Below are 56,789 nucleotides of genomic sequence, written 5' to 3'. Positions count from 1 at the left end.
CTGCGGGGTCGCCCAGTAGCTGGCATACAGGTCGTAGACCTTGTATTCCGGCCAGCGGGCCTTCTCCAGGTTGCCGTAGCCCTGGCTGTTGAGGTGCTCGCCCCGGCCCGCGCTGTAGCGCAGGCGGGCGCCGACATCGAGGGTGTTGTCGAAGAAGCGCAGGCCGGTGGTCAACGCGCCACGGTCGGACGGCATGTAGGCGGCGTTGCCCATGATCTCGCCACAACTGATCTGGTCATTGATCGCCTGGCCCTCGGTGAAGTTGTAGGCCGGCAAGGTCACCGGGATCGGGAAGCCACCGAAGTCGATTACCGTGTCGATCATGCCGGCTTCGTTGCGCTGCACACCGCCGCCCATGTACAGCTGCTTGGAGCAGAACTCGTTGCTGCCGATCATGTGGGTGTAGCTGAGCTGGGTGTAGAAGCGGCCGTTGTCGTAGTCGAGCGAGTACTCCACGCCGCGGAAGGTGGTGCCTTCGAGGTTGTTGGTGTAGGCACTGTTGCCCAGCGACAGCCCGGTGATGTCGGTGCCGGGCAGGTCGACGCTGTAGTCGAGGTACGAGAAGTTCTCGATCCGCGTATCGAAGTAGGCCACCTTCACGCCGAGGCGGTCGCCGTCGCGAAACAGCGACTCCTTGAAGATGTTGAAACCGGCTTCCCAGTTATGCGACTGCTCGGCCTTGAGGAACGGGTTGGGGTACACCAGTTCGTTGCCGCCGCCGTGCGGCTTGCCGCTCATGAACGCCTCGGTCACTGCGGGCGGGCGCCAGCCACGGCCCCAGCGGGTGTAGAGCTGCAACCAGTCCAGCCCCGGCTTGACGCCGATACCGAAGGTCGGCGAGAAGCGCCCCTCCTCGCGCTCGACGTCATAGGCGAATTCGGTTCGCTCGCGCAGCACGTCCACGCCGGTAACACCGACCGGGTAGGCCCAGGTGGTGAGCCCGGTCTTGCCGGTCAGGCGATAGCGGTCATAGCGCAGGCCGGCATCCAGGGTCAGCCAGCCGTCATGCTCGAAAGACAGGTTGCCGAACAGGCTGCCCATGGCCCGCTTGCCGTCAGGGTCGGCCCCGGCGATGAACGGGTTGTTCTTTTCATTGGGCGCGGGAATACGCTCGCTGCTCGGCTTGAAGGTATCCAGGAACAGTTCGGCGCCGTAGTTGAAGCTCAGCAGGTTGCTCTGGCCGAAATAGAAGCGCGAGGTGTTCTGCGCCTGCAGGCCCCAGGTGTCGGTCTGGAAGTGATCGTTGTAGTCGGCGTAGAAGTTGCCGCTGCCGACGCTGGCGGTATTGCTGTTGTTCCAGCGGTCCTGGCGGGTGCTGACGAAATACAGCTTGGCCTTGAAGTCGATCAGATCGTTGTCTGGCGCGTAGCTGTAGTCGAGCCCGAAGTTCTTCGCGTTGATGTCGCTGCTGGCGGTGCGCCGGTAGTAGAACGAGTTGAGGTCGGAGGCCAGCCAGGTCCAGGCGTCCTTGCTGTCGGTGTCGGTTTCCATGTAGCTCAGCTGCAGGCGCTGGTCTTTGGGCAGGTTCAGGCCCACCTTGATCAGGTTCGAGCGGGTTACGGTGCCCATGTCGCCGACCTCGGACTCGATCCAGTTGTCCCAGGCCCGCGGGAACAGCTTGCGCAGGCGCATTTCGGTGCCCAGGTTGTCCTTGTTGTTGGTACCGGCGCGGTAGTTGCCGAAGTGACGCTCGCTCATGCCCAGCAGCAGGTCACCCACTTCGTTGCCGAAGGCGAAGACGCCGCTGCCGTTGAAATAGGTGCCGTTGCCCAGCTCGCCGATGCCATGCCCGGCACGGATCCGGCCGCCCATCTCCTTGCCCGGGCCGAGAAATTCGGCGGCGTTCAAGGTGTTGAAGCTGGCAATGCCGCCGAGCACGCCCGCGCCGCCCATGCCCGACTGGCTGCCTTTTTCGATCTCGACGTTGCTGACGAACTCCGGGTCGATGAACATCGTGCCATTGCGCTGCTGGTGGCCGTTGACGCTGAAGTTCTGGCGCATGCCGTCGATGTTCATGTTCACTCGGCCGTAGTCCTGCACGCCGCGGATGTTCACCGACAGGCCCGGATCGCGCTGGTTGACGGCGGTGTACACCCCGGCGGTTTGCTCGAGCATGTCGGCGGCATGGCGCGGCGGGCGTTTGTCGATCTGATCACGGGTGATCACGCTGGCCGAACGTGGCGCCTGGTACACCCAGTCACCGTCACGGCTGGATTCGACCTGGGTGGCCCCCAGCTCCAGGGCCACGCCGGATTCTTCGAGCCGCTCCAGCCCCACCTGCCCAGCGGCGCTGAAGTGGTAGCGCACCGGCATGTTGCGCAGCAGCAGGCGCAGCCCCTCTTCCACGCTGTAGCCACCGCGCAGACCTTCGCTGTACAGGCCGACAAGCTTGCGGCTGTCATAGAACACCTGCACGCCGGACTGTTCGGCATAGGCCAGTACTGCGCTGTCGAGCGGCTGGGCGGGAATGTCGAACTGCACCAGGCTGCGGCTTGTGCTGTTCGGCGACGTGGCGGCCTGGGCCAGGCCGATCCCCATCGGCAGGCTCAAGGCGCCAATGGCCAGGCTGCTGGCCAGGGCGATGCGGCTCAGGGGCCGGCGAGGTTGTACGGGGTGCGTGCTCACTGCGCGTCTCGTCTTCTGTTGGCGATTTCTAGTAATGAAAATCAATCTCAACAATCAGACGTGCGACGCAGGAAAACTCAGTAACGCGAAACCAAAGTTTTTTTCAGCGGTTCAGTAGATCAACGTCAAGCCAGGCAATTGCAGGCGTTCGGCCTTGAGTTCGGCGCTGAGCACATCGGCTGCCACGGCCAGGTTGTCGAGGCGGAACACCCCACTGACCTGGCGTTGCGCCAAGGCCGCGTCGACCACCAGCAGGCGCCCGTCACGGTAGCGGTTCAGCCGTTCGACCACTTCGCCCAGCGGCTGGCGCTCGAACACCAGCACCCCACGCTGCCAGTCGGTGGCCCGCTGCACGTCGCGCCCAGGCCACAGGCGAACGCCCTGGGCCTGGTCGTAGCGCAGCGCCTGGCCCTCCTGCAACAGCTGGCTGGTCACGCCCTGTGCCGGCGCGGCTTGCAGTTTTACCTCGACACTGTGTTCGAGCATGCCGACCCAACCGCCCTCGCCCGCCATGCCGACCACGAACCGCGTACCCAGGGCCCGCGTGCTGGCGCCGGCATACTCGACCACGAACGGCCGTGGCTCGGCGGCCGTGACCGGCGCTGCACTGAACACGGCATCGCCGGCCAGCAGACGCACCCGCCGCTGCTGGCCATCGAAGGCCAGCTGCAAAGCGCTGCGGCTGTCGAGATCGACCAGGCTGCCATCGGGCAAGGTCACCCGACGCACTTCGCCAGCAGCGGTGACGTAGTCCGCGCGCCAGTCCAGCAGCAGGCCAGGCCCTTGCTCCACCCCCAGCACCGCCAGCAGCACCAGCGCGCTACAGGCAACGGCCCGGCGAATACGCGACCCCCTGCGCCGGGCAGGCGTGCGCTTGCTGCGCGGCAACGGCGCGCGATGCGGCGCTGCTGCGGGTGCAAGGCTCGCCAGCTGCCCCAGGTCTCCCCAGGTCGCCTGCGCGAAGGCATAGGCCCGGGCATGGCGCGGGTCACTCGCACACCACTGCTCCAGCGCCTGCTGCTGCACACTGCTCAGGGGGCCGGCGCCTTGCAGCACCACCCACTCGGCGGCCTGCTCGCGGATGGCTTGCTCGTTCTGGCTGCTCACACGGTTCTCTCGCGATCTGGTTATGTCTGGGCTGACGTCTGAAGCGGCGTTTGTCAGTAAACCGTTGGTCATTCCGCTTCCTGCAGGCACTGCATCACATAGGCCAGGGCCTTGGCCAGATGCTTCTGCACGGAGCTGTCGGAAATACCCAGGTGACGCGCGACTTCGGCGTGGGTCATGCCCTCCAGGCGATTGAGGCGAAACACCTGCCGGGTACGTTCGGGCAACGCCTCGAGGATCGCCTGCAAGCGGCGCAGGTGCTGGATACGAGCCGCCTGCTCGTCGAGCCCGGGGCCGTCCTCGATAATGCTTTCCAGCGCTTCGTGGGGGACCAGATCGGTCTTGCGCCGCTGCTGCTGGCGCACATGGTCGACCATCAGGTTATGGGCCGTGCGGTACAGGTAGGCCTGGGCATTGTCGATGCGATCGACATGCTGCTGCTCGGCCAGGCGCAGGAAACTGTCCTGCACCAGGTCGGCGGCCAGCTGCGGGTCGCGCACCTTGCGCGAAAGCATGGCCTGCAGGTTTTTCGCGTGCTTGAGAAACAGCCGCTTGAGGTCGAACTCCGCCACACGCACTCCATACGATGGTCGCAAGGTGGCCGCATGCTACTAGCTATTGAGAATCACTTGCAAGAAGCCGACTATTCGAACAACGCATCCAAGGCCTGTTCCAGACGGGTCACGGCAATCACCTGCAAGCCCGGCGGCGCCTCTTTCGGCGCATTGCCCTTGGGCACGATGGCACGCTTGAAGCCATGCTTGGCGGCCTCCTTGAGGCGCTCCTGGCCGCTGGGCACCGGGCGCACCTCGCCAGACAGGCCGATCTCGCCGAACACCAGCAGGCCGTGGGCCAACGGCCGGTTGCGCAGGCTCGACATCACCGCCGCCAGCAGCGCCAGGTCAGAGGCGGTCTCCAGCACCTTGACCCCGCCGACCACGTTGAGGAACACATCCTGGTCGTGGGTGGGGATGCTGCCGTGACGGTGCAGTACCGCCAACAGCATGGCCAGGCGGTTCTGGTCCAGGCCCAGGGTCACCCGCCGCGGGTTGGCCAGGTGGCTGTCGTCGACCAGTGCCTGCACCTCCACCAGCATCGGCCGGGTGCCTTCCCAGGTGGCCATCACCACGCTGCCGGGCACCTCGTCCTGGGTGCGATTGAGGAAGATCGCCGACGGGTTGGAGACTTCCTTGAGGCCGCGATCGGTCATGCCGAACACGCCCAGTTCATTGACCGCGCCGAAGCGGTTTTTCACCGCCCGCAGCAGGCGCAGGCGGCCGTCCGACTCACCCTCGAAATACAGCACGGTGTCGACCATGTGCTCCAGCACGCGCGGGCCGGCCAGCGAACCCTCCTTGGTGACGTGGCCGACCAGGAAGATCGCCGTGCCGCTCTGCTTGGCATAGCGCACCAGCAGCGCCGCGCTTTCGCGTACCTGGGCCACGCCGCCCGGGGCCGATTGCAGCTGCTCGGTGAAAATGGTCTGGATCGAGTCGATCACCATCACCCGCGGCTTCTCCTGGCGGGCGGTGGCGATGATCGCTTCGATGCAGGTTTCGGTCATGACCTTGAGCTGGTCCTGGGGCAACCCCAGGCGCCGCGAGCGCATGGCCACCTGCTGCTGCGATTCTTCGCCGGTGACGTACAGCGCCGGCATCTGCGTGGCGATGTTGCACAGGGTCTGCAACAGGATGGTCGATTTGCCGATGCCAGGGTCGCCGCCGATCAACACCACCGAACCGTCGACCAGGCCGCCCCCGAGCACCCGGTCAAGCTCGGTGCTGCTGGTGGTGAAGCGCGGGATCTCTTCGACACTGACCTCGGCGAGGGTCTTGATCTGCGCCTGCTGCCCGGCCCAGCCGGCCCGACCGCTGGGGGCCGCCGCGCCGCCGCTTTCGATCATGGTCTCGACCAGGGTGTTCCAGGCGCCGCACTCGCCGCACTGGCCGGCCCATTTGGGGAAGGTCGCGCCACATTCGGTACAGCCATACAAACGCTTGGCCTTGGCCATGGGCGCAGTCTCCTGGAAAAAACCGCCATGATAGCCGAAGCCGGACGTGTCCCGAACGCGCTGAAAGGCGACAAAACTATTCGCTGCAACCGCAGTCAGTAGCCCTGAATGCCACGCATGAAGCGTTTTAGTGGCTTACACTGCGTCTACCTCACCATTTGTTACAAGGAAATCGCACATGGGCATGCTCAGTGAGTTCAAGGCCTTCGCCGTCAAAGGAAATGTCGTGGACATGGCCGTCGGTATCATCATCGGCGCCGCCTTCGGCAAGATCGTCTCGTCGTTCGTCGGCGACGTGATCATGCCCCCCATCGGCCTGCTGATCGGTGGCGTGGACTTCAGTGACCTGGCCATTACCCTGAAGGCCGCCGAGGGTGACGTGCCGGCCGTGGTAATGGCCTACGGCAAGTTCATCCAGACGATCCTCGATTTCATCATCGTCGCCTTCGCCATCTTCATGGGTGTGAAAGCGATCAACCGCCTCAAGCGCGAAGAGGCCGTGGCACCGACCGCCCCCCCGGTACCGAGCGCCGAAGAGACCCTGCTGACCGAGATCCGCGACCTGCTCAAGGCGCAGAACCAGAAGTAAGCTACAAGCTGCAAGCCGCAAGCCGCAAGCCGCAAGAAAAAGCCGGACCGCGATCTGTCAGCATCTGCGGTCCGGCTTTTTCTTGCGGCTTGCAGCTTGAAGCTTGCCGCTTATTACCAGTAGTTCTCCACCGCGACCTGCCCGGGCCGCTTGCTCAGGCTCAATTGCAAGTCGCGCGCCTTGAGCACCTTGCGCGTCTCATCGATCATGTCCGGGTTGCCGCACAGCATGATCCGCGAATGCTCCGGCGACAGCTCCAGCCCCGCCGCGCGCTCCAGCTCGCCGTTCTCGATCAGCGTGGTGATCCGCGCATTCAATGCCCCCGGATGCGCCTCGCGGGTCACCACCGGAATGAACTGCAACTTGCCGGCGAACTCCGCCAGGTAGTCGCGTTGCTCAAGCCCGGCGATCTCCTCCACGTAAGCCAGCTCCTTGGCCTCACGCACCGAGTACACCAGCTTGATGTTGTCGAAACGCTCCCAGGCCTCGAAGTCCTGCAGGATCGACATGAACGGCGCAATACCGGTGCCGGTGGCCAACAGCCACAGGTCGCGGCCACCGGTAAAGCGGTCGAGGGTCAGGTAGCCGAATGCCTGGCGGTCGATCAGCAAGGTATCGCCCGCGCCCAACCGGCTGAGCTCGCTGGTGAACTCACCGCCGGGCACCACGATGGAGAAGAAGTCGAGGAACTCGTCGTGGGGTGCGCTGACCATCGAGTAGGCGCGCCATACCACGCTGCCATCGGCCTTGGTCACGCCCAGGCGGGCGAACTGCCCGGAGCGGAAGCGAAAGCCTGGGTCACGGCTGACCCGCAGGCTGAACAGGTTCGGCGTCAGGGGCTGAACATCGAGCAGGGTCTGGCGGGTGAACTTGTCGGCGCTGGCGGTCATGACGGGCTCCATAAATCAGATGCGCCAAGTGTCTCGCAAAGTGCCGGGGATAAACACCACCGGATTGTAGGGCATCGCTTCTGGCTGACAAAAAGCTGCGCAAGAAACGTGACAGCTATAACAAAAAAACCCAGCGCAGCATGAGGACTTTTCCTACACTTGCCCCGTGCAATCCGGTAATTGGATCCATCGGATTTCAGGGAGCTCCACCCATGTCACAGTGGCACAGCGAACAGCTTCAGCAGATGCTGGGGGAGCACGACCCCGACAAATTGTTCGTCCAGGCAGTCGAACTGGTTCAGCATCTCGGTATGCAATTCGTCAGTCTGGCGACCCACATGCATTTCGCGGGCAAAGCCCCCAAGGTGGATTTTCGCAGCAACTACCCGGACGAGTGGCACCAGACCTACCAGCACGAGTTCATGAACAGCGACCCGGCTTGCTACGAATGCCGCAAGACGACCCTGCCGCTGTTGTGGAACGACGAGCTGTTCAAAGAGCTGCCGCAGCTGCGCGAGTCGGCCTGTGCCCACGGCCTGCGCCATGGCTGGACGCAGTCGCTGTTCGATCAGTTGCACAACGAGAGCCAGCTGAGTGTCGCCCGGCCAGACGGCCAGATCCGCCCCATCGAACTCTATGAAAACGGCGCACAGATCATGTGGTTGTGCCAGTTGCTGCATACCGCAGTGAGCGAACAGCATATGGCCAGCGAGGCGCACTATGCGCCGCTGAGCAAGCGTGAGCTGGAAGTGATGAAATGGTCATCGGAGGGCAAGATCGCCGAGGATGTCGCCAAGATACTCTCGCTATCCCCCAGCACCGTGAACTTCCACATCCGCAGCGTGATCGCCAAGACCAACACCAGCAACAAGGTGGCAGCCATCGTCAATGTGTTCCGCCAAGGCCTGCTGTAACCCCCTCGAAGCGCAAAGCCCTGTAGAATCGCCCACCTCAAGCACGTCGCGCACCGCGACGGCCAGATTCGCGCCGAGCCGTACTTCATGCCCCTGTTCAACAGCCCCTTCGCCGACCTCGACCTGATTCGCCAGCCGGAACAGGCCAACGACCCGCTGCTGGCTTTCGATGCCGCCGACCAGTACCTGCTGGAGCACCTGGCGGCACAAGCACCGGCCGCAGGCTGCCGGGTGCTGGTGCTCAACGACAGCTTCGGCGCCCTGGCCGCCAGCCTGGCCGGCACCTTGGACGTCACCAGCAGCGGCGACTCGCACCTGGCGCGCATGGCGCTGGAGAAGAACCTGGCAGGTAACGGCAAGCCGTTCGATGCCGTGCCTTTCGTACCCGCCAACCAGCACTGGCAAGGGCCGTTCGATCGCGTGCTGGTGCGCGTACCGAAAACCCTGGCCCTGCTCGAAGAACAACTGATCCGCCTGCAGGGCCACCTGGCCCCCGGCGCCCAGGTGATCGCCGGCGCCATGATCAAGCACCTGCCGCGTGCGGCCGGTGACCTGATGGAAAAATACATCGGCCCGGTCCAGGCCTCGCTGGCGCAGAAGAAGGCGCGCCTGCTCACCGCCACCCTCGCCGAACGCCCGCTCGCTCAGTCCCCCTACCCTAGCCGCTACCGCCTCGACGCGCCGGCACTGGAGCTGGTCAACCACGCCAACGTGTTCTGCCGCGAAGGCCTGGACATCGGCACCCGTGCCTTCCTGCCGCACCTGCCACGCGACCTGGGCCGCGCCCGGGTGGCAGACCTGGGCTGCGGCAACGGCGTACTGGCCATCGCCAGCGCCTTGGCCAACCCTGACGCGCATTACACCCTGGTGGACGAGTCGTACATGGCGGTGCAATCGGCCCGTGACAACTGGCAGGCCGCGCTGGGCGACCGTGAAGTAGCCATTCAGGCGGCGGATGGCCTGGCGGGGCTGGCGAAGCAGTCGCTGGACGTGGTGCTGTGCAACCCGCCGTTCCACCAGCAGCAGGTGGTCGGCGACTTCCTCGCCTGGCGCATGTTCCAGCAGGCACGGGAGGCGCTGGAGGTGGGGGGAGCGTTGTACATCGTCGGTAACCGGCACCTGGGCTACCACAGCAAGCTGGCGCGGTTGTTCAGAGGTGTGGAGCAAGTGGCGGCGACGCCGAAGTTCGTGGTGCTCAAGGCCCGCAAGTAATCCAGACCCACTAAACGGGCTGGCACGTCCATTGTAGGAGCGGCCTTGCCGGGGCGCCGGACCGGCCGGAAAGGGCTGCGCAGCAGCCCCGGCGATTTCTGCTTTGACGCTGAAATCCTGGGGCCGCGCTGCGGCCCTTTCGCGGCACGAGGCCGCTCCTACAAAAAGACGTTTCGATGCAGGCTCAGTGCGTGCTCAAACCCGCCGCACTCATGAACATCCGCATCCCGTAGGCGAACACCCCAAGCGCCGCGACACTCAGCGCCCAGATCAGCACCAGCCAGCCCAGGCGTTGCCACAACGGTTTCTTCTGTTCGACATCCATCATGGCGCGCTCCTAGTGATAGCCATCGTCGTGGGTCACCTTGCCGCGGAACACGTAGTAGCTCCAGTAGGTGTACCCGAGGATGAACGGCAGGATGAACAGCGTGCCCACCAGCATGAAGCCCTGACTCTGCGGCGGTGCGGCGGCATCCCAGATGCTGATCGACGGCGGAATGATGTTGGGCCACAGGCTGATCCCCAATCCGCTGTAGCCAAGGAAGATCAGCACCAGGGTGAGCAGGAACGGCGTGTAGTGCGCGTTGCGTGCCACCGCGCGCAGCAGCCCGTAGAAGGTCACCAGCACCAGCAGCGGTACCGGCATGAACCACACCAGGTTAGGCATGCTGAACCAGCGGTCGGCGATCTGCGGATAGGCGATCGGTGTCCACAGGCTGACGATACCGATCACCGCCAGCAGCACCAACGCCAGAGGCCGCGCCATGTCGTGCATCTTCTGCTGCAGCGGCCCTTCGGTTTTCATGATCAGCCAGGTACAGCCCAGCAGGGTGTAGGCGACGATCAGGCCCAGGCCAGAGAACAGGGTGAACGGTGTCAGCCAGTCCAGGTAGCCGCCGACGAACTTGCGGTCGACCACCTTGAAGCCTTCGATGAAGGCGCCCAGGGCCACGCCCTGGAAGAAGGTGGCCACCAGCGAGCCCCAGATGAACGCCTTGTCCCAGATATGCCGCTTGTTGGCCCGCGCCTTGAAGCGGAACTCGAAGGCCACGCCGCGGAAGATCAGCCCCACCAGCATCAGGATCAGCGGCAGGTACAGCGCCTCCAGCACCACCGAATAGGCCAACGGGAAGGCGCCGAACAGTGCCGCGCCCCCCAGCACCAGCCAGGTTTCGTTGCCGTCCCATACCGGGGCGACGGTGTTCATCATCACATCACGGTCACGCTCGTCCTGGACGAACGGGAAGAGCATGCCGATGCCAAGGTCGAAGCCGTCCATCACCACGTACATCATCACGCCGAAGATGATGATCACGGCCCAGATCAGCGGAAGATCGATACCCATCTCAGTTCCCCTCGCTCAGGCGGGTGGAGGTGGCCTCATGGCCATCATCGGCGGCGGACAGTGGCCGCGCCGGCGTACGTTGCTGGCCAGGCCCACCCGGGGTGTGCTCCTCGCCTTCGCCGGTTTTCGGCCCTTTGCGCACCAGCCGCATCATGTAGCCGATGCCAGTGCCGAACAGGGCGAAGTACACCACCACGAACATCACCAGGGTGAAACCGAGCTGGGCATAACTGTGGTTGGACACACCGTCGGCGGTGCGCATCAGCCCGTAGACCACCCATGGCTGGCGACCGATCTCGGTGGTGAACCAGCCAGCGAGAATGGCGATCAGCCCCGACGGGCCCATCCACAGGGTCAGGTAGAGGAACGGCCGCGAGCTGTACAGGGTGCCGCGCTTGCGCAGCCACACGCTCCACAGGCCAACCAGGATCATCAGCATGCCCAGGCCGACCATGACCCGGAACGACCAGAACACGATGGTCGAGTTGGGGCGATCTTCGGGCGGGAACTCCTTCATTGCCGGGACTTGCTTGTCCAGGCTGTGGGTAAGAATCAGGCTGCCCAGGGCCGGGATCTCGACTTTGAAGCGGGTGGTTTCGGCTTGCATGTCCGGGATGCCGAACAGGATAAGCGGCGTCGGTTCACCAGGTTTGTTTTCCCAATGGCCCTCGATGGCCGCGATCTTCACCGGCTGGTGCTTGAGGGTGTTGAGGCCGTGGAAGTCACCGATCACCGCCTGGATCGGCGCAACGACCAGCGCCATCCACATCGCCATCGACAGCATCTTGCGCACCGCCGGGTTATCCCGGCCACGCAACAGGTGCCAGGCCGCCGAGGCGCCGACGAAGAACGCCGTGGCAACGAACGCAGCAGTGGCCATGTGCATCAGGCGGTAGGGGAAGGACGGGTTGAAGATTACCGCGAACCAGTCCACCGGGATCACCTGGCCATTGACGATCTCATAGCCCTGGGGGGTCTGCATCCAGCTGTTGGACGCCAGGATCCAGAAGGTCGAGACCAAGGTGCCGAGCGCCACCATGCAGGTGGCGAAGAAGTGCAGGCCGCGGCCGACACGGTTCCAGCCGAACAGCATGACGCCAAGGAAACCGGCCTCGAGGAAGAAGGCCGTCAGCACCTCGTAGGTCAGCAGGGGGCCAGTGATGGAACCTGCGAAGTCGGAGAACTGGCTCCAGTTGGTGCCGAACTGGTAGGCCATGACCAGGCCGGAGACCACGCCCATGCCAAAGTTGACGGCGAAGATCTTCGACCAGAAGTGGTAGAGGTCACGGTAGGTGTTGTTGCCGGTCTTGAGCCAAAGGCCTTCGAGAACCGCCAGGTAGCTCGCCAGGCCAATGGTGATGGCCGGGAACAGAATGTGAAAGGACACGGTAAAGGCAAACTGGATTCGGGCGAGCTCTAGGGCTTCTAATCCGAACATGGTGCTTCCTCTTCAGATAATCCGGCGTCCAGGCTTGTGGCCCTTGTCGCCCACTGCCCCCACAGTGATCGAGTGCGGCTCGTTGGAATTGTTCTGTTCGATCGCAGGGATTCCGGCCCGAGGGCCAAATTCGTTGCATCTGGAACGATTGATCCAGGTCAACGAATGTCTGGAAGCATAGTCCCGAATCAAGTCACAAGATGTGTGGTTGATTGCCGCGTGACCCGTTGTCCCACCCCCTTTTCCAGGCGCTGAAAAACTGTCCATCTCGACATTCAGCAACTATTTGTTACAAGCAGATGCTACTCTGCAGACCCCTCTATTGCCGAGGTTACAGGCCTGCCGATGTCCGACTCCGCCCCGCAATTGCTGCGTCATCACCGCCCATTCATGGCCTTCTGGCTGGCCCGCGTTTTCACCGCCAGCGGCTTCCAGATGCTCACCGTGGCCATCGGCTGGCACCTCTACCAGTTGACGGGCAACGTGCTCGATCTGGGCCTGGTCGGGCTGGTGGAATTTGCCCCGCGCGTGCTGTTCATGCTGCACACCGGACACGTTGCCGACCGCTATGACCGGCGCAAGGTCGCCGCCCTGTGCCAGACCTTGCAGGCACTGATCGCCCTGGCATTGGCCCTTGGCAGTGCCACGGACAGCGTCAGCCGCGAGCTGATCTTCGTGCTGGCCTTCCTGCTGGGCGCCACCCGCTCGTTCGAAATGCCGGCCACCCAGGCGCTGCTGCCCAACGTGGTGCCGCCGGGGCTGTTCCCGCGGGCGGTGGCGGCGTCGGCCTCGGCGACCCAGACAGCGACCATCGTCGCCCCGGCGGTGGGCGGTTTCCTGTATGCCTTCGGCAGTATCTGGGTGTATGCCCCGACCGTGGCCCTGTACGTGATCGCCTGCCTGCTCATGCTCAGCCTCGACGCCCGCCAGCAACCCCTCCAGCAAGGCCGCGCCAGCCTTGAGTCGCTGCTGGCCGGCATCCGCTTCATCCGCAGCCGCCCGGACATCCTCGGCGCCATCTCGCTGGACCTGTTCGCCGTGCTGCTGGGTGGTGCCACCGCGCTGCTGCCGGTGTTCGCCAAGGACATCCTGCTCACTGGCGCCTGGGGCCTGGGCCTGCTGCGCTCGGCCCCGGCGGTGGGCGCGCTGCTGATGTCGCTGTGGCTGGCGCGCTTCCCGGTGGAACGCAAGGTGGGCCTGGTCATGTTCACGGCGGTGGGGGTGTTCGGCGTGGCGACCATCGCCTTCGGCTTGAGCACCTCGTTCTGGTTCTCCCTGGCGGTACTGGTGGTGCTGGGCGCGGCCGACATGATCAGCATGGTCATCCGTGGCGCCTTCGTGCAGTTGGAGACCCCGGATGAAATGCGCGGCCGGGTGAGTGCGGTGAACGGGCTGTTCATCGGCGCCTCGAACCAACTCGGCGAGTTCGAATCGGGGCTTACCGCGCACTGGTTTGGCACAGTGCCGGCGGTGGTGCTCGGGGGTGTGGGCACGCTGGTGGTGACCGGGGTGTGGATGAAACTGTTCCCGACCCTGACCCATCGCGACCGTTTGCATAACGGCTGATCCTCCGTGGGAGCGGGCTTGCCCCGCGATTGCGCCCCTCCTCACGAGCCGACGAAATCGCGGGGCAAGCCCGCTCCCACAGGTACTGCACAGGCGACAGAAAGGCCTCTCCCCAATGGCCATAGGCCCCCGCCCCCCTTGCTGGTATGATGCGCGGCTTTTTTGCCCCCCACGCAAAACCACGGCATCCGGTACGGTCTGTGCTTTGCTGTTGGGGACGATACATTCACGGCGCGAGGCGCCCTGGGAGCAGGCATGCTGGAAAGGCTGTTTCAACTAAAGGCACACAACACCAACGTGCGCACCGAGATTCTCGCGGGCGTCACCACCTTCCTGGCCATGGCCTACATCCTGTTCGTCAACCCGAGCATCCTCGGCGAGACCGGCATGGACAAGGGCGCGATCTTCGTCGCCACCTGCCTGGCCGCGGCCATCGGCTCGGTGACCATGGGCATCATCGCCAACTACCCGATCGCCCTGGCGCCGGGCATGGGCCTGAACGCCTTCTTCACCTACACCGTGGTCCTGCACATGGGCCACACCTGGCAGGTGGCGCTGGGTGCAGTGTTCCTGTCCGCCGTGCTGTTCTTCCTGCTGTCGATCTTCCGCATCCGCGAATGGATCGTGAACAGCATCCCGCTGCCGCTGCGCTCGGCGATTGCCGCCGGTATCGGCCTGTTCCTGGCGCTGATCGCCCTGCATAACGCCGGCATCGTCGTCGATAACCAGGCCACCCTGGTAGGCCTGGGCGACCTCAAGCAGCCAGCGCCGATCCTCGCCACCCTGGGCTTCTTCCTGATCGTCGCCCTCGAGGCCATGAAAGTGCGTGGCGCGGTGCTGATCGGCATCCTCGCCGTGACCGTGGCTTCGATCGCCATGGGCGTCACCCCATTCGGTGGCTTGGTATCGATGCCGCCGTCGCTGGCGCCGACCTTCCTGCAGCTGGACATCAAGGGCGCCCTGGACGTCGGCCTGATCAGCGTGATCTTCGCCTTCCTGTTCGTCGACCTGTTCGACAACTCCGGCACCCTGATCGGCGTGGCCAAGCGCGCCGGCCTGATGGGCAAGGACGGCCACATGCCGAAGATGGGCCGCGCCCTGATCGCCGACAGCACCGCCGCCATGGCCGGCTCGCTGCTGGGCACCTCGACCACCACCAGCTACATCGAATCCGCCGCCGGCGTCAGTGCCGGTGGCCGCACCGGCCTGACCGCCATCGTGGTTGCCGTGCTGTTCCTGCTGGCGCTGTTCTTCGCCCCGTTGGCCGGCAGCGTGCCCGCCTTCGCCACCGCCCCGGCGCTGCTGTTCGTCGCCGTGCTGATGGCCTCGGGCCTGGCCGAGATCAACTGGGATGACGTCACCGAAGCCGCGCCGGTGGTGGTCACCGCCCTGGCCATGCCGCTGACCTACTCGATCGCCAACGGCATCGCCTTCGGCTTCATCGCCTGGACCGCCATCAAGCTGCTGTCCGGCCGTCGCCACGACCTGAACCCGGCGCTGGTGATCCTGTCCATTCTGTTTGTCATCAAGCTGGGCTGGTTCAACGCATGAGTGCCGTTTTCGACCCTACGCAATACGACGCGCAGCTGGCGGCCAAGGTCGCCCGCCTGCGCGAGCTGCTGGCGCCGTTCGGGGCGCCCGAGCCTGCGGTGTTCGACTCGCCGCGCGAGCACTACCGCCTGCGCGCGGAGTTTCGCCTGTGGCGCGAGGACGGCCAGCGCCATTACGCGATGTTCGCCCCGGGCGAGAAGCACAAGGCGATCCTGATCGACGACTTCCCCATCGCCAGCCAGCGCATCAACGAACTGATGCCACGCCTGAAGGCCGCCTGGCAGGGCAACGAGGCGCTGAACAACCGCCTGTTCCAGGTGGAGTTCCTCACCACCCTGGCCGGCGATGCCATGGTCACCCTGTGCTACCACCGCCCGCTGGACGACGCCTGGGAAGCCGCTGCGCAGCAGTTGGCCGCCGAGCTGAATGTCAGCGTCATCGGCCGCTCCAAGGGCAAGCGCCTGGTGATCGGCCGTGACTACGCGGTAGAGAAACTGGACATCGCCGGCCGCACCTTCAGCTATCGCCAGCCCGAAGGCGCGTTCACCCAGCCCAATGGCGCGGTGAACCAGAAGATGCTCGGCTGGGCCTTCGAGGCCATGGGCGAGCGCGACGACGACCTGCTGGAGCTGTACTGCGGCAACGGCAACTTCACCCTGCCGCTGGCCACCCGTGCCCGCCAGGTGCTGGCCACCGAGATCAGCAAGACCTCGGTCAACGCCGCGCTGCACAACCTCGACGAGAATGGCGTGGACAACGTGCGCCTGGTGCGCCTGTCGGCCGAGGAGCTGACCCAGGCACTGAACGAGGTGCGCCCGTTCCGCCGGCTGGAAGGGATCGACCTGAAAAGCTACGCGTTCGGCACCGTGTTCGTCGACCCGCCGCGCGCCGGCATGGACCCGGACACCTGCGAGCTGACCCGGCGCTTCGAGCGCATCCTGTACATCTCGTGCAACCCCGAGACCCTGGCGCAGAACATCGCCCAGTTGCAGGACACCCACCGCATCGAACGCTGTGCGCTGTTCGACCAGTTCCCGTATACCCATCACATGGAAAGCGGCGTCCTGCTGGTTCGGCGCTGAAACCATCGCGGGGCAAGCCCGCTCCCACGAAAGCCTTGCACAAGGCCTGTGGGAGCGGGCTTGCCCCGCGATGCGTTGCTCAGGTCAGAAGTCGAAGAACACCGTCTCCCCTTCCCCCTGAATACGGATATCGAAGCGATACGCCGTCTTCCCCTCCACTTCGCAGCGCCTGGCAATCAGCGTCTCGCGCCGTTGCGGCTGCTCGATCAGGTTGAGCACCGGGCACTTGGCGTTCGCCTCGCTCTCGTCATCGAAATACAACCGCGTGTGCAGGTGAATATTGATACCGCGGGCAAACAGGCTGATGTTGATGTGCGGCGCCATCGGCACGCCCGCAGCGTTGTTCACCACACCCGGCTTGACCGTGTGCAGGGTCCATTCACCGGCATCGAAGGTGGTGGCGGTGCGGCCGAAGCTGTTGAAGACGTTCTCCTGGTTGTAGTCGTCCTGATACTGGCCGTTGGCGTCGGCCTGCCAGATTTCCAGGAACGAATCGCGCACCAGGTGGCCATTGCCGTCGTACACCTGGCCGATCAGCAGGATGTGCTCACCCGGGGCCTCGGCCTTGGCCAGGCGGTTCCAGATTTCCTGGTCGCGGGTCGGGTTGCCGGCCGCTTCCAGGGCCAGGCCGATGTGCACGTAGGGGCCGGCGGTCTGCGAGGGGGTTTCCGGCAGCAGTTCGATAGGCATGACGGTGCTCCTCAGCGGTTTTCGAAGTGGGTCTGGCGCTGGCCGCGCAGGACGATGTCAAAGCGATAGGCCAGGCAATCCATGGGATTGGCGTGGCTCATGTCGAGCCTGGCGATCAGCCGCTCGACCGCATCCGGGTTGGCGATCGACTTGACGATCGGGCACATCGGGATCAGCGGGTCACCCTCGAAATACAGCTGGGTGATCAGCTTGGTGGCGATCGACGGGCCGCTGACGGAGAAGTGGATATGCGCCGGGCGCCAGTCGTTGGGGCCGTTGCGCCATGGGTATGGGCCGGGCTTGATGGTGCGGAAGCTGTAGTAGCCGTCGCGGTCGGTCAGGCAACGGCCGACGCCGCCGAAGTTGGGGTCCAGCGGCGCCAGGTAGCGGTCGTTCTTGTGCCGGTAGCGGCCACCGGCGTTGGCCTGCCACATTTCCACCAGGGTGTTGGGCACCGGTTTGCCGTACTGGTCGACTACGCGGCCGGCGACGATGATGCGCTCGCCGATCGGCAGGCCACCGTTGTTGAAGTTCAGCAGCAGGTCGTGGTCATGCTCGCCGAAGCGCAGGTGGGAAAAGTCCGGGCCGGTGCTTTCGCTGATCGACTGCGGGATGCTCACCAACGCCTGGCGCGGCGAGCGGGCGATCGAAGTCTTGTAGTCGGGGGTGAAGGCCTTGGGGTGCCAGTTGCGATCACGGATCACGAAACGGCTGGTGTCCTGGGCAGGCATGCCGGTTACCTCTTTTGGAATTATGAAGTCGCCTGGGCGTGGCAGGCGGACTTGCAGTTTCCGGCAGGTACGAGGGGATGAATATTGAATTCAGCGGTCATAGGCATAACCATTTGGTTATGTGTCTGCGCTTAGCTCAACGGCCAGCGCGGCGCTGAACTAATCTTTTGACTTCATGTTTCAAAAAGTGGAGAGCAGCACATGGAATGGCGAAAAGGCCGACGCAGCGACAACGTGGTCGATGCCCGCGGCGAAGGTGGCGGTGGCGGCGGCATGCGTTTCGGCGGCGGCAAGGGCCTGGGGCTCGGCGCCATCCTGTTGATCGTCGGCATCGGCTGGCTCACCGGGCAGGACCCGCTGCAGATCCTCGGCCAGCTGGCCGGGCAGATGGACCAGCAGCAACAAACCGCCCCGGCCAATGTCGGCAGCAAGGCACCACCGGCCAACGACGAGCAGGCGGCGTTCGTCGCCTCGATCCTCGGCGACACCGAAGACACCTGGAAAGCCTTGTTCGCCCAGGCTGGCAAACAGTACCGCGACCCGAAACTGGTGCTGTTCAGCGGCCAGGTCAACTCGGCCTGCGGTTTCGCCTCGGCGGCGGTCGGGCCGTTCTACTGCCCGGCCGACCAGCGCGTGTACCTGGACATGAGCTTCTTCCGCGAAATGGAAACCCGCTTCGCCGCCGCCGGCGACTTCGCCCAGGCCTATGTGATCGCCCATGAAATCGGCCATCACGTGCAGACCCTGCTCGGGGTCTCGGCCAAGGTCGACGCCGCGCGCCGCAGCGGCCAGCGCCTGGAAGGCGACAATGGCTTGCTGGTGCGCCAGGAGCTGCAGGCCGACTGCCTGGCCGGCGTCTGGGCCTACCAGGCGCAAAAGCGCTTGAACTGGCTGGAGCCGGGGGACGTGGAAGAAGCCCTGAACGCCGCCAATGCCATCGGCGACGACCGCCTGCAGCAACAGGGCCAGGGGCGTGTGGTACCCGACTCGTTCACCCATGGCACCTCGCAGCAGCGGGTGCGCTGGTTCAAGGCCGGCTTCGGCAGTGGTGACGTGAACCAGTGCGATACCTTCTCCAGCCGTAGCCTTTAACTATCGCGGGGCAAGCCCGCTCCCACGCTCGAATCTGCTTGGGAGCGGGCTTGCCCCGCGATGTTTTTTTTGAAAAAACGCAAACGTTTTCAGCCAGTTACAAATCTGCTGAAAAAGCGTTTCAGCTTCCCCCTGCCCTGCCGATAACTCCTGCACGAATCAGCAGGGCTCCCAAAACAATAACGCCCAGCGATTGAGATCAAGTGAGCGAAATCATTTTCTGGGAGAGCGTGCATGAACAGCTGGTTCGCCAACATCAGCGTCAACCTCAAACTCGGCCTGGGCTTCGGCCTGGTGCTGGTACTGACCGGCCTGCTGGCCCTGACCGGCTGGAACAGCCTGGGCAGCCTGATCGACCGCAGCAACTGGATGGGCGACATCGGCCAGCTCAACAAAGACCTGACCGACCTGCGCATCGCCCGCCTGCAATACATGATCGCCAACGGCGACGACGCCGCGGCGGCCAACACCCAGGCCAAGTTGGACGCGTTCAGCAAGCAGCAGGAATACCTGGCCAGCACCTTCAAGAGCCCCGAGAACGTCAAGCTGCTGCGTGAGCTGGGCCAGACCATCAGCGAATACAAGGTCTCGCTGAACAAGATGCGCGCCGGCTACAAGAACTCGCTGGCCGCCCGTGAAGTGATGACCGCCTCGGCCGTCAGGGCCGACGAAGCCATGGACACCCTGAGCCAGGACGTCATGGCACGCGCCGAGAGCGACAGCGTGCGGCTTACCCAGTACCAGCTGATCAGCAAGGCGCGCCAGCAACTGTTGCAGGTGCGCATCGACGTGCGTGGCTACATCGCCGACAACAGCGCCGCCAACGAGCAGGCCGCCCTGCGTCAGCTGGATGCCGCACTGGCCGAAGCCGACAACCTCAAGGGCCAGCTGCCCAACGAAGCCACGCGCATTGGCCAGTTCGAGCAATCGGTGTTGAGCTACCGTGACGCCGTGCGCCAGTTCCGCGACGCCGTGGCCAGCATCGCCACCGCCCGCGCCGAAATGACCGTGCAGGGCGCCGACATCGTCAAACGCAGCGACGCGCTGTACCAGATCCAGCTTGAGCGCCGCGACGTCGAAAGCGCCCAGGCCCGCAGCCTGCAGATCTCCGCCACGCTGCTGGCACTGCTGGTCGGCGTGCTGGCGGCAGTGATCATCACCCGTCAGATCACCCGCCCGCTGCGCGAAACCCTGCAGGCCGTGGAGCAGATCGCCGGCGGCGACCTCACCCAGAACCTGCGCGTGACCCGTCGCGACGAGCTCGGCGTGCTGCAACAGGGCATCGGCCGCATGGGCACCACCTTGCGTGAACTGATCACCGGTATCCGCGACGGCGTCACCCAGATCGCCAGCGCTGCAGAAGAGCTGTCGGCGGTGACCGAGCAGACCAGCGCCGGTGCCAACAGCCAGAAGGTCGAGACCGACCAGGTGGCCACCGCCATGCACGAAATGGCCGCCACCGTGCAGGAAGTGGCGCGCAATGCCGAACAAGCGGCCTTTGCCGCGACCAATGCCGACGGCGAAGCCCGCGGCGGCGACAAAGTGGTGGGTGAGGCGATCAGCCAGATCGAACGCCTGGCCCAGGAAGTCAAACGCTCCACCGACGCCATGACCCTGCTCCAGCAGGAAAGCCAGAAGATCGGCAGCGTGATGGATGTGATCAAGTCGGTGGCCGAGCAGACCAACCTGCTGGCCCTGAACGCCGCCATCGAAGCGGCCCGTGCCGGTGAAGCCGGGCGTGGCTTTGCGGTGGTCGCCGACGAGGTGCGCGGCCTGGCCCAGCGCACCCAGCAGTCGACCGAAGAAATCGAAGGCCTGATCGCCAGCCTGCAGCACGGTACCCAGCAAGTCGCCGAAGCGATGAACGGCAGCCGCAGCCTGACCGACAGCAGTGTGGAACTGGCGCGCAAGGCCGGTGGTTCGCTGGAGAACATCACCCGCACGGTGTCGAACATCCAGTCGATGAACCAGCAGATCGCCGCTGCCGCCGAGCAGCAGAGCGCCGTGGCCGAAGAGATCAGCCGCAGCATCCTGAATGTGCGTGATGTGTCGGAGCAGACCGCTGCGGCCAGTGATGAAACCGCGGCCTCCAGCGTCGAGCTGGCGCGCCTGGGGGGTCACCTGCAGACGCTGGTCAGCCAGTTCCGCGTCTGACCCACAAAAGCATCGCGGGGCAAGCCCGCTCCCACGACCTGTGGGAGCGGGCTTGCCCCGCGATCATTTCAACCCTGCCCTATTTGACGATCATCCCCACGCCCCGCCCACGCGGGTCGGAAGCGGTCTCCAGCTTCTCCCCGGTCACCCGGATCGCCTGGATGTCGCCCATCTCCCAGCCCTGATCTTCCAGCACATACCCCATCTTCCTCAGGTCATCGGCCACCTTACCGGTGAGCGGCGCATAGCTGTCGAAGTAGATGGTGTCCTTGGGCAGCAGCTGGTGATGCACCCGCTGCGCCGCCACCGATTTCTCCAGCGGCATGTTGTAGTCATACAGGTTGTTCATCACCTGGAAGATCGAGGTGAAGATCCGCGAACCGCCCGGCGTGCCCACCACCAGCACCACCTTGCCGTCACGGGTCACCAGGGTCGGGCTCATGGACGAGAGCATGCGCTTGCCCGGGGCGATGGCGTTGGCGTCACCGCCCACCACGCCGAAGGCGTTGGCCGCGCCGGGTTTGGCGCTGAAGTCATCCATCTCGTCGTTGAGCAGGAAGCCTGCGCCCTTCACCACCACGCCGCTGCCGTAGTCGAGGTTGAGGGTGTAGGTGTTGCTCACCGCGTTGCCCTGCTTGTCGACGATGGAGAAGTGCGTGGTCTGGTGCGGTTCCAGGCCCGGCTTGACCTTGTCGGTCGCGGAGATCGCGTTCGGGTTGACCTGCGCTGCGCGCTTGGCCAGGTAGTCCTTGGCGACCAGCTTGTCCACCGGCACCTGGGTAAAGGCCGGGTCACCCAGGTAGTCGGCGCGGTCGGCGAACACGCGCTTCTCGATTTCGGCCAGCAGGTGGATGTACTTGGCCGAGTTGTGCTCGACGCCCTTGAAGTCGGCCGCACGGTCTTCCTTGATACCCAGCAGCTGGGCCAGGGCGACGCCGCCAGAGCTCGGCGGTGGCGCGGTGTAGACCACGTTGCCGCGCCAGTCGATGGCCATCGGATTGCGCCACAGCGCCTTGTAGTCCTTGAGGTCATCCTTGGTGATCAGGCCCTTGTCGGCCTGCATCTGCGCCACCAGCAGGTCGGCGGTCTTGCCCTGGTAGAACTCGCTGACGCCTTTGTCGGCGATGCGTTCCAGGGTCTGAGCCAGCTCCGGCTGCTTGAACAGCTCGCCCACCTTCATGCTGCCGAAGTAGTCATTGAAATTGGTGGCGGTCTTGAACAGGCCCTGGGCGTCGTCGCGGTACTGGTACTGCTTTTGGGCAATCTTGAAGCCGTTCTTGGCATAGCCGATGGCGGGGGTGAGCAGCTCGCTCCACTTGAGCTTGCCGAACTTCTGATGCGCCTCCCACAGGCCCATCACCGTGCCTGGCACGCCGGCTGCGCGCACGCCGACCAGGCTCAGGTTCTCGATCACCTCACCCTTGTCATCCAGGTACATGGTCTTGGTGGCGGCCTTGGGGGCCACTTCGCGGTAGTCGAGGAAGTAGGGTTTGCCGTCGACGAACAGGGTCATGAAGCCACCGCCGCCGATGTTGCCGGCCTCGGGGTAGGTGACGGCGAGGGTGAAGGCCGTGGCGACGGCGGCGTCCACCGCGTTGCCGCCCTTCTTGAGGATATCGGCGGCTACCTGTGCGCCATATTGATCAGGCGCAGCCACCGCGCCGCCTTCCAGCGTCACGGCAAAAGCGGAGGAACAGCTCAGGATCGCGGCCCCGAGGGCCAACGGCTGGAACATGACAAGACGCATGGGCACTTCCTTGGTGTTGTTTTTGTTGATCAGTCATTAAGGCCGAAGCGCTCCGACTAAGCAAACACCGTAGGAAATTTCCGCCGCCGACGGGCAGCAGTTGTCGCATTCAGGCAACTGCGCAGGCGTACGCCGCCAGCTTGGCCTGGATGAAATCGAGGAAGCACTGAATGCGCAGGGCCAGCTGGGTGTTGCGGTAGTAGACCGCATGGATCGGCTGGCGATAGCCGCTATTGTGCTCGGCCAGCAGCACCTGCAGGCGGCCGGCGCGGATGTCTTCGTGGGTCATGAAGTGCGACAGGCTGACGATGCCTTCCCCGGCGATGGCCAACTGGCGCAAGGTCTCGCCGCTGGACGCGAGCAACTGCGGGCGGATCGCCCAGCGCTCGCCCTGGGCGTGGCGCAGCGGCCACTGGTTGAGCGACTCGGGGGCACTGAAACCGAGCAGGCAATGCTCGGCGAGGTCCTCGACGCTCTGCGGGGTGCCGTGCCGGGCCAGGTACGCAGGGCTGGCGAGCACCTGTACCGGGCTGCAGCCCAGCGCCCGGGCATGCAGGCTGGAGTCGGCCAGCTCACCGATGCGGATGGCGACGTCGGTGCTCTGCTCCAGCAGGTCGATGATCAGGTCGTCGGTGTTCAGTTCCAGTTCGATACCGGGATACTGCTGTCGGAACTCGCTGATCCAGGGCAGGATCGCGTGCAGCATGAACGGCCCGGCAGCATTGATGCGCAGCCGCCCGGACGGGGTCTGGCGGTGCATCGACAGGCGCTCTTCCATGTCGTCCATCTGCTCGAGGATCTGCCGCGAACGTTCGAGGAAGAAGCGCCCTTCCTCGGTCAGGTCCATGCGCCGGGTGGTGCGGTTGACCAGCGTGGTACCCAGCTTGCCCTCCAGGCGCGACAAGGTGCGACTGACCGCCGACGGGGTCTGGCCGATCTGCTCGGCAGCGGCGGAGATCGAACCGCAGTCGATGACGGCGACGAATACCTGGAGTTCTTCGGAGCGGGTTTTCACGCTGAGCTGGCCTTGGTGGGGGATCGCTTTGATAGATAGCGTTTGGGCGGCAAGCGTGCAAGCCTGCAAAACCATCGCGGGGCAAGCCCGCTCCCACGATCTAGCGTGGGAGCGGGCTTGCCCCGCGATCTGGCACCACTCACTCGGCCTTGCCGAACACCGCTTGCAGATGCTGCTCATACGCCGCCAGTGCCGCCGGCACATCCGGCCGCTTCATCACATCCACCGCCAAAAAGGTCGGCAGCCCGGTCATGCCGAGGAACTGGTTGGCCTTGTGGAACGGGAAGTACACCGCGTCCACGCCCTTGCCTTCGAAGAAGTCAGCCGGGTCATCGAACGCCTGCTGGGGTGCGTTCCAGGTCAGCGACAGCATGTACTGCTTGCCGTGGATCAGCCCGCCGCTGCCGTACTTCTGCGAAGCGTCCGAGCGGGTGCGGCCATCGCTGGCATACAGGCTGCCGTGGCCTGCGGTGAACACCTCGTCGACGTACTGCTTCACGGTCCAGGGGGCGCCCATCCACCAGCCGGGCATCTGGTAGATGATCACATCGGCCCAGAGGAATTTTTCGACCTCTTCACGGGCGTCGTAACCGCCATCGATGAAGGTCTGCTTCAGGTTGAAACCGGCGCGGTCCAGGTAGGCCAGGGCGGCGTCGTGCAGGGTCTGGTTCAGGCGACCGTCGGAATGGGCGAATTGCTTGCCGCCGTTGAGCAGAAGAATGTTTTTCATGGTGTGCCTCGAAGGGTCGGTATCGGCGACCGGGTCAATTGGATGGCGGCAGATTAGGCAGGCGCGGGCGGCAGATAAAGCCGGGGCACGGCAAAATACATTTGCCTGCAAATCACGAATTGGCAGGCAATTATTGCCTTAGAATCTGCTCACTTTCTCATCCACAGAGGCCTCATCATGAGCGAGCAGATCGCCTTCATCCTCCAAGCCAAGACCCGCCCGGACATGTCCGATGCCTTCGAGCAATTGTTCCACCCCTACGTGGAGCCGAGCCGCCAGGAGCCGGGCTGCATCGAGTACCACATGCTGCGCGACAAGGAAGACCCGAGCCTGTTCGTGTTCTTCGAGGTGTGGGCAGACAAGGCAGCACTGGACGTGCACTCGGCCCTGCCGCACATGGCGGAGTTCTTTGAAAACCGCATGAAGTACCTGGAGCGCGACTTCGATTTCCAGATGATCGAAATGCTCAGTGCCTCCTCCGCTAACCGTTGATCAGCAGGTGCCCGCCGAGCAGCGCCAGGCCGATGAAGAAGCAGCGTTTGAACAGCGCTGCACTGATACGGCTGCGCAGCCAGGTACCGGCGAACATGCCCAGCAACGCCGGGGCCAGCACCAGCAATGAGGCGCCCAGCGCCTGGCCGTCCAGTACCTCCTGGCCGGCCAGGCCAATGGCCAGCGCCAGGGTCGATACGGTGAACGACAGGCCCAGGGCCTGGACCATCTCGTCGCGGCTCAGGCCGAGGCTCTGCAGGTAGGGCACGGCGGGCATCACGAACACCCCGGTGGCTGCCGTGACCACCCCCGTCACCAGCCCGCACAGCGGGCCCAGCCAGCGCTCGTGCTGCCGCGCCAGGCGCAGGTCCGGCCCGATCAGGCCATACAGGGCATACACCAGCAGCGCACCACCCAAGGCGTGGGCAGCCCAGGGGCCACTGTCGATCCCCAGCCAGCGACTGCCCAGCAAGGTGCCGACGAAGATCAGCAACAGCAGCCCGCCCAAGCGCCGCATCAACGCCCGCAGATGCCCGCCTGCCGCGAGTTGCCACAGGTTTGTCAGCGTCGAGGGCACGATCAGCAGCGCCGCAGCCTGCGCCGGTGGCATAGCCAGGCCAAGCAGGCCCATGGCGATGGTCGGCAACCCCAGGCCGATGACCCCTTTGACCGCCCCGGCCATCAGGAAGGTGAGCATCACCAGCAGCGTCAATGCCGGGCCAATATTTTGATAGAACGAAAGAAAGGTATTCATGGCGCCATGCTGACCTGCCGGCGCGCGCCTGAAAATTCGCCATATACTCAGCCAGACTTTTGCCAGGACAGAGGCTGATGCATTTCGACCTGACCGACCTTGCGCTGTTCCAGCACACCCTGGAGTGCGGCAACATCACCGCCGGCGCACGCCGTAGCCACCTGTCGCTACCGGCCGCCAGTGCACGCATCCGCGCCATGGAAGCCTCGCTCGGCATCCCGTTGCTCGAACGCAATCGCCGCGGCGTACAGCCGACGCCCGCCGGCCAGGCTCTGCAGCAGCACGCGCGGCTGATCACCGCGCAGGTGGAGCGATTGCAATTCGACCTGGCACAGTACGCCAGGGGCCAGCAGGGCCAGGTGCGCCTGTTGTGCAACACCGCAGCGCTGACCGAGTACCTGCCCGAGTTGCTGGCACAGTATCTGGTCGAGTACCCGGGGGTGAGCATCGACGTGCAGGAACAGCCAAGCCTGCGCATCGTCCAGGCCATTACCCAAGGCATGGCCGACCTGGGCATCGTCTCAACCGCTGCGCCCTGCGGGCATCTGCAGACGCGAGCGTTTCGCGACGATCCGCTGGTGCTGGTGATGCCGGTGGGGCATGCGCTGGCCGATGCGGCCGAGCCCGACTTTGTGCAAAGCCTTGCATACGGGCATGTCGGGTTGGGCCCGAACAGCGCACTGGCCTTGCACCTTGAGGAACAGGCACTGCGCCTGGGGCGCAGGATGCTGGTGCGGGTACGCGCCGAGGGGTTCGATGGGGTGATCCGCATGGTCGCTGGCGGGGCTGGCGTGGGGGTGGTGCCATTGGCCTCGGTACGGCGCTGGGAGGGGGTGTTGCCCCTGCACTGGGTGGCGCTGCAGGAGGCGTGGGCGAACCGGCAATTGCAGGTGTGCGCCCGGGATTTTGCCGCGCTGCCAGGCTATACGGCGGCGCTCGTCGAGCATTTGCTGACGACCTGTAGGAGCGGCCTTGTGCCGCGATAGGGCTGCGCAGCGGCCCCGGCAATCTATGTGGTAACGCTGGGGCCGCTTTGCGGCCCTTTCGCGGCGCAAGGCCACTCCTACAAGGGCCGTGCCAAACCCGAGGGCTAGCGGAAGGCGACCGCCAGCTCACGCAGCGCGGCCGAGGCGAGGAAGCCAGAGCGCGAGGCGTAACGATGATCGCGTTTTACCTTTTCGTCGATGCGCTGCAGCAGGTTCTCCGGCAGCGTGGCGTTAAAGCGCACCGCCTTGCCCAGGTACGGGGTCACATCGAAGTCCACCACCGCCCAGACGCCCCCGGCGTAATCAGGGTTGGCCACATGCACATCCACCTCCTCGGCCTGCGGCAACGCCTCGCCGTCGGCCACCAGGCCTTCGAAATGCAGGGCCAGGGCTTCCTGCACATTCTCCAGCGCCTGGGAAACAGTGGCGCCAGCCGAGAAACAACCAGGTACGTCGGGCACGATCACACCGTAGTCAGTGCCCTCATCCTTATGCAGTACAACGGGGAATTTCATGGTCTGTCTCCAGTGATCCTGTGCGCTCAACACAAGCGGTCTCATTTGAGGCCCGCCTGTTTCAAAATGCTGTGTACGGTACCCCTGGGCAGATCGCTCTTGGGATGAGGAACCGTAACCCTGCCTCGCTTGTACGGATGCCTGAATTGATGGTGACTTCCTTTCACTTCCACCTCGTACCAGCCGTCGGCTTCGATAAGCTGGATCACGTCCCTGCTGCGCATGCATCCGTCCTTTGGCAGGTGATGTGTAGCGTACACACCACTATGGGTTTTAACCAAGCCAAATACACACCATGCACACAATAGGCGACAAGCGGCGCATTCCCCCTGTTTCGTAGGCCTGATGCACTTCACAGATGGGCGCTTTCAACTTGCCGCCGCCCACGCGCCTTATTCACAATTGCCGCATCGCCGCACCACGACAGGGAGTTCCACGTGCCATCGATCTACCAGCTCAAACCCCGCTTCCAGGCGCTGCTGCGCCCGACCGTCCAACGCCTGTTCGAGCGTGGCGTCACCGCCAACCAGGTCACCGTCGCCGCTGGCGCAATCTCCGTGCTCATCGGCCTGCTGCTGGCCTGGCTGCCCCAGGTGGCGTGGCTGTTCATCCTGGTGCCGGTGTGGATGCTGCTGCGCATGGCGCTGAATGCGGTCGACGGCATGCTCGCCCGGGAGTTCGGCCAGCAATCGAAGCTGGGTGCCTACCTCAACGAGCTGTGCGACGTGATCGCCGATGCCGCGCTGTACCTGCCCTTCGCCCTGCTGGCCGGCGTGTCGCCGGCGCTGGTGGTGCTGGTGGTGCTGCTCGCGGTCATCAGCGAGTACGCCGGGGTGATGGGCCCGCTGGCTGGCGCGTCGCGGCGCTACGACGGGCCGATGGGCAAGAGCGACCGGGCCTTCGCCTTCGGCGTGCTGGGCACCGGGGTGGCCTTCGGGCTGCTGAGCGCAACCTGGATCAACGGCTTGCTGCTGGTCATCCTGCTGCTCTCGCTCTATACCCTGTACAACCGGGTTCGCCAGGGCCTGGCCGAAACCCGCTGAGCCCCCGCTGCCGGACAAGGATATTCGCCATGCGCCAAGCGCAATCGCTGCATTTTTCCACCCATGACGGCGTCGAGCTGCACTACCGTCACTGGCCCGCCACGCGCAACGAACACCAGCCGCGCCGGGCCTTGGTGATGTTCCACCGTGGCCACGAGCACGGCGGGCGCCTGGCGCACCTGGCCGACGAACTGGACCTACCCGGCTATGACGTTTTCGCCTGGGACGCCCGTGGCCATGGCCAGTCGCCAGGCGCGCGCGGCGACAGCCCGAGCTTCGCCACCAGCGTGCGCGACGTGCAGACCTTCATCGAGCATATCCAGGCGCAACACGGCATCGCCGAACCCGACCTGGTGGTGCTGGCGCAGAGCGTCGGTGCGGTGCTGATCGCCACCTGGGCCCATGACTACGCGCCCAAGGTGCGTTGCCTGGTGCTGGCCTCGCCCGCGTTCAAGGTCAAGCTCTATGTACCCTTCGCCCGCCCCGGGCTGAAGCTGATGAAAGCCCTGCGCGGCAATTTCTTCGTCAACAGCTACGTCAAGCCGCGCCTGCTCACCCACGACCCGGAGCGGGTCATGTCCTACGTGGCCGACCCGCTGATCAGCCGGCCGATCTCGGTGACCATGCTGCTCGGCCTGTACGACGCCGCCGATCGCGTGGTGGCCGATGCCCAGGCGATCCAGGTGCCGACGCAACTGCTGGTCTCGGGCTCGGACTTCGTGGTCGAGCGCGCCCCGCAGGAGCGTTTCTTCGAGCGGCTGGGCAGTGCGCGCAAAGAGCTGCACATTCTGCCCGGCTTCTTCCACGACACCCTCGGCGAACGGGACCGCGCCCATGCCCTGGCGCGGATCAAGCGCTTCGTCGAGCATTGCTTCGATAACCCCGCCCCCGTGCCGTCACTGCTCGATGCCGACAAGACCGGCGCCAGCTGCGCCGAGGCCGAAAGCCTGGCCGCGCCGCTGCCGCGCAACTCGCCGCGCGACCTGTACTGGCGCGCCACCCGCGCCGGCCTGCAACTGGGCAAGGGCCTTTCAGATGGCGTGAAACTGGGCTTCGACACCGGCTTCGACTCAGGCTCCACCCTCGACTACGTCTACCGCAACCGGCCCACCGGCAAGGGCCGGCTGGGCGAGATGATCGACCAGAACTACCTCAACGCCATCGGCTGGCGCGGCATCCGCCAGCGCAAGCTCAACGTCGAGGAACTGCTGCGCCTGGCCATCGCCCGACTGCGTGAGCAACAGCGCCCGGTGCACATCGTCGATATCGCCGCCGGCCACGGCCGCTACATCCTCGAAGCGCTGCAAGGCTTGCAGCAGTTGCCCGACTCGATCCTGCTGCGCGACTACAGCGAGCTGAACGTGCAGCAGGGCAACGCGCTGATCAGCGAAAAGGGCTTGGGTGACATCGCCCGCTTCGTCCAGGGCGACGCCTTCGATCGCCAGAGCCTGGCCGGCCTCGAGCCGCGCCCGACCCTCGCCGTGGTCAGCGGCCTGTACGAACTGTTCCCCAGCAACGAGGCCGTGGCCAACTCGCTGGCGGGGCTGGCCGATGCCGTCGAAGAAGGCGGCTACCTGGTATACACCGGCCAGCCCTGGCACCCGCAACTGGAGATGATCGCCCGGGCGCTGACTAGCCACCGTGGCGGCCAGGCCTGGGTAATGCGTCGGCGCAGCCAGGCGGAGATGGACCAGTTGGTGGAGGCGGCGGGTTTTCGCAAGATCACCCAGCGCATCGACGAGTGGGGCATTTTCAGTGTCAGCCTGGCGCAGCGGGTGCGTTGATGCCCCGTGAAGCAGGGCTGATCCGCCGTGGCGTGCTGTGGCTGTTGCTGCTCGGCCCGTTCTTTTTCCTCAGCTACGGCCTGGCCAACAGCTATACGGCAGGGCGCGAGGATATCGGCAGCCTGGTGTTCGCCTGGGAGCGGCACATGCCGTTGTGGCCATGGACGATCATCCCGTACTGGTCGATCGACCTGTTGTACGGCTTGTCGTTCCTGTTGCCGCAAAGCCGGCGGGAGATGGACCGGCACGCGCTGGCGCTGCTGACCGCGCAATTGCTCAGCGTCGCTTGCTTCCTGCTCTGGCCCTTGCGTTTCACCTTCGAGCGCCCGGAACTGTCGGGGCTGTTCGGTTGGCTGTTCGATGTGCTGATGGGCTTCGACAAGCCTTACAACCAGGCGCCGTCGCTGCATATCGCACTGCTGGTGATCATCTGGACGATGTTCGCCCGGCACACGCAGCAGCACATGTGGCGTTGGCTGGTGCATGGCTGGATGGGGCTGATCGGGGTGTCGGTGCTGACCACCTGGCAGCATCACTTCATCGACCTGCCAACCGGCGCGCTGGCCGGTTTCGTTTGCCTATGGCTGTGGCCGCAGCAAGGCCCGCTGCCCTGGCAGCACGCCCGGCTGGCGCGCGATCCCAAGCGCTGGCGCGTGGCGTTGCGCTATGGGCTCGGGGCGATGCTGCTGGCGGTGCTGGCCTTCAAGATCGGGCACGTCAGTTTGTGGCTGCTGTGGCCGGCTGTGTCGCTGCTGCTGGTGGCGCTGAACTATGGCCTGTTCGGTGCGGGCGGTTTCCAGAAAGGCGCGGATGGCCGACTGTCGATTGCCGCGAGTGTGTTGCTGGCGCCCTATCTGCTGGCTGCGTGGGCCAACTCACGGTTGTGGACCCGGCAGCACCCACAGGCGGATGAAGTGCTGGATGGGGTGTATCTGGGGCGGATGCCGGGGCATGGGGAGGCGTCGGCGTTTGCGGCGGTGGTGGACCTGTGTGCGGAGCTGACCTGTACCGACGCCATCGCGGGGCAAGTCGCAGCGGCGCACCGCCGCTCCCACGCAGCGCCTGGCAATGGCCCGTGGGAGCGGGCTTGCCCCGCGATGGCCCTACAGTACTACCAGTGCCTGCCAAGCCTGGACCTGATCGCCCCAAGCCAGCAAACCCTGCAGCAAGCCGCCGCCGCCATCGAACACCTGCGCCAGCAGGGCCCGGTGCTGGTCTGTTGCGCCCTGGGCTATTCGCGCAGCGCCAGCGCAGTAGCTGCCTGGCTGATCATCAGCGGCCGCTGCAGCGATGCCAGCCAGGCCGAAATGCTGATCCGCAAGGCACGCCCCAGAGTGGTCCTGCACAGCGCCCATCGTCGTGCGTTGCAGCAACTGGAGGCCCGGCCATGAACCTGCGCGTCGTCGCCAGCCTGCTCGCCCGCGGGCGTCAGCTGGAACGCTTGTCGGATGGCATCAGCCTGCTGGCCATCGCCTGCAGCCTGGCGCCGCTGTTCGGCCTGGCGCTGCCTTCACCGGCCCACGCACTGTGCGTGGTGCTGCTGCTCATCGGCCTGGCCCACAAGTACTGGGCGATACGTGTCGCCCTGGATGCCGAGCTGTTCACCCACTTGGCCACCAGCAGCGACCTGCCCGCCGATACCCAGGCCCTGGACCGTGCCCTGCATGAACTACGCCTCAAACCCAGCACCAGCGACAACCGCGACTGGCCAGCACGCAGCCAGGCCGCCCTGGCCCTGCTGCGCCGCCAGGCCCTGTGCCTGGCCGTGCAGGTGCTGCTGGTACTGACCCTCCCCTTCACCGGATAAGACCGCCGCCATGCTCGCCAGCCTGACCGCCATCGTCATCACCTCCGCCGCCCGCCTGATCACCGGCGCCCGCGCCCTGTGGCTGGGTTGCACACCGCAGCCGGTACAACGCCTGTACTTTGCCAACCACAGCAGCCACGGTGACTTCGTGCTGCTGTGGGCGGCACTGCCCGCCCCCCTGCGCCGCCACACCCGCCCCGTGGCGGGGGCCGACTACTGGTGCAAGCCCGGTATTCGCGACTTCCTCATCCGCCGGGTGTTCAACGCCGTGCTGATCGATCGCACGCGTTCGCCGGCCGAGGGCAACCCGCTGCAACCGGTGCTCGACGCGTTCGCCCAGGGCGACTCGCTGATCTTCTTCCCGGAAGGCACGCGCAACCTCGGTGACGAGCCGCTGCTGCCCTTCAAGAGCGGCCTGTTCCACCTGGCCGCGGCCAACCCGCAGGTCGAGCTGGTGCCGGTGTGGATCGCCAACCTCAACCGGGTCATGCCCAAGGGCCGTGCCCTGCCGCTGCCACTGCTGTGCACCTTGAGTTTCGGCGAGCCGCTGCACCTGCAGGCGGACGAAGGCAAACACGCATTTCTCGAGCGGGCCCGCGAGGCCCTGCTGAACCTGGCCCCGAAGGATGCCTGAGATGGATCACAACACCCTTTCGCTGTTCGCCGGCATCGGCGCCCTGCTGCTGCTGGCCAGCGCCATCGGCCGCCTGCTCAAGTGGCGCGCCGGCCCTGCCCCCCACGCGGTCATCGACAACCTCAACGCACGCATCAATGCCTGGTGGGTGATGGTGCTGGTGATCGGCATCGCCTTCGTGTTCGGCAAATACGGGGTGATCGTGCTGTTCTACGGCGTGTCGTTCTACGCCCTGCGCGAGTTCATGACCCTCACCCCGACCCGGCGCAGCGACTATCCGGCGCTGGTGGCGGCGTTCTACGTGGCGCTGCCGGTGCAGTACCTGCTGATCGCCATGGACTGGTACGGGCTGTTCAGCATCTTCATCCCGGTGTACCTGTTCCTGCTGCTGCCGATCCTCGCCAGCTTCGGCGGCGATACCACGCGCTTCCTCGAGCGCGCCTCGAAGGTGCAATGGGGGCTGATGATCGCGGTGTACTGCGTGTCGTCGGTGCCTGCGCTGATGACCCTCGAGATCCCTGGCTTCGAAGGCCGCAACCTGCTGCTGATCGCCTGGCTGATTCTGGTGGTGCAGATCAGCGACGTGCTGCAGTACGTGTGCGGCAAGCTGTTCGGCAAGCGCAAGGTGGCGCCCAACCTGTCGCCGTCGAAAACCGTCGAAGGCCTGGCTGGCGGCGTGGCGCTGGCCACCCTGGTGGGCGCGCTGCTGTGCTGGATCACCCCGTTCACCTTCTGGCAGGCGGCGCTGATGGCGCTGACCGTAAATGCCATGGGCTTCTTCGGCGGGCTGGTGATGTCGGCGATCAAGCGTGACCGCGGGGTGAAGGACTGGGGGCACATGATCGAAGGCCATGGCGGCATGCTCGACCGCATGGATTCGGTGTGTTTCGCAGCGCCGGTGTTCTTCCACTTCGTGCGCTACTGGTGGGCGTGAGTCGATGAACATTCCCGGGGAATACATCGTCCACGAGAGCGAGCACTGGATCGTCAACCATCACCTGACGTCGCGCCTGCCCGGCTACCTGATGCTGGGTTCGCGGGCGCCGGTCGACAGCCTGGCCGACCTGCCCGACCAGGCGCTGGCGGACATGGGCCGGCTGATGGCCAGGCTGCAACGGGCCATGGAGCAAGCGCTCGCGCCCAAGTGGCTGTACATCGGGCGCTTCGGGCATGTACCGGGTTGCCCGCTGCACTTTCACTTCATCCCGGTCCACGACTGGGTCGAGGCGCTGTTCTGGGCGGATGAGCGTTACCGTGCGCTGCAACAGTTCGGCTCGCTGGAGCACGCCCTGTCGAAGACCGACGGGGCGGAACTGACGTTGTTCGTCTGGCGCGAGTTCGGCGAAAGCCCGACCCCACCTGAGGTACTGGGGAGGGGTATACCTGAGGTGATTGCCGCTGTGCGTGAGCAGTTGTAGAGCGTATCGCGAGACCAGCCGGGGCTCCGACCAGCCTCGCGGTGTTGCCGAACGCTATTTCAGGTAGGAGCGCAACAGCGAAGCTACCTTGTCGGCCTCCTCCAACCGCTCCTCGGCGCTCAGCCCCTCCGCCACCAGATGCTCGCGGATATGCCCTTCCATCATTTCGGCCATCAGCCCGTTCACTGCACCGCGCACGGCGGCGATCTGCTGCAGGATCGCCAGGCAGTCTTTTTCCTGCTCCAGCGCGGTCTCCAGCGCGGCTGCCTGGCCTTTGATCTTGCGCACCCGGGTCAGCAGCTGCTTCTTGCTCTTGAGGGTATGTGCCATTCTGCTTCCATCACTGCAGGTATACTGGGGTATAGTATATTTCACGTATTTCCGGGAGCATGATAAACCATGACCACGCAAACCTCCGACCGCTGGCTGCACAGCCACCAGTTCCATACCAGCAACCTCGGTGCCGAGCGCAAGACGCGGCTGGCGGTATGGCTGACTGCCGTGATGATGGTGGCGGAGATCGCCGGTGGCTGGTTCTTCAACTCCATGGCCCTGCTGGCCGACGGCTGGCACATGAGTTCCCACGCCCTGGCGCTCGGCCTGTCGCTGCTGGCCTACGCCGCTGCGCGGCGCTATGCAGGTGACCGTCGTTTTGCCTTCGGCACCTGGAAAATCGAGATTCTCGGCGGCTACTCCAGCGCTCTGTTGCTGCTTGGGGTGGCCGCACTGATGGCGTTCCAATCGGTTGAACGGCTGCTGACGCCAGGCGCCATCCATTACGACGAGGCGATCTTCATCGCCGTGATCGGCCTTGCGGTAAACCTGATCTGCGCCTGGCTGCTGCGCGATGACCACACGCATCATCACGAGCATGCACATGACCACGCCCATCACCACCACGACCTCAACCTGCGCTCGGCCTACCTGCATGTGATCGCCGACGCCGCCACTTCGGTGCTGGCGATCGTTGCCCTGGTGGCCGGCAAACTGTGGGGTGCCGCCTGGCTCGACCCGGTCATGGGCCTGGTCGGCGCACTGCTGGTGGCGCTGTGGGCCAAAGGCCTGCTGCGCGATACCGGGCGGGTGCTGCTGGACGCCGAAATGGATGCGCCAGTGGTCGAGGAGATCCGTGAGGTGGTGGCGCAACTGCCAGTGGCCGCGGCCATCACCGACCTGCATGTGTGGCGCGTCGGCAAGGACCAGTACGCCTGCATCGTCAGCCTGGCCACTGCTGGCGCACTGAGCGCAGACAGCGTGCGCAAGGCGCTTGGGGTGCATGAAGAGCTGGCGCACATCACCGTGGAGGTGAATACCCTGCGCTGAGCTTCGCTCAGGCCTGCGCCGGTGTGGCGCACAGCCCGAGCCAGCAGGCCGGATAGCGCATCCAGACAGCCAGGCGTCGAGCACAGGCAACTGGCCGACGACGCCTGGCCCTAAGGTGATGCGTTCAATCACTAGTTGCCTGGAGCCACGCCATGTCCGATTTCATCACCGTCCTGCGCGAAACCTGCCCCACCCCGGTGGTCGACGCGACCAAGTGGAAGCGCATCGGCGGCGACCCGCACACCGTCAACCTCAACGCCTACCTGTCGGCCGACGGCAGCAAGATCATGGGCACCTGGATCTGCACCCCGGGCAAGTTCGAGGTCAACTACGAAAAGTGGGAGTTCTGCCACTTCCTCGATGGCTACTGCATCGTCACCCCGGAAGGTGAAGAGCCCAAGCACCTGAAGGCAGGGGATGTGTTCGTGATCGAACCGGGGATGAAAGGCACCTGGGAAGTGGTCGAGACGGTGCGCAAGTATTTCGTGTTTGCCTGAAGCCGTAATCGTGGGAGCGGCGGTGCGCCGATGCGACTTGCCCCGCGATGACGTCCGGCGGGACAACGATGCAGCCTGGTCAAACACCATCGCAGGGCAAGCCCGCTCCCACGATCCAGACGCCAATTCAGAAGGGCAAAAAAAATCGCGAAACGCATGCCCCTCCCCCAAGGTGCGCAGTTACAAGGGGGAGGACCATCCGGTCCGCGATGAAGTCCCTCTCGCCCATCAATCCTTCTTGCGATACCCCTCGACGATCGCCGAGAAATCCTTGCCGCCTTCGCCGCGCAGGCTCATGGCCTGGTACAGCTGCTGGGCCACGGCGCCCATGATCACCGGCTGGTGCGCCTGGCGTGCGGCCTCGGTGGCCAGGCCCAGGTCCTTGAGCATCAATTCGGCGCCGAAGCCGCCGGTGTAGCCGCGCGAGGCCGGTGCGGTCTCGATGATGCCCGGCCACGGGTTGTAGGTGTCCGAACTCCAGCAGCGCCCGGTCGAGCTGTTGATGATCCCGGCCAGTACCTTGGTGTCGATGCCCAGCGCATTGCCCAGGGCCATGGCCTCGGACACGCCGATCATCGAGATGCCCAGCAGCAGGTTGTTGCAGATCTTGGCGATCTGCCCGGTACCTACCTCGCCGCAGTGCACGATGTTGCGGCCCATCTGCTCCAGCACCGGCTTGAGGCTGGCGAACAGCTCGCTGCTGGCACCGACCATGAAGGTCAGGGTGCCGGCCGCCGCGCCGCCGGTGCCGCCGGACACCGGCGCGTCACCCATGTCGATGCCCTTGGCCGCCGCAGCCTTGGACACGTCGCGGGCGGTCTGCGGGTCGATGGTGCTGCAGTCCACGGTCGGGGTGCCGGGGCGGATGCCGGCCAGCACGCCGGTCTCTTCGTCCAGGTAGACACTGCGCACATGGGCAGCGGCCGGCAGCATGGTGATCACCAGCTCGCTGTTGGCCGCGGCCTCCTTGGGCGAGGCGCTCACCTGCCCACCCAGTTCGGCAAGCTCTGCCAGTACGGTCTTGTTCAGGTCGAACAGGTTCAGCGCGTGCCCGGCCTTGATCAGGTTGCGGGCCATGGGCGCGCCCATGTTGCCCAGGCCGATGAATGCGATACGCATGGTCAACTCCTTAGCGCAGGCTGATGGTGGTGTTTACACCGTCGTTGACGCTGTCATCGTCGAACCAGCGGGCGGTGACGGTCTTGGTCTGAGTGTAGAACTGCACCACCTGCTTGCCGTACGGGCCGAGGTCGCCGAGCTTGGAGCCGCGCGAGCCGGTGAAGCTGAAGTACGGCACCGGTACCGGGATCGGGATGTTGATGCCGACCTGGCCGATGTCGATCTCGCTCTGGAACTTGCGCGCCGCAGCGCCGCTCTGGGTGAACAGGCCGGTACCGTTGCCGAACGGGTTGGCGTTGACCAGGGCGATGGCCTCGTCGAGGGTGTCCACCTCCAGCGTGACCAGTACCGGGCCGAAGATTTCCTGGGTGTACACCTGCATGTCGGTCTTGACCCCGGAGAACAGGGTCGGGCCGACGAAGTTGCCCTGCTCGTAGCCCGGCACCTTCACGTCACGGCCGTCCAGCTCCAGCTTGGCGCCTTCCTTGATGCCGCTTTCGATCAGGCCCAACACACGCTCCTTGGCGCGCTTGGACACCACTGGGCCGACGTCGGTACCCGGCTCGTTGCCGGCATTGACCTTGAGCTTGCTGGCCGCGTCCTTGATGTCCGGCAGCCAGTCGCGGGCCTTGCCCACCAGCACCGCCACCGAGGTGGCCATGCAGCGCTGGCCGGCGGCGCCGAACGCAGCACCGACCAGTGCGTTGATGGTCTGGGTGCGATTGGCGTCGGGCAGTACCACCGCGTGGTTCTTCGCGCCCATCATCGACTGCACGCGCTTGCCGTGCTGGCTGCCCAGGTTGTAGACGTGGGTGCCGACTTCGGTGGAGCCGACGAACGAGATCGCCTTGATGTCCGGGTGGGTGCAGATGCCGTCGACCACCTGCTTGCCGCCGTGTACCACGTTGAGTACGCCAGCCGGGATCCCGGCTTCCAGCGCCAGCTCCACCAGCATCATGGTCGACAGCGGGTCCTGTTCGGACGGCTTGAGCACGAAGGTGTTGCCGCAGACGATGGCCATCGGGAACATCCACAGCGGGATCATCGCCGGGAAGTTGAAGGGGGTGATGCCGGCGCACACACCGATCGGCTGGCGCAGGGTGTAGGTGTCGACACCGCTGGCAACGTTCTCGGCGAATTCGCCCATCTGCAGCGTGCCGATGGAGGCGGCGTGCTCGACCACTTCCAGGCCGCGGAAGATGTCGCCTTCGGCGTCGGCAATGGTCTTGCCCTGCTCGGCGCTGAGGGTCACGGCGATGCGTTTGCTGTGTTCGCGGATCAGCGCCTGCAGCTTGAGCATGATGCGCATGCGCGCGCCGATCGGGGTGTCGCGCCAGGTCTTGAAGGCGCGTTCGGCGGCGGCCACGGCGGCGTTCACTTCATCGGCGGTGGCAAACGGCACCCGCGCCAGCACTTGCTGGGTGGCCGGGTTGACGATGTCGCGCCACTCGGTGGTCTTGGACTCGACCCATTGGCCGTCGATCAGCAGCTTTACCTGTTCGACCTTGGTCTGGCTGGGGTTGTGGGGTGCGTTCATCTGCGCTCTCCTTGGAATTATTGTCGGAACGAAGACGCCTACGCCGGGGTGGACACGGGGTGGCGTGTAGGGGCTGAGATCGAGTATAGATGTGCAAACATCCAACAAGAATGAACAAAAAAACCGGATCATCATGCAAAAAGACCTCACCTCCCTGAGCGCGCTGAACTGGGACGACCTCAAGTTCTTTCTTGAGGTAGCGCGCACCCGCAAGGCCAGCAGTGCGGCCAAGCGCCTGGCCGTGGACTACACCACGGTGTCGCGGCGCATCGGCTCACTGGAAGGGGCGCTGGGTACCTTGTTGTTCGAGAAGTCGCGCACCAACGGCTTCGTCCTCACCGCCGAAGGCCAGCGCCTGCTGGGCTACGCCGAGTCGATCGAGAGCACCCTGCACATGGCCTGCGAGCAGGTCTCGGGCTCGGGCGTGGCGTTGTCGGGGCATGTGCGCATGGGCTGCACCGAAGGCTTCGGCAGCTTCTTCGTCACCCCGCAGCTGAGCCATTTCGTCGATGCCTGGCCGGCGATCTCGGTGGATATCCTGCCGTTGCCGCACTTCATCAGCCTGTCCAAGCGCGAGGCCGATATCGTCATCGCCCTGGAGCGGCCGGAGCATGGGCCCTATGTGTGCTGCAAGCTGTGCGACTACCGGCTGCGGCTGTATGCCACCCAGAATTACCTCGACAACCACGCGCCGATTCGCGCGGTGAGCGACCTGGCGAACCATCCGTTCATCAGTTACGTCGACGATCTGGCATTCAGTTCGGAGCTTTTGTACCTGGCGAACCTGATCCCCAATGCCCAGGCCCACCTGCGCAGTACCAGCGTGATCGCCCAGTACACGGCGGCGTTGCAGGGGCGCGGGCTGGCGATTTTGCCGTGCTTCCTGGCGGCGCAGGATCCGCGGTTGGTGACGGTGTTGCCGGAGGAAATCGAGGTGACGCGGCAGTTCTGGATGTACTGCCGGGAGGATTTGCGCAAGCTCAAGCGGATTACGTTGTTGTGGGATTACATCCGTGAGGTGACCGAGGCGAATGCGCCGTTGTTGATGGGGGAGACTCGCGAGATACACTTCGCCGATTAGTCACAGGCGACAAGGAGAAATCTCCCGAAGTCAGCGCCCCAAGGTTGTGCCTTGCGCCCAACAAAGATAGATTTTCCCAGTCGTCGGAGCATCGGTGACGCGACCTTGGCCGGTCGGAATCGAAAGGCGCAGCAGCGCCCAGTCTTCATCGCAGGCGCTTTTTTTGTGCCCGCGATGTCGCGTCATGGCGGTGGTGCGCGGGACACCTTCGGGTGTGCCGGGCCCCTTTCGTCCCGGTCGGCCAACCCGCGTACTGCTGCCACCTAAACTTGCTTGGCCGCGAGCGGTGGCAGTTCCATAACGAAAGGAACTCATGCATGACCACCACGATACTGAGGATCCTCGCATCCGCTCTCCGCCGCCCATCCCCCGCGGCAACCCCGTCCCCAACCTTCTACCCGATCGACAGCCAATCCCTCGCCACCCGCGCAAGCCGGGAGGCATCCCATGACTGACCACGAACGCCTGTCCACCATCCAAAGCTACGCCTGGACCCTCGAATTGCTCGGTGAAGCACTGGTCCAGCATGACGAGGTGCTGGAGTGCGAGCACAACCCGCAGCTGAGCTTTCGCAATACGGCGGGGATTCATCAGGCGATCCGGATCATCAGCCGGCTGGCCAGCGAGCAGGTCGGCAAGCTGGAGGCGATGAAGGAGAAGGGGTGACCTTGGGGCAGTGAAACCTGCAGCATTGGGGCCGCTTTGCGGCCCTTTCGCGGAACACGTCGCAGGGCGTACCGTGAGCTGCATCTGCCTGCCACTCCGGAGACGCCCTGGCCTCAAGCTATTTGCGTAGCAGCCCAATGCGCCATTCGCGATGGTGATATCAGCGCCAACCTGGCCTTGCACCGACCCAAGACAGTTGCTTCCACAGCATCCTGTCGCTGGCTCGACTGCACCGCAATCTGATCGGAAAAAATCGACGATTTCGGTTTGACCTCCTGCTCGCTAGATCCAGCACATGATGTTCACGACGCCTCACCCGCGACCTAGCAATTTTGCCAGTAGCTCAGAGCACGCCGTGAGGGTTCACTGTTAATCAGTGCCAGGCAACTTCATGGAGCTGAAAAAATGGCTACTCAACAATCTGATCGTTCCCTTCTCCACGTTAACGTCGGCACCATTGGCCACGCTGAGCACGGCAAGAGCACTCTGACCGCAGCGCTGACCCGCGTTTGCGCCGAAGTTTTCGGTTCGGCCGTTGTTGCGCTCGACAAGATCGACTTGGCTTCAGAAAAAAAAGCGCTCAGCATCAACATCCCTCAAGTCGAATACACCTCGAACATTCGTCACTACGGTCACGCTGACTTTCCAGGTAGTTCTGACCGAGTGAGTAACATGATCGCAGGTGCTGCCCAGATGGACGGCGCGATCCTGGTTTGCTCGGCCGCCGATGGTCCGATGCCACAAACTCGTGAGCACATCCGGCTGTCCCGTCAGGTTGGCGTTCCGTACATCGTGGTCTTCCTGAACAAGGCTGACCTGGTTGAAGACGCTGAGCTGCTGGAACTGGTCGAGATTGAAGTTCGCGATTTGTTGTCCCAATACGGCTTGCCAGGCGACGACATCCCGATCATCGCCGGTTCGGCTCGTATGGCTCTGGAAGGCAAAGACGACAACGAAATGGGCACTACCGCTGTCAAGAAGCTGGTAGAGGCTTTGGATACCTACATCCCAAATCCAGTTCGTGCCATCGACCAACCGTTTCTGATGCGGATCGAAGACGTATTCTCGATTTCGGGTCGTGGTACCGTTGCTACCGGTCGTATCGAGCGTGGTATCGTCCGCGTTGAGGACCCGCTGGAAATCATCGGCCTGCGTGATACCACAGCCACTGTTTGCAAGGGCGTCGAGGGATTCGGCAAGCCGCTTGACGAAGGCCGGGCTGGTGAGAACTGCGTCGTTCTGCTGGACGGCCTCAAACGTGAAGACGTTGAGCGCGGCCAGGTTCTGGCCAAGCCCGGCTCAATCAAGTCGCACACCAAATTCGCCGCAAAAGTCCACGTTCTATCCAAGGAAGAAGGCGGTCGTCACACTCCGTTCTTCAAAGGCTACCGTCCTCAGTTCTACTTCCGTACCACGGACGTGACCGGCTGCTGCGAACTGCCGGAAGGTGTTGAGATGGTCCAACCAGGTGAGATCATTCAGATGACTGTCACCTTGATCGCAGCAATGGCACTGGAAGACGACCTGCGCTTCAGCATGGCGGAGGCCGGGAAAATCGTCGGCAGCGGCGTTGTTACCCAAATTATTGAGTAGGCCTCACTCAGTCCGACGCCACCACGATCGACGCCCTCCGATTTTCCATACGCCCGCCGCTGGTGCGATTGCCCGTCACCGGCTGGTCCAGGCCAGGCCGCGTGTTTGACTATCAAGCACGCGGTATGCCTATCCATGACGTCTTTACCTGACATTTTTGCCAGTAGCCAGTGATTACAAGCCGGTCTCTAATAGCTTCAACATTGAGTCGACTGGAGACCTGCACCATGGGATTCATACGTTCAAAACCACAATCCAACGTTGTGACTATCGGTCACGCAGGCCACGGAAAAACGACCCTGACCGCCGCTCTTATTCGCTATAGCGCTGAAATCTTCAGTTCAAGCGTCATCAACTTCGGTGACACTAGCATCAGCGTCGAAGACCAGGCCCGTCTAGCAGCCACTAGTGCCTCACCCATTTCGCTTGAATCAACGAAACGTTGTTACTCCCACGTGGATTGCGTGGGAAATGCCGAACAGGTCAAAAACACTCTCGCTAAGGCCCCAAAAATTGATGGAGCCATCCTGGTCTGTTCGGCCGTCGAGGGGCCGGAAGAACAGACTGACGAGCACCTCAAACTCTGCAGCCAGCTAGACATCAAGGCTGTTGTGGTGTTTCTCAATAAGGCCGAACTACAAGAAGACGATGAACAGTGTGAGTTGATTGAGATGCAAGTCCGCGAATTGCTGATTAAGCATGGGTTTCAGGGAGACGATGCAACAGTCGTTGCTGGCTCGGCTCTCAAAGCACTGAAAGGCGAAAATGGCCAATTCGGCACTGATGCTGTCTTCAAGCTCTTTAATGCAATGGAAAATACTTTCCCGACCAGCCCATTGCCGACGAGCAACACGTAACTGAACATCAATCCGACGCCACCACGATCGACACCCGGCGATTCTCCATCCGCCCGGCGCTGCTGCGGTTGTCGGCCACCGGCTGGCTGCTGCCCAAACCGCGAGTCTGGATGTTCTGCGGTTGCATGCCGATGCCAATCAGCGCCTTGGCCACGCTCTGGGCGCGGCGTTCGGACAGTTGCTGGTTGTAGGCCGCCTTGCCTGAGGCATCGGCGTGGCCGTCGATGCGCACGCGCTGGATATCCACCGACAGCAGCGCCTTGCCGATGCGCTCGACGATGGCTTCGCTCTGGCTGTTGAGGCCGTCCAGGTCGCTGCCGAACAGCACCTTGCCGGACAGATCGAACGCCCAGCCCTCATCGACAGGTGCAAAGCCTTCGCGCTTGAGCACGGCCACTTGCTCCGGGGTCAGGCCCTTGGGCGGTACGCTCTGGCAGCCGCCGAGGGCGAGCAGGGCCAGGGCCATAGCGAACAACGGGAAACGCAGCGTTAGCAAACGGTCGATCACGGTTCAGCTCCTGTGCTTTTTACATCAGTGGCGCAGCGTTCCGTCTGCGCCACTTGCCAATGGCCACGGCGCATGCGCTTGGCCTGGTACATCGCCGCATCGGCGGCATTGAGCAGACTGGCCGGGTCGTGGCCGTCGTCCGGGTAATAGGCGATACCGACACTGAGCGAGCTGGTGATGCGGGTGCCATCCTCCAGCAGGATCGGCAGCTGCATGCTGGCGATGATCTTCTCGGCGATGCGCTGGGCATCTTCACGCGCCGGCAGCGGCGCCAGCAGCACGGCGAACTCGTCGCCGCCCAGGCGCGCCACCAGGTCATGCTCACGCAGTTGCGCACGTACCCGGCTGGCGATAGTGATCAGCACTTCGTCACCCACGGCATGGCCGAGGCTGTCGTTGATCTGCTTGAAATGGTCGCTGTCCAGGAACAGCAGGGCCAGGCGCTCGTCCTGACGTTCGGCAGTGCGCAGGCTGCGGTTCAAGCGGCCCTCGAAGAAGGCGCGGTTGGGCAGCCCGGTGAGGCTGTCGTGGCTGGCCTGGTGGGCGAGGGTTTCGTTTTCGCTTTGCAGGTGGCTGTGCCAGACCTCCAGCTCGTCGAGCAGCGCATTGAAGTCGTTGCCCAGTTCGTTGAGTTCAGCGATCTGTGCTTCTGGCACACGGCGGTCGAAACTGCGCTCGCGGCGCGCGGCGTGAGCCACGCTGGCCAAGTGACGCAACGGGCGGATGATGTCGGCGAACAGCCGGCGCGACAGGTACAACGCCAGCACCGCGCTGACCACCGTGCACAGCAGGATCCCGAGCAGGCCACTGAGCAAAAAGCGCAGCAGGCTGCCGCCCTGGCCGACCAGTTCGATATGCCCGACCTTCTGGCCCATGTGCTGCACCGGCAAGTTGATCGGCTGCTCCAGCAGGGTCCGCGCCACCTGGCTTTGCAGCCGTGCCATCAGGGTTCGGTCATCGCGCTGCCAGTGGGCGAGCAGTTCACCATCGTTGTTGAAGACCTTGGCGTCGGCCACCTCTTCGGTCGCGGCGATCAGCGCCAGTGCCTCATTGGCGGCGGGGCTGTCGTCGAACACAACGGCGGCTTCGACGGTGTAGTTGATGGAACGGGCGATCAAATGCAGGTTGTGGTTGGCGTAAACGCGCAGGGCGGCCACCCCGAGCAGGGTCACCAGGACCCCGGCCAGGCCGGCGGCGAGCAGGGCAATGCCCAGGTGACCACGCCCCAGCACCGCTCGCAGGGTCGGCCGGGGCATGCGCTGGTCAGGGCCGCTCATGGCTGCGCCGCCCGCCGCCGCGACAACTGCAGCACGCTGGGGTGGATGCGCACGCCGCTGCGCGCTACCGAATCGAGGTTGACGTCGAAGGCCACCTGCTGATCGCTGACCCGCAGGCAGAACAGGCTGCCCACGGTGCAGGGGTCGTCGGCTTCGGTGATGCTCAGTACCGGGTGACCGCTGATTGCCTGGAACAGGCGATCACGCTCGCCGGGTTCGAGCTTGCCGATGTAAACGGCATCACAGGCACTGGCCAGGCTGGCATTGCCGGCCAGCAGTCGGCGCACCTGCAGTGGCTGCCCGGAACTCTGCAGCGTGCCTTTGATCAGGTCGTCGGCGTATTCGGTGGGGCCGACCAGGCACAGGCGCAGGGGGTTGGGTTCGGCGGGCCAGCGGGCATAGCTGAGGATGCCCAGCACTACCTGGGTCACTGCCTTGGCCCGTTGCTGCGCCTGCGTGCTCGGCTCGCCGGCCAGCGCCTGGGCGGACACGCCGGTCAGCAACAGCGTGGCCATCAGCAGCGAGCGCGCGCAATCCTTCACCCGCCTCAAAACCGAGACAGCCACTGTCATGTGGGAAATCTCTCAAAAAGTTGCCAGATAATGCCGCAACGATAGCACAGCAACGTGGTACGCCCGTATCACAGTTGTTCCAGCATCAGCCCCGAAACACGTCTTACCCTGCGCCCCACAGCCTCCTCGAACACTCCGCTGCGCGGCTCGATCAGGCTGAAGCAGTGCTTGGCCCGGGTAATGCCGGTGTACACCAGCTCCTTGGTCAGCACCGGGTTGAGTGCGTCGGGCAGCACCAGCGCGGTGTGGCTGAACTCCGAGCCCTGGGACTTGTGCACGGTCATGGCGAACACGGTTTCCACCTCGCTCAGGCGGCTGGGCAGGACAAAACGCACCCCGCCACTGCCGTCGTTACGCGGGAAGGCCACGCGCAGCGGGGCCTGGCCCTGGTCATCGGGCAGGCGCAGGGCAATGCCGATATCACCGTTCATCAGGCCGAGGCCGTAGTCGTTGCGGGTTACCAGTACCGGGCGCCCCTCGTACCACAGCTGCTGGCTGTCGATCAGCCCGGCATTGTGCAGCACCCGCTCCACCCGCTGGTTCAGGCCTTCGACGCCCCAGGCGCCCTTGCGCACCGCGCACAGCAGCTGAAAGTCCTCGAAACGGCTCAGCACTTCGCCGGCCCAGTGTTCCCAGCGCGGATCGTCCGCCGGGGTGCCTGGTGGCGGGCGCAGGCGGCCGATGTTGCGCAGATAGTTGCGATAGCCCTGGGGGCCCTCGACGCCGCGGTTGAGGCCGTCGAGCAGCAGGCGGTCGAAGCGCTTGTCGTGCTCGCCGCCGAGGGTCAGGCAGAAGACGTCATCGGGCTTGCTGGCCAGCAGCGCGCGGGCCTCTAGGGCCTGCTGGCGGTTGACCAGCCGTGCCAGTTGGCCGATGCCGCTGCCCTCACCGAAACGCCGGGAATGGCGCAGCATGACGATCTGCTGGGCCAGCGGGTTGCGCGGGCTTTCGCCCGGTTTCAGGCCGCTGTTGGCCAGCGATTGGCCGCCTATCTGCTCCAGCCAGGCCTGGGTCTGCGGCCAATAGCAGCCGTCTTCGGCGTCGCGGCATAGGTCGCCCAGCACCGCACCCGCTTCCACCGAGGCCAACTGGTCCTTGTCGCCCAGCAATACCAGCCGCGCATTGGGTGGCAAGGCGTCGAGCAGGTTGGCCATCATTTCCAGGTCGATCATCGACGCCTCGTCGATCACCAGCACATCCAGTGGCAACAGGTTGCCGGCGTTATGCCGGAAGTGGCGCGAGCCCGGGCGGCTGCCGAGCAGGCGGTGCACGGTGCTGACGTCGGTGGGGATCTGCGCGCGCACCGCGCTGTCGACCCGCAAGCGCTCGACCTGCTGGCCGATGGACTCGGTCAAGCGCGCCGCGGCCTTGCCGGTGGGCGCCGCGAGGCGAATGCGCAGGGGCCGGCCCTGCTCTACCGCCGGCGCCTGCAGCAGGGCCAACAGCCGCACCACCGTGGTGGTCTTGCCGGTGCCGGGGCCGCCGGTGATGACGCTGAAACCGGCACGGGTGGCCAGGGCGCAGGCGAGTTTTTGCCAATCCACCTCGACGGCCGGCGTGCCGTTGTCGAACAGTTGCGCCAGGCGCACGGACAGATCGGCCTGCAACGGCTGCTGACGGGCCAGGCGCTCGTGCAATGCGCCGTCGATGCGCCGCTCGTAAGACCAATAGCGGCGCAGGTACAGACGTTCACCACTGCGCACCAGAGGGCGCTGTGCGCTGCTGTCGCCTGCCGCCACCAGCTGGCTATCGCTGATGCGCTGCAACCAGGTGTTCAGGTCGAGGCTGGCCAGCAACTGCGAAGGCAGCAGCAGCGGCCCAGCCAGGGCATCGCCTTCTGGCGGCAGCGACAGCGCGAAGTCCGGCTCGGCCAGGGTCTGGGCAAGGTCGAGGCAGACATGGCCGTGACCCAGTTGGTGGCTGGCCAGCGCCGCCGCCAGCAGCACCAACGGATCGCTGCCCGGGGCGAGTTCTTCGAGGAAGCCGACGAAGGCCCGGTCCAGCGCACGCAGCCAGCCCCGCTCCACCCAGCGGTCGAGCAGGGCCAGCAGGTCGTGGCTGTCGTGCAGTGGCGCCAGAGCGCTCAGGTGCTCGGCCTGCAGTGGGGTCGGCAGAAGGTCGTCGAGGCTGCGGCTCATGGCGTGGCTCCAGCAAACAGGTCCTGCTGCGCGGGCGCGTGCTCGCCACGGAACAGCGCATCGAGGGCTTCGATCAGTACGCGTGGCGGGCGGGCGTGATATAGGCCGTTGCCTGTCGAATGTGTGCCGCGCAGGAAGATGAACAGGGCACCGCCGACATGGCGGTCGTAGTCGTAGTCGGGCAGGCGTGCGCGCAACTGGCGGTGCAGGGCCAGCAGGTAGAGCACGTACTGCAGGTCGTAGCGGTGCTCGAGGATCGCCTGCTCCATGGCCAGGGCGCCATAGGCCTGGGCGTCTGGGCCGAGCCAGTTGGATTTGTAGTCGGCCACGTAGTAGCGCCCGTCCAGCTCGAACGCCAGGTCGATGAAGCCCTTGAACATGCCGTTGAGCTGGGTCGGCTGGAGCGCCGGGCGCGCGGCGCCGTCATGGGTATGGCGAACCACCAGTTGGTCGAGGTGCAAGGTATCGACCTGATGGCTGGCGAACCAGAACTCCATCTCGATCTGGTACTGGCTCAGCGCCGCCAGTTGCAGGGTAGCGCCCTGCAACGGCATGGGCTGCACCAGCATCTGCTGCAGCCACTGGCTGAGCGTGGGGATCCAGCCGGCCCAGTCGCGGCGGTTGCAGCGCCGGCCCACGGTGCGCTCGATCAGCTCGAGCTGGCTGCTCACGGCGGCGAAGCCTTCTTGGCCTGCCCATTCGAGCAGGCCATGGAGGAAGGTGCCGGGGTTGGGCCCACGGGGGAAGCGGTGGATATCACCGGACTCGGCCGGCACTTCGCGCAGCAACTGGCTGTCCAGTGCTTCGTCGTCCAGCAGTTGTTGGGCCTGGGAGCTGTCGGCGATAAGCGTCTGATCGCCGACACGCAGCGCACTGTAGGAGGCGATCCACCACTGCTCGGCGGCGGCCCGTCGAGGTTTGCGTGCTGGCAACAGCTCGCTGTCGTTCGCGGGGGTGCGGTAGCTTTGCTCGTCGGCCTCGGGCAGCGGCCCACTGATGATGGCCGGGCTGTCGGCACCCAGAGCCTGCAGCCACTCGCCCAGTTGGCTGGATGCCGACAGCGGCAGGCCGCCACCGAGCAGGTAACCCAGGGCCGAGCGGTGCAGCTGCGAGCTGCGCTGGGTGCCGCGCTTGAGGTCGGCGACACCCAGCCAGCAACCGTGCTGGGCGCGGGTCAGGGCGACGTAGAGCAGGCGCAGGTCTTCTGCCAGGCGCTCGTCGTCGGCACGCTCGACCTGCTGTGCATCCGGCGTGAGCGTGAGGTGTGCCGTGCCGTCTTCGTCATGCCAGGACAGCGGCAGGCGCGAGCCATCCACCGGCTTGCTGGTGCAGATGAACGGCAGGTACACCAGGGGGTATTCCAGGCCTTTGGATTTGTGGATGGTCACCACCTTGACCAACTGCTCGTCGCTTTCCAGGCGCAGGATCTGCTCCTCGCCGGCCTGCCCGGCGTTGGCCAGGTGCTCGGCCAGGTGGCGGATCAAGGCCTGCTCGCCATCCAGCTCGCCGGCCGCCTGCTGCAGCAGTTCGGCCAGGTGCAGCAGGTTGGTCAGCACCCGCTCGCCGTCGGTGCGCGCCATCAGGCTGCGCGGCAGGTGGAAGTCGTGCAGCAGGCGGCGCAGCATCGGCAATACGCCTTGGCGTTGCCAGATTTCGCGGTAACGGCGAAAGCGCATGACCCAGCCTTCCCAGACCCGCTCGTCCTGGTTCAGGCGCTCCAGTTCGCTCAGCGCCAAGCCGAGGGTCAGGCTGGCCAGGGCGGCCTTGAGCATGCGCTCGGCGTCCGGCTCGGCGCAGGCCTTGAGCCAGGCCAGCAGGTCGTGGGCTTCCTGGGCGGCGAACACCGAATCCTTGTCTGACAGGTAGACGCTGCGCACCCCGCGGGCCGCCAGTTCGGCGCGGACCAACTGCGCTTCGCGACCGTCGCGCACGAGGATGGCGATATCGGACGGCAGGCACGGGCGCAGTGCGCCGTCACTGCCGGCAAAGCCACTGACGCCCTGCTGGCCGCCGTTGAGCACGGCGACGATATGGCTGGCGCAACTGGCGGCCAGGCGCTGGCGATACAGGGTGTTGGACACCGGCTCGTCACTTTGCAGATGCCAGCAGTGCAACGCCGCGCTGGGCTGGCCGTCGATCAGCAACTGTTCGCTGCGGCCTTTGGCGCGGACCTCGACGAAGGGCAAGGGGTTGTCGCCCTGGGCGCGGAACAGGAAGGCGCCGCGGCCTTGCTCACGCGCCTCGGCCTGCAGGAAGACCCGGTTCACGGCCGCCACCATGGCCTGGCTTGAGCGGTAGTTGGTGTCCAGGCTGTGCAGGCGCCCGGCGGTGGCGCGCCGGGCCGCCAGGTAGGTGAAGATGTCGGCGCCACGGAAGGCGTAGATCGCCTGCTTGGGGTCGCCGATCATGAACAGGCCGGTTTGCGGGTTGTTCTCGGTGATGCGATAGATGCGCTCGAAGATGCCGTATTGCACCGGGTCGGTGTCCTGGAATTCGTCGATCAGCGCGACCGGGAACTGCTCGCGGATCAACCCGGCCAGGCGCTCGCCGGACTCGCTGGCCAGCGCATGCTGCAGGCGCAGCAGCATGTCGTCGAAACCCATTTCGGCGCGACGGCGCTTTTCCACTTCGAAGCGGGCCGAGACCCAGGCGGCGGCATGCTCCAGCACGCGCACCTCGGGGCTGGCGAGCCCCTGCAATTGTTCGCGCAGGGTTTGCATGGCATGCAGGGCTGGATGGCTCGGCGGCTCGCCGACCTTCCATGCCTCGGCCATGCCGTCGGGGGTCAGGCGGGTGAAGCCGGTGCCCAGGTCGAGGTCCAGGGCTTGATCGTCGCCAGCCCAGGCCTTGAGCTTGTCGAACCAGGGCTCGAAGTAGCGCGCCTGGAGCTTGCGGCCGTCGGCCTGCTTGGCGGCCACGGCGTCGCGGCAGATCTGCTGCAGCTCATCGGCCCAGGCGGCCCATGGCGCCTTGAGCTGGCGCAGTTGCTCAGTGCGCTCGCGCAGAGTCGCTTCGATCAGTTGTTGCGGGTCTTGGTCGTGCTGTTCGCTGCGCACCCGGCCGAACAAGGGGCGGATGCGTGGCAGCAGGGCATCGGGGCTGCCCCAGTGGCCCCGCACCCAGGCCAGGGATTCGCCGCGCATGCCGTAGCAGAAGCGCCGCCAGTAGTCGCGCATGACCTGGCCAAGCAGCTCGCTGTGGTCGGTTTCCAGGCTCTGGGTGAACAGGCTGCCACTGTCGAACGCGTGCTCGCGCAGCATGCGCTGGCACCAGCCGTGGATGGTCGATACCGCGGCCTCGTCCATCCACTGCACGGCGATCTCCAGGCGGCTGGCACAGCGTGGCCAATGCTCCTGTGGATATTCGTCGCGCAGTTGATGCAGCAGCGGGTCGGCGTCTTCCAGCTCGCCGCGGAAAAACCGGCCTGCCTCGGCCAGGCGAGCACGGATGCGTTCGCGCAGCTCTTTGGTGGCGGCGTCGGTGAAGGTCACCACGAGGATCTGCGGGGGCAGCAGTTCGCGGGCAAAACCCTGCTCGCCGCCATGGCCGAGGATCAGCCGCAGGTACAGCGCCGAAATGGTGAAGGTCTTGCCGGTGCCGGCACTGGCTTCGATCAGCTGGCTGCCGTGCAGGGGGAAACTCAAGGCCAGCGGGCGGGCTTGGCTCATTGGGCGCTCTCCGAGTTGCCGAGGGTCTGCCAGGGCGCTGCGAACAGGGGGCGGTACAGGGCTTCGCACCAGCCTTCGAAGGTTTCATCCAGCACCAGCGCGGCGAAGTCGTGGTACTGGCGGGCCAGGGCCAGGCTTTCACTGCGCTCGCCGTTGCTGATCAGGCCGTCACCTTCGTAGGCGCGGGCGGCGGCGGCAAGCGCCTTGTCCGGATCTTCCTGGGCCAGCCAGGCGAACGCGGTCTTGGCCGCGACCGGCAGGGGGGCGTTCATGCCGGCCTGGCGCGCCACCAGCAGTTCGCCCAGCCGTTCGGCGGCCTGGCCTTGGGGCAATGGCGCCAGGAGCAGGGTCAGGTCGCTGGCCACCAGCGCGCTGTGCAACGGGTAGCCCGAGGCGCAGGCGGCCAGGTGCATGACCCAGGCCGGGATCAGCCGGTGCCACTTGAGGCTGTTGCGCCCGGCACTGAGGGTGTTGGGCACGGTGGCGATGCTCAGCAGGCTCTGGTCGTCGGCCTGGTAGACCCGGCCCAGCCAGCCCTCGAGGCGGTGCAGGCCGTGTTCGAAGTGGATCGGCAAGGCGCCTTCCACCAGCGTTGGCCAGCGCTGCAGCAATTGCCCATGGCGCTGCAGCAGGTCTGGCAGGGGCTGGATCAGCTCGGCCTGCAACGCCTCGCCGAACCCGGCCAGCGGCAGCAGGCCACAGGCTTGCAAGCGGCGGGCCTGGGCCTGCAGCGCCTGCTCGGGGTTGTCCGGCGCGGCCAGCGCGGCACCCAGCAGGCTTTCACTCAGGCCGTAGCGTTGCAGGGCGTCGAGGGCGAAGGGCTCTTCGTCCGGCGTGGGGGCTTCCAGGGCTTCGAAGTAGACTTTCAGGCGCTGACTGAAGAAGTGCCTGACGGGATGGCGCATGAAATCCTGCAACTGCATCAGGCTCAATGGCTCATCGCTGCTGTAGGGCAACAGCGGGGCATGGGCTGCCTGGGCCTCTGCGGCGTCCTGATGCAGGACCAGCCACTCATGGGCAAAGCTGAACAGCGGGCTGCCTTTCTGGAAATAGCGCTGGCTGAACGGCTGCAGCGGGTGCTCCTGGGTCAGGGCATGCAGCAGTTGCTGCCCCGCATCGTCCTTCTGCCCTGGTTTGGCCTTGGCCAGTTGCCAACCGGCGGCCAGATGATCGCGCAACTGCCCGATCAGCACCGAGGCTGGGCGTTCGCTGTTGTCGCGGATGCTGCGCCCGACCCAGCTGACGTACAGTTGGTCGCGCGCCGACAGCAGCGCTTCGAGCAACAGGTAGCGGTCGTCCTCCCGGCGCGAACGGTCGCCGGGGCGGTAGTCGCTGGCCATCAGGTCGAAGTCCAGCGGTGGCTGCGCGCGCGGGTAGTCGCCGTCGTTCATGCCCAGCAGGCAGACCACCCGGAACGGGATGGCGCGCATGGGCATCAAGGTACAGAAGTTCACGGAGCCTGCGAGGAAACGCTGGGACAACTTGCCCTGGTCGAGGCCCGACAACCACGCCTCGCGAACCACGGTGAGCGGTAGCAGGTCTTGCAGGTTGACCGCCTCGCAGGTTTCCAGCCAGGTGTCGCGCAGGTCCTGGAGCTGCACCAGGAGCAGTTCGTCGTGCTCGTTTTCAGCCAGGAAGAAGATCTGCAGCAGCGCATGCAGGCGCTCGCCCCATTGCGTGGCGGTGGCCGGCTGCGACAGTGCCTGGCAGGCGATATCCAGGGCGTCGAGCAAGGCAACCAGCGGCCCGATCAGGGCAGCATCGAGCCCGCCGATCTCGTCGTAGGGCTCGATGCCGTCGCAGCCCTCTCCTACGCCTACCGCGTACCCCAGCAGCATGCGGCGCAGGCCGAAACGCCAGCTGTTCTGCTCCAGGCCCTCGGGCAAGCCGAGCGTGGCGCGTTGCCGGGCACTGAGGCCCCAGCGGATGCCTGCGCCCTCGATCCAGCGGTGCAGGGTAGGCAGGTCGCTTTCCTCGATCGCGAAGCGGGCGCGCACTGCCGGTACGTCCAGCAGGTCGAGTACCTCACTCACGGCAAAACGGCTATCGGGCAGTTTCAGCAGGTGTTCCAGGGCGATCAGCAAAGGGTCGCGACCACGCTGGCCTTGGTCGGTCAGGGTGAACGGGATATAGCGTGGGTCGCTGCGCTCCAGCTGGCCGAACACCGCGCGAATGTGCGGGGCGTAGGTGTCGATGGCGGGGAGCATGACGATGATGTCGCGCGGGCGCAGGCTTGGGTCGACACTGAAGCGGGCCAGCAGCTGGTCGTGCAGGATCTCGACTTCGCGCTGCGGGCTGTGGGCCACGTGGAAGCGCACGGAGCGGTCCTTGGCAGGGTCCACCTGGGGCCATTGCTCGCGGGTTTCGGCCAGGGGGCGAAGTTCAAGGATGTCGTCCTGCAGCTGGTTGAGCAGGGTCTTGGGGTCACCGTCGCTGAACAGGTCGATGCGGCCATCGCTGAACACAGCCTGATAGCTGCCGGGGTCGTCGTAGCTGTCGAGCAGGTTGATGTAGTCACGGCCCTGCTTGCCCCAGGCGGCCAGCAACGGGTGGGCGTGCTGGTGCAGCAGCTCGTCGTCCAGCTGCATGGGCATGCCTTGCTTGCGCTGCTGACGTTTGTACTGGTGGCGCAGCAGGTCCTTGTCGGCAACGATGTCGCCCCAGTGGTGACGGCAGGGGTTGTGCACGCACAGCAGTACTTGGCTGAAGCGTGCCAGGCCGGCCATGGCCTCGAGGATCTGGGCCGGCAGCGATGAGATGCCGAACACGATCAAGCGCGCGGGCAGGCCCGTGGGCGCTTGTTCCAGGCTGTTGATACGTTCGATGAAGCGCTGGTGCACACCGGCGCGACTCTGGGCCATGCCCTCTTCGCCTACGTCTTCGAGCAGGATTCGCCACAGCTCGGCCTGCCAGCGGTTACCGGCGGCCAGCGGCTTGCGTTCACCGCGGGCGGTGTTGAGCACATGCTCCCCGGCCGCCCAATCCTTGAGCCAGTCGGCACGGTAGACCTGGTATTGGTCGAACAGGTCGGCCAGGCGTTCGGCCAGCTGATAGCGTTTGCGCAGGTCGCTGTCGTCGTTGAGGAAGCGGCGCAAGGGCTCGAAATGCGGGCGCTCGATGACCTCCGGCAGCAGGCGCATGAGGCGCCAGGTCAGGGGGGCTTTGTCGAGCAGCGACACTTCGGGGATTTCATCGCGGCCCAGCACCCCGCGATACAGCTGCCACATGAAGCTGCCGGGCAACTGTACGTCGATTGCGGCGGCAATGCCGCAGCCGCCTTGGTCGTCGTCCTGCGGGTCCTCGGCCAGCGCCAGTTTCAGCCACTGGGCGATACCATTGCTCTGTACCAGGGCGATTTCGTTTTCCAGCGGTGCCAAGGGAAAGCGGCGCATCACACTCACCACCAGATTGCGCAAATCATCCAGGCGATTGCCCTGGACGATCATGAAACCTGGGTGCAGTGAGGTCGTGTGGGCCATTGGGCGCTCTCGTGAAGGCGGGCGGATATGGTGGGGAACCATATCACGGGGTTGATCTTTTCCGATCCGGAAAAGACAAAACCCCTACCTGCATGCGCAGATAGGGGTTTTGCGAAATGAATCTTGACGATGACCTACTCTCACATGGGGAAACCCCACACTACCATCGGCGATGCATCGTTTCACTACTGAGTTCGGGATGGGATCAGGTGGTTCCAATGCTCTATGGTCGTCAAGAAATTCGGTTGCCCAGAATGTCTTGTGAACACTCTTGGCTAATTCGGATATGCGATTTGTGGTGCTTTTGTGAAAGGTGCGAATTTTCGGGTCTTTCGTCTTCACCACCACAATCTGCGTAGCAGATTGCTTGGGTGTTATATGGTCAAGCCTCACGGGCAATTAGTATTGGTTAGCTCAACGCCTCACAGCGCTTACACACCCAACCTATCAACGTCGTAGTCTTCGACGGCCCTTCAGGGGATTCAAGATCCCAGTGAGATCTCATCTTGAGGCAAGTTTCCCGCTTAGATGCTTTCAGCGGTTATCTCTTCCGAACATAGCTACCCGGCAATGCCACTGGCGTGACAACCGGAACACCAGAGGTTCGTCCACTCCGGTCCTCTCGTACTAGGAGCAGCCCCTCTCAAATCTCAAACGTCCACGGCAGATAGGGACCGAACTGTCTCACGACGTTCTAAACCCAGCTCGCGTACCACTTTAAATGGCGAACAGCCATACCCTTGGGACCGGCTTCAGCCCCAGGATGTGATGAGCCGACATCGAGGTGCCAAACACCGCCGTCGATATGAACTCTTGGGCGGTATCAGCCTGTTATCCCCGGAGTACCTTTTATCCGTTGAGCGATGGCCCTTCCATACAGAACCACCGGATCACTAAGACCTACTTTCGTACCTGCTCGACGTGTTTGTCTCGCAGTCAAGCGCGCTTTTGCCTTTATACTCTACGACCGATTTCCGACCGGTCTGAGCGCACCTTCGTACTCCTCCGTTACTCTTTGGGAGGAGACCGCCCCAGTCAAACTACCCACCATACACTGTCCTCGATCCGGATAACGGACCTGAGTTAGAACCTCAAGGTTGCCAGGGTGGTATTTCAAGGATGGCTCCATGAGAACTGGCGTCCCCACTTCAAAGCCTCCCACCTATCCTACACAAGCAAGCTCAAAGTCCAGTGCAAAGCTATAGTAAAGGTTCACGGGGTCTTTCCGTCTAGCCGCGGATACACTGCATCTTCACAGCGATTTCAATTTCACTGAGTCTCGGGTGGAGACAGCGCCGCCATCGTTACGCCATTCGTGCAGGTCGGAACTTACCCGACAAGGAATTTCGCTACCTTAGGACCGTTATAGTTACGGCCGCCGTTTACCGGGGCTTCGATCAAGAGCTTCGCTTGCGCTAACCCCATCAATTAACCTTCCGGCACCGGGCAGGCGTCACACCCTATACGTCCACTTTCGTGTTTGCAGAGTGCTGTGTTTTTAATAAACAGTCGCAGCGGCCTGGTATCTTCGACCGGCATGGGCTTACGGAGCAAGTCCTTCACCCTCGCCGGCGCACCTTCTCCCGAAGTTACGGTGCCATTTTGCCTAGTTCCTTCACCCGAGTTCTCTCAAGCGCCTTGGTATTCTCTACCTAACCACCTGTGTCGGTTTGGGGTACGGTTCCCAGTTATCTGAAGCTTAGGAGCTTTTCTTGGAAGCATGGCATCAACCACTTCGCGCTCTAAAGAGCACTCGTCATCAGCTCTCGGCCTTRAGATCCCGGATTTGCCTAAGATCTCAGCCTACCACCTTAAACTTGGACAACCAACGCCAAGCTGGCCTAGCCTTCTCCGTCCCTCCATCGCAATAACTGGAAGTACAGGAATATTAACCTGTTTTCCATCGACTACGCTTTTCAGCCTCGCCTTAGGGACCGACTAACCCTGCGTCGATTAACGTTGCGCAGGAAACCTTGGTCTTTCGGCGTGGGAGTTTTTCACTCCCATTGTCGTTACTCATGTCAGCATTCGCACTTCTGATACCTCCAGCAAGCTTCTCAACTCACCTTCACAGGCTTACAGAACGCTCCTCTACCGCATCACCTAAAGGTGATACCCGTAGCTTCGGTGCATGGTTTGAGCCCCGTTACATCTTCCGCGCAGGCCGACTCGACTAGTGAGCTATTACGCTTTCTTTAAAGGGTGGCTGCTTCTAAGCCAACCTCCTAGCTGTCTAAGCCTTCCCACATCGTTTCCCACTTAACCATGACTTTGGGACCTTAGCTGACGGTCTGGGTTGTTTCCCTTTTCACGACGGACGTTAGCACCCGCCGTGTGTCTCCCATGCTCGGCACTTGTAGGTATTCGGAGTTTGCATCGGTTTGGTAAGTCGGGATGACCCCCTAGCCGAAACAGTGCTCTACCCCCTACAGTGATACATGAGGCGCTACCTAAATAGCTTTCGAGGAGAACCAGCTATCTCCGAGCTTGATTAGCCTTTCACTCCGATCCACAGGTCATCCGCTAACTTTTCAACGGTAGTCGGTTCGGTC

Annotated in this window: 48 protein-coding genes and 2 rRNA genes (2 of these 50 only partly in view); 23 read left to right on the top strand and 27 right to left on the bottom strand. The window is 64.4% G+C overall.

Annotated features, from left to right (window positions below; genetic code table 11):
• The 4 genes from RTH46_RS07800 to radA form a co-directional block, all read right to left on the bottom strand.
• Positions 1-2,538, bottom strand: partial view of a TonB-dependent receptor gene (locus tag RTH46_RS07800; RefSeq protein WP_316905386.1) — the 5' portion only. Its footprint begins 126 nt before the window's first position; the window shows 2,538 of its 2,664 coding nt (coding positions 1-2,538); its start codon is at positions 2,536-2,538; its stop codon lies off the left edge, out of view.
• A 198-nt stretch (positions 2,539-2,736) separates the two neighbouring features.
• A complete protein-coding gene (locus tag RTH46_RS07795) occupies positions 2,737-3,732 on the bottom strand; it encodes a FecR family protein (RefSeq protein WP_153788664.1) in 996 nt (331 codons plus the stop codon).
• A 68-nt stretch (positions 3,733-3,800) separates the two neighbouring features.
• The gene (locus tag RTH46_RS07790; RefSeq protein WP_110994689.1) at positions 3,801-4,304 is read right to left on the bottom strand and encodes an RNA polymerase sigma factor; all 504 of its coding nucleotides are present in this window, start codon (positions 4,302-4,304) and stop codon (positions 3,801-3,803) included.
• 71 nt (positions 4,305-4,375) lie between these two features.
• Positions 4,376-5,743, bottom strand: coding sequence for a DNA repair protein RadA (radA, locus tag RTH46_RS07785; protein ID WP_153788665.1), 1,368 nt, complete (start codon positions 5,741-5,743; stop codon positions 4,376-4,378).
• 178 nt (positions 5,744-5,921) lie between these two features.
• Here radA and mscL point away from each other — a divergent pair, with 178 nt between their 5' ends.
• Complete coding sequence (gene mscL / locus RTH46_RS07780) at positions 5,922-6,332, top strand: large-conductance mechanosensitive channel protein MscL (RefSeq protein WP_279847273.1); 411 nt, start codon at positions 5,922-5,924, stop codon at positions 6,330-6,332.
• Between the two features lie 113 nt (positions 6,333-6,445).
• Here mscL and RTH46_RS07775 read toward each other — a convergent pair whose 3' ends face one another.
• Entirely contained in the window at positions 6,446-7,222 is a 777-nt protein-coding gene (locus RTH46_RS07775) for a ferredoxin--NADP reductase (RefSeq protein WP_279847272.1), read from the bottom strand.
• A gap of 212 nt (positions 7,223-7,434) precedes the next feature.
• Between RTH46_RS07775 and RTH46_RS07770 the strand changes: the two genes are divergently transcribed.
• Together RTH46_RS07770 and RTH46_RS07765 are read left to right on the top strand one after the other, a co-directional pair.
• Positions 7,435-8,136: an autoinducer binding domain-containing protein gene (locus RTH46_RS07770; RefSeq protein WP_316905363.1), complete on the top strand. Its 702-nt coding sequence runs from the start codon at positions 7,435-7,437 to the stop codon at positions 8,134-8,136.
• An 87-nt stretch (positions 8,137-8,223) separates the two neighbouring features.
• On the top strand, positions 8,224-9,348 hold the full coding sequence (locus RTH46_RS07765; protein WP_110994684.1) for a methyltransferase: 1,125 nt from the start codon (positions 8,224-8,226) through the stop codon (positions 9,346-9,348).
• Between the two features lie 184 nt (positions 9,349-9,532).
• Here the strand turns inward: RTH46_RS07765 and RTH46_RS07760 are convergent, their stop codons facing one another.
• The 3 genes from RTH46_RS07760 to RTH46_RS07750 are packed head-to-tail and all read right to left on the bottom strand — an operon-like array spanning position 9,533 to position 12,131.
• Positions 9,533-9,673: a DUF2474 domain-containing protein gene (locus RTH46_RS07760; protein ID WP_178125879.1), complete on the bottom strand. Its 141-nt coding sequence runs from the start codon at positions 9,671-9,673 to the stop codon at positions 9,533-9,535.
• A 12-nt stretch (positions 9,674-9,685) separates the two neighbouring features.
• Entirely contained in the window at positions 9,686-10,693 is a 1,008-nt protein-coding gene (gene cydB, locus RTH46_RS07755; protein WP_153788670.1) for a cytochrome d ubiquinol oxidase subunit II, read from the bottom strand.
• Between the two features lies 1 nt (position 10,694).
• Entirely contained in the window at positions 10,695-12,131 is a 1,437-nt protein-coding gene (locus RTH46_RS07750) for a cytochrome ubiquinol oxidase subunit I (RefSeq protein WP_153788671.1), read from the bottom strand.
• Between the two features lie 345 nt (positions 12,132-12,476).
• On the opposite strand from RTH46_RS07750, the gene RTH46_RS07745 reads away from it, so the two are divergent.
• The 3 genes from RTH46_RS07745 (at position 12,477) to trmA (ending at position 16,330) form a co-directional block, all read left to right on the top strand.
• Entirely contained in the window at positions 12,477-13,697 is a 1,221-nt protein-coding gene (locus RTH46_RS07745; RefSeq protein ID WP_153788672.1) for an MFS transporter, read from the top strand.
• Between the two features lie 255 nt (positions 13,698-13,952).
• The gene (locus tag RTH46_RS07740) at positions 13,953-15,248 is read left to right on the top strand and encodes an NCS2 family permease (RefSeq protein WP_316905362.1); all 1,296 of its coding nucleotides are present in this window, start codon (positions 13,953-13,955) and stop codon (positions 15,246-15,248) included.
• Positions 15,245-16,330 (top strand): tRNA (uridine(54)-C5)-methyltransferase TrmA, encoded by a 1,086-nt coding sequence (gene trmA, locus RTH46_RS07735; protein ID WP_153788674.1) that lies wholly within the window; start codon positions 15,245-15,247, stop codon positions 16,328-16,330. Before RTH46_RS07740 ends, trmA begins: the two co-directional genes overlap by 4 nt.
• A gap of 84 nt (positions 16,331-16,414) precedes the next feature.
• On the opposite strand, the gene pcaG is transcribed toward trmA, so the two are convergent.
• Together pcaG and pcaH are read right to left on the bottom strand one after the other, a co-directional pair.
• Positions 16,415-17,020, bottom strand: a complete 606-nt coding sequence (gene pcaG / locus RTH46_RS07730) for a protocatechuate 3,4-dioxygenase subunit alpha (protein WP_153788675.1) — start codon at positions 17,018-17,020, stop codon at positions 16,415-16,417.
• 11 nt (positions 17,021-17,031) lie between these two features.
• Entirely contained in the window at positions 17,032-17,751 is a 720-nt protein-coding gene (pcaH, locus tag RTH46_RS07725; RefSeq protein ID WP_110994676.1) for a protocatechuate 3,4-dioxygenase subunit beta, read from the bottom strand.
• A 201-nt stretch (positions 17,752-17,952) separates the two neighbouring features.
• Here pcaH and RTH46_RS07720 point away from each other — a divergent pair, with 201 nt between their 5' ends.
• Together RTH46_RS07720 and RTH46_RS07715 are read left to right on the top strand one after the other, a co-directional pair.
• Positions 17,953-18,843: a neutral zinc metallopeptidase gene (locus RTH46_RS07720; protein ID WP_125465611.1), complete on the top strand. Its 891-nt coding sequence runs from the start codon at positions 17,953-17,955 to the stop codon at positions 18,841-18,843.
• A 234-nt stretch (positions 18,844-19,077) separates the two neighbouring features.
• A complete protein-coding gene (locus RTH46_RS07715) occupies positions 19,078-20,997 on the top strand; it encodes a methyl-accepting chemotaxis protein (RefSeq protein ID WP_316905361.1) in 1,920 nt (639 codons plus the stop codon).
• A 79-nt stretch (positions 20,998-21,076) separates the two neighbouring features.
• On the opposite strand, the gene ggt is transcribed toward RTH46_RS07715, so the two are convergent.
• The 3 genes from ggt to RTH46_RS07700 form a co-directional block, all read right to left on the bottom strand.
• The gene (ggt, locus tag RTH46_RS07710) at positions 21,077-22,744 is read right to left on the bottom strand and encodes a gamma-glutamyltransferase (RefSeq protein ID WP_316905360.1); all 1,668 of its coding nucleotides are present in this window, start codon (positions 22,742-22,744) and stop codon (positions 21,077-21,079) included.
• 109 nt (positions 22,745-22,853) lie between these two features.
• A complete protein-coding gene (locus RTH46_RS07705) occupies positions 22,854-23,759 on the bottom strand; it encodes a LysR family transcriptional regulator (protein WP_316905359.1) in 906 nt (301 codons plus the stop codon).
• 139 nt (positions 23,760-23,898) lie between these two features.
• Positions 23,899-24,489: an NAD(P)H-dependent oxidoreductase gene (locus RTH46_RS07700; RefSeq protein WP_153788679.1), complete on the bottom strand. Its 591-nt coding sequence runs from the start codon at positions 24,487-24,489 to the stop codon at positions 23,899-23,901.
• Between the two features lie 177 nt (positions 24,490-24,666).
• Here RTH46_RS07700 and RTH46_RS07695 point away from each other — a divergent pair, with 177 nt between their 5' ends.
• A complete protein-coding gene (locus RTH46_RS07695; protein ID WP_316905358.1) occupies positions 24,667-24,981 on the top strand; it encodes a putative quinol monooxygenase in 315 nt (104 codons plus the stop codon).
• On the opposite strand, the gene RTH46_RS07690 is transcribed toward RTH46_RS07695, so the two are convergent.
• Positions 24,971-25,735 (bottom strand): sulfite exporter TauE/SafE family protein, encoded by a 765-nt coding sequence (locus tag RTH46_RS07690; protein ID WP_316905357.1) that lies wholly within the window; start codon positions 25,733-25,735, stop codon positions 24,971-24,973. The genes RTH46_RS07695 and RTH46_RS07690 overlap by 11 nt on opposite strands.
• A 77-nt stretch (positions 25,736-25,812) precedes the next feature.
• On the opposite strand from RTH46_RS07690, the gene RTH46_RS07685 reads away from it, so the two are divergent.
• Positions 25,813-26,721 carry a LysR family transcriptional regulator gene (locus tag RTH46_RS07685; RefSeq protein WP_153788682.1) on the top strand — a complete coding sequence of 303 codons (909 nt, stop codon included), beginning with the start codon at positions 25,813-25,815 and terminating at the stop codon, positions 26,719-26,721.
• A 104-nt stretch (positions 26,722-26,825) separates the two neighbouring features.
• Here the strand turns inward: RTH46_RS07685 and RTH46_RS07680 are convergent, their stop codons facing one another.
• Entirely contained in the window at positions 26,826-27,236 is a 411-nt protein-coding gene (locus RTH46_RS07680) for a type II toxin-antitoxin system HicB family antitoxin (RefSeq protein ID WP_125860476.1), read from the bottom strand.
• A gap of 41 nt (positions 27,237-27,277) precedes the next feature.
• Positions 27,278-27,460 (bottom strand): type II toxin-antitoxin system HicA family toxin, encoded by a 183-nt coding sequence (locus tag RTH46_RS07675; RefSeq protein ID WP_125465620.1) that lies wholly within the window; start codon positions 27,458-27,460, stop codon positions 27,278-27,280.
• Positions 27,461-27,673: 213 nt separating this feature from the next.
• Between RTH46_RS07675 and RTH46_RS07670 the strand changes: the two genes are divergently transcribed.
• From RTH46_RS07670 to RTH46_RS07640, 7 genes are read left to right on the top strand one after another with little or no spacing between them, the layout of a single operon-like run.
• Positions 27,674-28,279 (top strand): CDP-alcohol phosphatidyltransferase family protein, encoded by a 606-nt coding sequence (locus RTH46_RS07670; protein ID WP_153788684.1) that lies wholly within the window; start codon positions 27,674-27,676, stop codon positions 28,277-28,279.
• A gap of 29 nt (positions 28,280-28,308) precedes the next feature.
• A complete protein-coding gene (locus RTH46_RS07665) occupies positions 28,309-30,063 on the top strand; it encodes a bifunctional alpha/beta hydrolase/class I SAM-dependent methyltransferase (RefSeq protein WP_316905356.1) in 1,755 nt (584 codons plus the stop codon).
• The gene (locus RTH46_RS07660; RefSeq protein WP_153788686.1) at positions 30,063-31,454 is read left to right on the top strand and encodes a phosphatase PAP2/dual specificity phosphatase family protein; all 1,392 of its coding nucleotides are present in this window, start codon (positions 30,063-30,065) and stop codon (positions 31,452-31,454) included. Before RTH46_RS07665 ends, RTH46_RS07660 begins: the two co-directional genes overlap by 1 nt.
• Entirely contained in the window at positions 31,451-31,870 is a 420-nt protein-coding gene (locus RTH46_RS07655; RefSeq protein ID WP_316905355.1) for a hypothetical protein, read from the top strand. Before RTH46_RS07660 ends, RTH46_RS07655 begins: the two co-directional genes overlap by 4 nt.
• 10 nt (positions 31,871-31,880) lie before the next feature.
• The gene (locus tag RTH46_RS07650; protein ID WP_153788688.1) at positions 31,881-32,504 is read left to right on the top strand and encodes a lysophospholipid acyltransferase family protein; all 624 of its coding nucleotides are present in this window, start codon (positions 31,881-31,883) and stop codon (positions 32,502-32,504) included.
• A gap of 1 nt (position 32,505) precedes the next feature.
• The gene (locus RTH46_RS07645; RefSeq protein ID WP_153788689.1) at positions 32,506-33,438 is read left to right on the top strand and encodes a phosphatidate cytidylyltransferase; all 933 of its coding nucleotides are present in this window, start codon (positions 32,506-32,508) and stop codon (positions 33,436-33,438) included.
• Between the two features lie 4 nt (positions 33,439-33,442).
• A complete protein-coding gene (locus RTH46_RS07640; protein WP_153788690.1) occupies positions 33,443-33,922 on the top strand; it encodes an HIT family protein in 480 nt (159 codons plus the stop codon).
• Between the two features lie 54 nt (positions 33,923-33,976).
• Here RTH46_RS07640 and RTH46_RS07635 read toward each other — a convergent pair whose 3' ends face one another.
• Positions 33,977-34,252, bottom strand: coding sequence for a metal/formaldehyde-sensitive transcriptional repressor (locus RTH46_RS07635; RefSeq protein ID WP_110994659.1), 276 nt, complete (start codon positions 34,250-34,252; stop codon positions 33,977-33,979).
• Positions 34,253-34,321: 69 nt separating this feature from the next.
• On the opposite strand from RTH46_RS07635, the gene dmeF reads away from it, so the two are divergent.
• Entirely contained in the window at positions 34,322-35,245 is a 924-nt protein-coding gene (gene dmeF / locus RTH46_RS07630; RefSeq protein WP_316905354.1) for a CDF family Co(II)/Ni(II) efflux transporter DmeF, read from the top strand.
• Between the two features lie 152 nt (positions 35,246-35,397).
• The gene (locus RTH46_RS07625) at positions 35,398-35,742 is read left to right on the top strand and encodes a cupin domain-containing protein (protein ID WP_125465629.1); all 345 of its coding nucleotides are present in this window, start codon (positions 35,398-35,400) and stop codon (positions 35,740-35,742) included.
• Between the two features lie 228 nt (positions 35,743-35,970).
• On the opposite strand, the gene mmsB is transcribed toward RTH46_RS07625, so the two are convergent.
• Both mmsB and RTH46_RS07615 read right to left on the bottom strand, forming a co-directional pair.
• The gene (gene mmsB, locus RTH46_RS07620; RefSeq protein WP_316905353.1) at positions 35,971-36,861 is read right to left on the bottom strand and encodes a 3-hydroxyisobutyrate dehydrogenase; all 891 of its coding nucleotides are present in this window, start codon (positions 36,859-36,861) and stop codon (positions 35,971-35,973) included.
• Between the two features lie 10 nt (positions 36,862-36,871).
• A complete protein-coding gene (locus tag RTH46_RS07615) occupies positions 36,872-38,398 on the bottom strand; it encodes a CoA-acylating methylmalonate-semialdehyde dehydrogenase (protein ID WP_316905352.1) in 1,527 nt (508 codons plus the stop codon).
• Positions 38,399-38,531: 133 nt separating this feature from the next.
• On the opposite strand from RTH46_RS07615, the gene RTH46_RS07610 reads away from it, so the two are divergent.
• From RTH46_RS07610 to RTH46_RS07595, 4 genes are all read left to right on the top strand, one after another.
• Entirely contained in the window at positions 38,532-39,479 is a 948-nt protein-coding gene (locus tag RTH46_RS07610; RefSeq protein ID WP_316905351.1) for a LysR family transcriptional regulator, read from the top strand.
• A 447-nt stretch (positions 39,480-39,926) separates the two neighbouring features.
• Positions 39,927-40,145 (top strand): hypothetical protein, encoded by a 219-nt coding sequence (locus tag RTH46_RS07605; protein WP_316905350.1) that lies wholly within the window; start codon positions 39,927-39,929, stop codon positions 40,143-40,145.
• A gap of 405 nt (positions 40,146-40,550) precedes the next feature.
• The gene (tuf, locus tag RTH46_RS07600) at positions 40,551-41,738 is read left to right on the top strand and encodes an elongation factor Tu (protein ID WP_316905349.1); all 1,188 of its coding nucleotides are present in this window, start codon (positions 40,551-40,553) and stop codon (positions 41,736-41,738) included.
• 227 nt (positions 41,739-41,965) lie between these two features.
• Positions 41,966-42,595, top strand: a complete 630-nt coding sequence (locus tag RTH46_RS07595; RefSeq protein ID WP_316905348.1) for a GTP-binding protein — start codon at positions 41,966-41,968, stop codon at positions 42,593-42,595.
• Positions 42,596-42,602: 7 nt separating this feature from the next.
• Here the strand turns inward: RTH46_RS07595 and RTH46_RS07590 are convergent, their stop codons facing one another.
• From RTH46_RS07590 to RTH46_RS07555, 8 genes are all read right to left on the bottom strand, one after another.
• Entirely contained in the window at positions 42,603-43,061 is a 459-nt protein-coding gene (locus RTH46_RS07590; protein WP_316905385.1) for an OmpA family protein, read from the bottom strand.
• A 38-nt stretch (positions 43,062-43,099) separates the two neighbouring features.
• The gene (locus tag RTH46_RS07585) at positions 43,100-44,380 is read right to left on the bottom strand and encodes a diguanylate cyclase domain-containing protein (RefSeq protein WP_316905347.1); all 1,281 of its coding nucleotides are present in this window, start codon (positions 44,378-44,380) and stop codon (positions 43,100-43,102) included.
• The gene (locus tag RTH46_RS07580) at positions 44,377-44,952 is read right to left on the bottom strand and encodes a YfiR family protein (protein ID WP_153788697.1); all 576 of its coding nucleotides are present in this window, start codon (positions 44,950-44,952) and stop codon (positions 44,377-44,379) included. The genes RTH46_RS07585 and RTH46_RS07580 overlap by 4 nt, the downstream gene beginning before the upstream one ends.
• Positions 44,953-45,020: 68 nt before the next feature.
• Positions 45,021-47,090: an exodeoxyribonuclease V subunit alpha gene (recD, locus tag RTH46_RS07575; RefSeq protein ID WP_316905346.1), complete on the bottom strand. Its 2,070-nt coding sequence runs from the start codon at positions 47,088-47,090 to the stop codon at positions 45,021-45,023.
• Positions 47,087-50,758 carry an exodeoxyribonuclease V subunit beta gene (recB, locus tag RTH46_RS07570; protein WP_316905345.1) on the bottom strand — a complete coding sequence of 1,224 codons (3,672 nt, stop codon included), beginning with the start codon at positions 50,756-50,758 and terminating at the stop codon, positions 47,087-47,089. Before recB ends, recD begins: the two co-directional genes overlap by 4 nt.
• The gene (recC, locus tag RTH46_RS07565; RefSeq protein WP_316905344.1) at positions 50,755-54,237 is read right to left on the bottom strand and encodes an exodeoxyribonuclease V subunit gamma; all 3,483 of its coding nucleotides are present in this window, start codon (positions 54,235-54,237) and stop codon (positions 50,755-50,757) included. The genes recB and recC overlap by 4 nt, the downstream gene beginning before the upstream one ends.
• A 121-nt stretch (positions 54,238-54,358) precedes the next feature.
• A 5S ribosomal RNA gene (rrf, locus tag RTH46_RS07560) occupies positions 54,359-54,474 on the bottom strand.
• A 141-nt stretch (positions 54,475-54,615) separates the two neighbouring features.
• A 23S ribosomal RNA gene (locus RTH46_RS07555) occupies positions 54,616-56,789 on the bottom strand (it continues 720 nt past the right edge of the window).

The organism is Pseudomonas sp. zfem004 (assembly GCF_032621715.1).
Classification (GTDB): Bacteria; Pseudomonadota; Gammaproteobacteria; order Pseudomonadales; family Pseudomonadaceae; genus Aquipseudomonas; species Aquipseudomonas sichuanensis.
The sequence above is the reverse complement of the archived record's forward strand: the minus strand, read 5'-3'. Positions and strand labels throughout refer to the sequence as shown.

What these genes read in the sequence shown, in the direction of transcription:
- RTH46_RS07640 (WP_153788690.1), top strand. Translation starts at nt 33,443, where the DNA reads ATGAACATTCCCGGGGAATACATCGTCCACGAGAGCGAGCACTGGATC.
- RTH46_RS07745 (WP_153788672.1), top strand. Translation starts at nt 12,477, where the DNA reads ATGTCCGACTCCGCCCCGCAATTGCTGCGTCATCACCGCCCATTCATG.
- RTH46_RS07580 (WP_153788697.1), bottom strand. Translation starts at nt 44,952, where the DNA reads ATGACAGTGGCTGTCTCGGTTTTGAGGCGGGTGAAGGATTGCGCGCGC.
- tuf (WP_316905349.1), top strand. Translation starts at nt 40,551, where the DNA reads ATGGCTACTCAACAATCTGATCGTTCCCTTCTCCACGTTAACGTCGGC.
- RTH46_RS07740 (WP_316905362.1), top strand. Translation starts at nt 13,953, where the DNA reads ATGCTGGAAAGGCTGTTTCAACTAAAGGCACACAACACCAACGTGCGC.
- RTH46_RS07590 (WP_316905385.1), bottom strand. Translation starts at nt 43,061, where the DNA reads ATGGCCCTGGCCCTGCTCGCCCTCGGCGGCTGCCAGAGCGTACCGCCC.
- RTH46_RS07635 (WP_110994659.1), bottom strand. Translation starts at nt 34,252, where the DNA reads ATGGCACATACCCTCAAGAGCAAGAAGCAGCTGCTGACCCGGGTGCGC.
- RTH46_RS07650 (WP_153788688.1), top strand. Translation starts at nt 31,881, where the DNA reads ATGCTCGCCAGCCTGACCGCCATCGTCATCACCTCCGCCGCCCGCCTG.
- recD (WP_316905346.1), bottom strand. Translation starts at nt 47,090, where the DNA reads ATGAGCCGCAGCCTCGACGACCTTCTGCCGACCCCACTGCAGGCCGAG.
- recB (WP_316905345.1), bottom strand. Translation starts at nt 50,758, where the DNA reads ATGAGCCAAGCCCGCCCGCTGGCCTTGAGTTTCCCCCTGCACGGCAGC.
- cydB (WP_153788670.1), bottom strand. Translation starts at nt 10,693, where the DNA reads ATGGGTATCGATCTTCCGCTGATCTGGGCCGTGATCATCATCTTCGGC.
- radA (WP_153788665.1), bottom strand. Translation starts at nt 5,743, where the DNA reads ATGGCCAAGGCCAAGCGTTTGTATGGCTGTACCGAATGTGGCGCGACC.
- RTH46_RS07715 (WP_316905361.1), top strand. Translation starts at nt 19,078, where the DNA reads ATGAACAGCTGGTTCGCCAACATCAGCGTCAACCTCAAACTCGGCCTG.
- RTH46_RS07655 (WP_316905355.1), top strand. Translation starts at nt 31,451, where the DNA reads ATGAACCTGCGCGTCGTCGCCAGCCTGCTCGCCCGCGGGCGTCAGCTG.
- RTH46_RS07595 (WP_316905348.1), top strand. Translation starts at nt 41,966, where the DNA reads ATGGGATTCATACGTTCAAAACCACAATCCAACGTTGTGACTATCGGT.
- RTH46_RS07750 (WP_153788671.1), bottom strand. Translation starts at nt 12,131, where the DNA reads ATGTTCGGATTAGAAGCCCTAGAGCTCGCCCGAATCCAGTTTGCCTTT.
- dmeF (WP_316905354.1), top strand. Translation starts at nt 34,322, where the DNA reads ATGACCACGCAAACCTCCGACCGCTGGCTGCACAGCCACCAGTTCCAT.
- trmA (WP_153788674.1), top strand. Translation starts at nt 15,245, where the DNA reads ATGAGTGCCGTTTTCGACCCTACGCAATACGACGCGCAGCTGGCGGCC.
- RTH46_RS07775 (WP_279847272.1), bottom strand. Translation starts at nt 7,222, where the DNA reads ATGACCGCCAGCGCCGACAAGTTCACCCGCCAGACCCTGCTCGATGTT.
- RTH46_RS07605 (WP_316905350.1), top strand. Translation starts at nt 39,927, where the DNA reads ATGACTGACCACGAACGCCTGTCCACCATCCAAAGCTACGCCTGGACC.
- RTH46_RS07660 (WP_153788686.1), top strand. Translation starts at nt 30,063, where the DNA reads ATGCCCCGTGAAGCAGGGCTGATCCGCCGTGGCGTGCTGTGGCTGTTG.
- RTH46_RS07760 (WP_178125879.1), bottom strand. Translation starts at nt 9,673, where the DNA reads ATGGATGTCGAACAGAAGAAACCGTTGTGGCAACGCCTGGGCTGGCTG.
- RTH46_RS07675 (WP_125465620.1), bottom strand. Translation starts at nt 27,460, where the DNA reads ATGCGCAGCAGGGACGTGATCCAGCTTATCGAAGCCGACGGCTGGTAC.
- RTH46_RS07585 (WP_316905347.1), bottom strand. Translation starts at nt 44,380, where the DNA reads ATGAGCGGCCCTGACCAGCGCATGCCCCGGCCGACCCTGCGAGCGGTG.
- recC (WP_316905344.1), bottom strand. Translation starts at nt 54,237, where the DNA reads ATGGCCCACACGACCTCACTGCACCCAGGTTTCATGATCGTCCAGGGC.
- RTH46_RS07680 (WP_125860476.1), bottom strand. Translation starts at nt 27,236, where the DNA reads ATGAAATTCCCCGTTGTACTGCATAAGGATGAGGGCACTGACTACGGT.
- mscL (WP_279847273.1), top strand. Translation starts at nt 5,922, where the DNA reads ATGGGCATGCTCAGTGAGTTCAAGGCCTTCGCCGTCAAAGGAAATGTC.
- RTH46_RS07645 (WP_153788689.1), top strand. Translation starts at nt 32,506, where the DNA reads ATGGATCACAACACCCTTTCGCTGTTCGCCGGCATCGGCGCCCTGCTG.
- RTH46_RS07765 (WP_110994684.1), top strand. Translation starts at nt 8,224, where the DNA reads ATGCCCCTGTTCAACAGCCCCTTCGCCGACCTCGACCTGATTCGCCAG.
- pcaG (WP_153788675.1), bottom strand. Translation starts at nt 17,020, where the DNA reads ATGCCTATCGAACTGCTGCCGGAAACCCCCTCGCAGACCGCCGGCCCC.
- RTH46_RS07695 (WP_316905358.1), top strand. Translation starts at nt 24,667, where the DNA reads ATGAGCGAGCAGATCGCCTTCATCCTCCAAGCCAAGACCCGCCCGGAC.
- RTH46_RS07610 (WP_316905351.1), top strand. Translation starts at nt 38,532, where the DNA reads ATGCAAAAAGACCTCACCTCCCTGAGCGCGCTGAACTGGGACGACCTC.
- RTH46_RS07690 (WP_316905357.1), bottom strand. Translation starts at nt 25,735, where the DNA reads ATGAATACCTTTCTTTCGTTCTATCAAAATATTGGCCCGGCATTGACG.
- RTH46_RS07685 (WP_153788682.1), top strand. Translation starts at nt 25,813, where the DNA reads ATGCATTTCGACCTGACCGACCTTGCGCTGTTCCAGCACACCCTGGAG.
- RTH46_RS07625 (WP_125465629.1), top strand. Translation starts at nt 35,398, where the DNA reads ATGTCCGATTTCATCACCGTCCTGCGCGAAACCTGCCCCACCCCGGTG.
- RTH46_RS07665 (WP_316905356.1), top strand. Translation starts at nt 28,309, where the DNA reads ATGCGCCAAGCGCAATCGCTGCATTTTTCCACCCATGACGGCGTCGAG.
- mmsB (WP_316905353.1), bottom strand. Translation starts at nt 36,861, where the DNA reads ATGCGTATCGCATTCATCGGCCTGGGCAACATGGGCGCGCCCATGGCC.
- RTH46_RS07615 (WP_316905352.1), bottom strand. Translation starts at nt 38,398, where the DNA reads ATGAACGCACCCCACAACCCCAGCCAGACCAAGGTCGAACAGGTAAAG.
- ggt (WP_316905360.1), bottom strand. Translation starts at nt 22,744, where the DNA reads ATGCGTCTTGTCATGTTCCAGCCGTTGGCCCTCGGGGCCGCGATCCTG.
- RTH46_RS07720 (WP_125465611.1), top strand. Translation starts at nt 17,953, where the DNA reads ATGGAATGGCGAAAAGGCCGACGCAGCGACAACGTGGTCGATGCCCGC.
- RTH46_RS07700 (WP_153788679.1), bottom strand. Translation starts at nt 24,489, where the DNA reads ATGAAAAACATTCTTCTGCTCAACGGCGGCAAGCAATTCGCCCATTCC.
- pcaH (WP_110994676.1), bottom strand. Translation starts at nt 17,751, where the DNA reads ATGCCTGCCCAGGACACCAGCCGTTTCGTGATCCGTGATCGCAACTGG.
- RTH46_RS07770 (WP_316905363.1), top strand. Translation starts at nt 7,435, where the DNA reads ATGTCACAGTGGCACAGCGAACAGCTTCAGCAGATGCTGGGGGAGCAC.